Origin of the sequence: Pseudidiomarina sp. (assembly GCF_033722695.1) — a bacterium.
Classification (GTDB): Bacteria; Pseudomonadota; Gammaproteobacteria; order Enterobacterales; family Alteromonadaceae; genus Pseudidiomarina.
In genome coordinates this window covers 115,343-170,398 of record NZ_JAWVYM010000002.1, presented here as the reverse complement: position 1 = coordinate 170,398, position 55,056 = coordinate 115,343, and the positions used below count along the sequence as shown (strand labels likewise).

Annotated in this window: 64 protein-coding genes, 2 tRNA genes and 1 other RNA gene (2 of these 67 only partly in view); 27 read left to right on the top strand and 40 right to left on the bottom strand. The window is 52.8% G+C overall.

The window, feature by feature from the left end; all coding sequences use genetic code 11:
* The 3 genes from R3196_RS01885 to R3196_RS01875 form a co-directional block, all read left to right on the top strand.
* Positions 1-214, top strand: the final stretch of a protein-coding gene (locus R3196_RS01885; protein WP_318934929.1) for a pyridoxal phosphate-dependent aminotransferase. It extends 968 nt beyond the left edge of the window; the window shows 214 of its 1,182 coding nt (coding positions 969-1,182); its start codon lies off the left edge, out of view; it ends in the stop codon at positions 212-214.
* Between the two features lie 513 nt (positions 215-727).
* A tRNA-Asn gene (locus R3196_RS01880) sits at positions 728-804 on the top strand.
* Positions 805-833: 29 nt separating this feature from the next.
* Positions 834-910, top strand: a tRNA-Asn gene (locus tag R3196_RS01875).
* 33 nt (positions 911-943) lie between these two features.
* Here R3196_RS01875 and R3196_RS01870 read toward each other — a convergent pair.
* Entirely contained in the window at positions 944-1,999 is a 1,056-nt protein-coding gene (locus R3196_RS01870) for a glycosyltransferase family protein (RefSeq protein ID WP_318934928.1), read from the bottom strand.
* A 15-nt stretch (positions 2,000-2,014) separates the two neighbouring features.
* Positions 2,015-2,545 carry a phosphatase PAP2 family protein gene (locus R3196_RS01865; protein ID WP_318934927.1) on the bottom strand — a complete coding sequence of 177 codons (531 nt, stop codon included), beginning with the start codon at positions 2,543-2,545 and terminating at the stop codon, positions 2,015-2,017.
* A gap of 177 nt (positions 2,546-2,722) precedes the next feature.
* Here R3196_RS01865 and rsxA point away from each other — a divergent pair, with 177 nt between their 5' ends.
* The 9 genes from rsxA to rnt are packed head-to-tail and all read left to right on the top strand — an operon-like array spanning position 2,723 to position 9,586.
* Positions 2,723-3,307, top strand: coding sequence for an electron transport complex subunit RsxA (rsxA, locus tag R3196_RS01860; RefSeq protein ID WP_318934939.1), 585 nt, complete (start codon positions 2,723-2,725; stop codon positions 3,305-3,307).
* Complete coding sequence (gene rsxB / locus R3196_RS01855) at positions 3,304-3,867, top strand: electron transport complex subunit RsxB (protein WP_318934925.1); 564 nt, start codon at positions 3,304-3,306, stop codon at positions 3,865-3,867. The genes rsxA and rsxB overlap by 4 nt, the downstream gene beginning before the upstream one ends.
* Positions 3,867-5,483, top strand: coding sequence for an electron transport complex subunit RsxC (gene rsxC, locus R3196_RS01850; RefSeq protein ID WP_318934924.1), 1,617 nt, complete (start codon positions 3,867-3,869; stop codon positions 5,481-5,483). Before rsxB ends, rsxC begins: the two co-directional genes overlap by 1 nt.
* Positions 5,480-6,538 (top strand): electron transport complex subunit RsxD, encoded by a 1,059-nt coding sequence (rsxD, locus tag R3196_RS01845; RefSeq protein WP_318934923.1) that lies wholly within the window; start codon positions 5,480-5,482, stop codon positions 6,536-6,538. Before rsxC ends, rsxD begins: the two co-directional genes overlap by 4 nt.
* Complete coding sequence (gene rsxG, locus R3196_RS01840; protein ID WP_318934922.1) at positions 6,535-7,197, top strand: electron transport complex subunit RsxG; 663 nt, start codon at positions 6,535-6,537, stop codon at positions 7,195-7,197. The genes rsxD and rsxG overlap by 4 nt, the downstream gene beginning before the upstream one ends.
* Positions 7,194-7,883: an electron transport complex subunit E gene (locus R3196_RS01835; protein WP_318934920.1), complete on the top strand. Its 690-nt coding sequence runs from the start codon at positions 7,194-7,196 to the stop codon at positions 7,881-7,883. The genes rsxG and R3196_RS01835 overlap by 4 nt, the downstream gene beginning before the upstream one ends.
* Positions 7,880-8,518 (top strand): endonuclease III, encoded by a 639-nt coding sequence (nth, locus tag R3196_RS01830; RefSeq protein ID WP_318934919.1) that lies wholly within the window; start codon positions 7,880-7,882, stop codon positions 8,516-8,518. The genes R3196_RS01835 and nth overlap by 4 nt, the downstream gene beginning before the upstream one ends.
* Before the next feature lie 9 nt (positions 8,519-8,527).
* Positions 8,528-8,911, top strand: a complete 384-nt coding sequence (gloA, locus tag R3196_RS01825; protein ID WP_318934918.1) for a lactoylglutathione lyase — start codon at positions 8,528-8,530, stop codon at positions 8,909-8,911.
* Positions 8,912-8,929: 18 nt separating this feature from the next.
* Positions 8,930-9,586 (top strand): ribonuclease T, encoded by a 657-nt coding sequence (gene rnt, locus R3196_RS01820; RefSeq protein WP_318934917.1) that lies wholly within the window; start codon positions 8,930-8,932, stop codon positions 9,584-9,586.
* 84 nt (positions 9,587-9,670) lie between these two features.
* Here rnt and R3196_RS01815 read toward each other — a convergent pair whose 3' ends face one another.
* Both R3196_RS01815 and R3196_RS01810 read right to left on the bottom strand, forming a co-directional pair.
* Positions 9,671-10,276: a peroxiredoxin gene (locus tag R3196_RS01815; protein ID WP_318934916.1), complete on the bottom strand. Its 606-nt coding sequence runs from the start codon at positions 10,274-10,276 to the stop codon at positions 9,671-9,673.
* A 41-nt stretch (positions 10,277-10,317) separates the two neighbouring features.
* Positions 10,318-10,656, bottom strand: coding sequence for a Grx4 family monothiol glutaredoxin (locus R3196_RS01810; protein ID WP_318934914.1), 339 nt, complete (start codon positions 10,654-10,656; stop codon positions 10,318-10,320).
* Positions 10,657-10,891: 235 nt separating this feature from the next.
* Between R3196_RS01810 and sodB the strand changes: the two genes are divergently transcribed.
* The gene (sodB, locus tag R3196_RS01805; RefSeq protein ID WP_318934913.1) at positions 10,892-11,473 is read left to right on the top strand and encodes a superoxide dismutase [Fe]; all 582 of its coding nucleotides are present in this window, start codon (positions 10,892-10,894) and stop codon (positions 11,471-11,473) included.
* Between the two features lie 73 nt (positions 11,474-11,546).
* Here sodB and fadR read toward each other — a convergent pair whose 3' ends face one another.
* Positions 11,547-12,257, bottom strand: coding sequence for a fatty acid metabolism transcriptional regulator FadR (fadR, locus tag R3196_RS01800; protein WP_318934912.1), 711 nt, complete (start codon positions 12,255-12,257; stop codon positions 11,547-11,549).
* Between the two features lie 192 nt (positions 12,258-12,449).
* On the opposite strand from fadR, the gene dsbB reads away from it, so the two are divergent.
* The gene (gene dsbB, locus R3196_RS01795) at positions 12,450-12,971 is read left to right on the top strand and encodes a disulfide bond formation protein DsbB (RefSeq protein ID WP_318934911.1); all 522 of its coding nucleotides are present in this window, start codon (positions 12,450-12,452) and stop codon (positions 12,969-12,971) included.
* Here dsbB and R3196_RS01790 read toward each other — a convergent pair.
* The 11 genes from R3196_RS01790 to R3196_RS01740 form a co-directional block, all read right to left on the bottom strand.
* Positions 12,968-13,426, bottom strand: coding sequence for a YcgN family cysteine cluster protein (locus R3196_RS01790; protein ID WP_318934909.1), 459 nt, complete (start codon positions 13,424-13,426; stop codon positions 12,968-12,970). The genes dsbB and R3196_RS01790 overlap by 4 nt on opposite strands.
* Positions 13,419-14,075: a fumarylacetoacetate hydrolase family protein gene (locus R3196_RS01785; RefSeq protein WP_318934908.1), complete on the bottom strand. Its 657-nt coding sequence runs from the start codon at positions 14,073-14,075 to the stop codon at positions 13,419-13,421. Before R3196_RS01785 ends, R3196_RS01790 begins: the two co-directional genes overlap by 8 nt.
* The gene (locus R3196_RS01780; RefSeq protein ID WP_318934906.1) at positions 14,075-15,055 is read right to left on the bottom strand and encodes a lytic murein transglycosylase; all 981 of its coding nucleotides are present in this window, start codon (positions 15,053-15,055) and stop codon (positions 14,075-14,077) included. Before R3196_RS01780 ends, R3196_RS01785 begins: the two co-directional genes overlap by 1 nt.
* A complete protein-coding gene (locus R3196_RS01775; protein ID WP_318934904.1) occupies positions 15,052-15,315 on the bottom strand; it encodes a YcgL domain-containing protein in 264 nt (87 codons plus the stop codon). Before R3196_RS01775 ends, R3196_RS01780 begins: the two co-directional genes overlap by 4 nt.
* 2 nt (positions 15,316-15,317) lie before the next feature.
* Positions 15,318-16,472, bottom strand: coding sequence for a ribonuclease D (gene rnd, locus R3196_RS01770; protein WP_318934903.1), 1,155 nt, complete (start codon positions 16,470-16,472; stop codon positions 15,318-15,320).
* 3 nt (positions 16,473-16,475) lie between these two features.
* Positions 16,476-18,152, bottom strand: a complete 1,677-nt coding sequence (gene fadD / locus R3196_RS01765; protein WP_318934902.1) for a long-chain-fatty-acid--CoA ligase FadD — start codon at positions 18,150-18,152, stop codon at positions 16,476-16,478.
* Positions 18,153-18,223: 71 nt separating this feature from the next.
* Positions 18,224-19,132 carry an alpha/beta hydrolase gene (locus R3196_RS01760; RefSeq protein ID WP_318934900.1) on the bottom strand — a complete coding sequence of 303 codons (909 nt, stop codon included), beginning with the start codon at positions 19,130-19,132 and terminating at the stop codon, positions 18,224-18,226.
* A 6-nt stretch (positions 19,133-19,138) separates the two neighbouring features.
* On the bottom strand, positions 19,139-19,720 hold the full coding sequence (locus R3196_RS01755) for a Slp family lipoprotein (RefSeq protein ID WP_318934899.1): 582 nt from the start codon (positions 19,718-19,720) through the stop codon (positions 19,139-19,141).
* Between the two features lie 75 nt (positions 19,721-19,795).
* A complete protein-coding gene (tsaB, locus tag R3196_RS01750) occupies positions 19,796-20,497 on the bottom strand; it encodes a tRNA (adenosine(37)-N6)-threonylcarbamoyltransferase complex dimerization subunit type 1 TsaB (protein WP_318934898.1) in 702 nt (233 codons plus the stop codon).
* Positions 20,494-22,455 carry an ATP-dependent DNA helicase gene (locus tag R3196_RS01745; protein ID WP_318934897.1) on the bottom strand — a complete coding sequence of 654 codons (1,962 nt, stop codon included), beginning with the start codon at positions 22,453-22,455 and terminating at the stop codon, positions 20,494-20,496. Before R3196_RS01745 ends, tsaB begins: the two co-directional genes overlap by 4 nt.
* Before the next feature lie 230 nt (positions 22,456-22,685).
* Positions 22,686-22,817, bottom strand: a complete 132-nt coding sequence (locus tag R3196_RS01740) for a hypothetical protein (RefSeq protein ID WP_318934896.1) — start codon at positions 22,815-22,817, stop codon at positions 22,686-22,688.
* A gap of 51 nt (positions 22,818-22,868) precedes the next feature.
* Between R3196_RS01740 and hisG the strand changes: the two genes are divergently transcribed.
* Genes hisG through hisIE form a run of 8 tightly spaced genes read left to right on the top strand, consistent with a single transcriptional unit; the run spans position 22,869 to position 29,986 of the window.
* Entirely contained in the window at positions 22,869-23,777 is a 909-nt protein-coding gene (gene hisG, locus R3196_RS01735; protein ID WP_318934895.1) for an ATP phosphoribosyltransferase, read from the top strand.
* Positions 23,778-23,783: 6 nt separating this feature from the next.
* On the top strand, positions 23,784-25,094 hold the full coding sequence (hisD, locus tag R3196_RS01730; protein ID WP_318934893.1) for a histidinol dehydrogenase: 1,311 nt from the start codon (positions 23,784-23,786) through the stop codon (positions 25,092-25,094).
* Positions 25,091-26,173, top strand: a complete 1,083-nt coding sequence (gene hisC, locus R3196_RS01725) for a histidinol-phosphate transaminase (RefSeq protein WP_318934892.1) — start codon at positions 25,091-25,093, stop codon at positions 26,171-26,173. Before hisD ends, hisC begins: the two co-directional genes overlap by 4 nt.
* Positions 26,170-27,258, top strand: a complete 1,089-nt coding sequence (gene hisB / locus R3196_RS01720; protein WP_318934890.1) for a bifunctional histidinol-phosphatase/imidazoleglycerol-phosphate dehydratase HisB — start codon at positions 26,170-26,172, stop codon at positions 27,256-27,258. Before hisC ends, hisB begins: the two co-directional genes overlap by 4 nt.
* Positions 27,255-27,863: an imidazole glycerol phosphate synthase subunit HisH gene (hisH, locus tag R3196_RS01715; protein ID WP_318934889.1), complete on the top strand. Its 609-nt coding sequence runs from the start codon at positions 27,255-27,257 to the stop codon at positions 27,861-27,863. Before hisB ends, hisH begins: the two co-directional genes overlap by 4 nt.
* Entirely contained in the window at positions 27,844-28,581 is a 738-nt protein-coding gene (gene hisA, locus R3196_RS01710; RefSeq protein WP_318934888.1) for a 1-(5-phosphoribosyl)-5-[(5-phosphoribosylamino)methylideneamino]imidazole-4-carboxamide isomerase, read from the top strand. The genes hisH and hisA overlap by 20 nt, the downstream gene beginning before the upstream one ends.
* A complete protein-coding gene (gene hisF, locus R3196_RS01705; protein ID WP_318934887.1) occupies positions 28,563-29,342 on the top strand; it encodes an imidazole glycerol phosphate synthase subunit HisF in 780 nt (259 codons plus the stop codon). The genes hisA and hisF overlap by 19 nt, the downstream gene beginning before the upstream one ends.
* Before the next feature lie 20 nt (positions 29,343-29,362).
* Positions 29,363-29,986 carry a bifunctional phosphoribosyl-AMP cyclohydrolase/phosphoribosyl-ATP diphosphatase HisIE gene (gene hisIE, locus R3196_RS01700; protein WP_318934885.1) on the top strand — a complete coding sequence of 208 codons (624 nt, stop codon included), beginning with the start codon at positions 29,363-29,365 and terminating at the stop codon, positions 29,984-29,986.
* Here the strand turns inward: hisIE and R3196_RS01695 are convergent.
* From R3196_RS01695 to R3196_RS01600, 20 genes are all read right to left on the bottom strand, one after another.
* Entirely contained in the window at positions 29,955-31,355 is a 1,401-nt protein-coding gene (locus tag R3196_RS01695) for an MATE family efflux transporter (protein ID WP_318934883.1), read from the bottom strand. The two genes, hisIE and R3196_RS01695, sit on opposite strands and share 32 nt — an antisense overlap.
* Before the next feature lie 6 nt (positions 31,356-31,361).
* Positions 31,362-32,576 (bottom strand): aminotransferase class V-fold PLP-dependent enzyme, encoded by a 1,215-nt coding sequence (locus R3196_RS01690; protein ID WP_318934882.1) that lies wholly within the window; start codon positions 32,574-32,576, stop codon positions 31,362-31,364.
* Positions 32,569-33,378, bottom strand: a complete 810-nt coding sequence (locus R3196_RS01685) for an alpha/beta hydrolase (RefSeq protein WP_318934881.1) — start codon at positions 33,376-33,378, stop codon at positions 32,569-32,571. The genes R3196_RS01690 and R3196_RS01685 overlap by 8 nt, the downstream gene beginning before the upstream one ends.
* Entirely contained in the window at positions 33,375-33,770 is a 396-nt protein-coding gene (locus R3196_RS01680) for an MAPEG family protein (RefSeq protein WP_318934880.1), read from the bottom strand. The genes R3196_RS01685 and R3196_RS01680 overlap by 4 nt, the downstream gene beginning before the upstream one ends.
* 83 nt (positions 33,771-33,853) lie before the next feature.
* Entirely contained in the window at positions 33,854-34,498 is a 645-nt protein-coding gene (adk, locus tag R3196_RS01675) for an adenylate kinase (RefSeq protein ID WP_318934879.1), read from the bottom strand.
* 110 nt (positions 34,499-34,608) lie between these two features.
* Positions 34,609-36,501: a molecular chaperone HtpG gene (gene htpG, locus R3196_RS01670; RefSeq protein ID WP_318934877.1), complete on the bottom strand. Its 1,893-nt coding sequence runs from the start codon at positions 36,499-36,501 to the stop codon at positions 34,609-34,611.
* Positions 36,502-36,581: 80 nt separating this feature from the next.
* The gene (recR, locus tag R3196_RS01665) at positions 36,582-37,190 is read right to left on the bottom strand and encodes a recombination mediator RecR (protein ID WP_318934875.1); all 609 of its coding nucleotides are present in this window, start codon (positions 37,188-37,190) and stop codon (positions 36,582-36,584) included.
* Positions 37,191-37,203: 13 nt separating this feature from the next.
* Positions 37,204-37,533, bottom strand: a complete 330-nt coding sequence (locus R3196_RS01660) for a YbaB/EbfC family nucleoid-associated protein (RefSeq protein ID WP_318934874.1) — start codon at positions 37,531-37,533, stop codon at positions 37,204-37,206.
* Positions 37,534-37,601: 68 nt separating this feature from the next.
* Complete coding sequence (gene dnaX / locus R3196_RS01655) at positions 37,602-39,485, bottom strand: DNA polymerase III subunit gamma/tau (RefSeq protein ID WP_318934873.1); 1,884 nt, start codon at positions 39,483-39,485, stop codon at positions 37,602-37,604.
* Between the two features lie 69 nt (positions 39,486-39,554).
* On the bottom strand, positions 39,555-39,950 hold the full coding sequence (locus R3196_RS01650) for a response regulator (RefSeq protein WP_318934872.1): 396 nt from the start codon (positions 39,948-39,950) through the stop codon (positions 39,555-39,557).
* Positions 39,951-39,980: 30 nt separating this feature from the next.
* Positions 39,981-40,106: a hypothetical protein gene (locus R3196_RS01645; protein ID WP_318934871.1), complete on the bottom strand. Its 126-nt coding sequence runs from the start codon at positions 40,104-40,106 to the stop codon at positions 39,981-39,983.
* A gap of 49 nt (positions 40,107-40,155) precedes the next feature.
* The gene (locus tag R3196_RS01640; RefSeq protein WP_318934870.1) at positions 40,156-40,941 is read right to left on the bottom strand and encodes a DUF2063 domain-containing protein; all 786 of its coding nucleotides are present in this window, start codon (positions 40,939-40,941) and stop codon (positions 40,156-40,158) included.
* The gene (locus R3196_RS01635; RefSeq protein WP_318934869.1) at positions 40,934-41,758 is read right to left on the bottom strand and encodes a DUF692 domain-containing protein; all 825 of its coding nucleotides are present in this window, start codon (positions 41,756-41,758) and stop codon (positions 40,934-40,936) included. The genes R3196_RS01640 and R3196_RS01635 overlap by 8 nt, the downstream gene beginning before the upstream one ends.
* Positions 41,728-42,117: a hypothetical protein gene (locus R3196_RS01630; RefSeq protein ID WP_318934868.1), complete on the bottom strand. Its 390-nt coding sequence runs from the start codon at positions 42,115-42,117 to the stop codon at positions 41,728-41,730. The genes R3196_RS01635 and R3196_RS01630 overlap by 31 nt, the downstream gene beginning before the upstream one ends.
* Positions 42,118-42,254: 137 nt before the next feature.
* Complete coding sequence (locus R3196_RS01625; RefSeq protein ID WP_318934867.1) at positions 42,255-43,553, bottom strand: tetratricopeptide repeat protein; 1,299 nt, start codon at positions 43,551-43,553, stop codon at positions 42,255-42,257.
* 2 nt (positions 43,554-43,555) lie between these two features.
* The gene (locus R3196_RS01620) at positions 43,556-44,164 is read right to left on the bottom strand and encodes an energy transducer TonB (RefSeq protein WP_318934866.1); all 609 of its coding nucleotides are present in this window, start codon (positions 44,162-44,164) and stop codon (positions 43,556-43,558) included.
* A 1-nt stretch (position 44,165) separates the two neighbouring features.
* Positions 44,166-44,567 (bottom strand): ExbD/TolR family protein, encoded by a 402-nt coding sequence (locus R3196_RS01615; protein WP_034773945.1) that lies wholly within the window; start codon positions 44,565-44,567, stop codon positions 44,166-44,168.
* 12 nt (positions 44,568-44,579) lie between these two features.
* Complete coding sequence (locus tag R3196_RS01610) at positions 44,580-45,104, bottom strand: MotA/TolQ/ExbB proton channel family protein (RefSeq protein WP_318934864.1); 525 nt, start codon at positions 45,102-45,104, stop codon at positions 44,580-44,582.
* A gap of 4 nt (positions 45,105-45,108) precedes the next feature.
* Complete coding sequence (locus tag R3196_RS01605) at positions 45,109-46,467, bottom strand: MotA/TolQ/ExbB proton channel family protein (protein WP_318934863.1); 1,359 nt, start codon at positions 46,465-46,467, stop codon at positions 45,109-45,111.
* Positions 46,464-47,246 carry a DUF3450 domain-containing protein gene (locus R3196_RS01600; protein WP_318934862.1) on the bottom strand — a complete coding sequence of 261 codons (783 nt, stop codon included), beginning with the start codon at positions 47,244-47,246 and terminating at the stop codon, positions 46,464-46,466. The genes R3196_RS01605 and R3196_RS01600 overlap by 4 nt, the downstream gene beginning before the upstream one ends.
* Before the next feature lie 369 nt (positions 47,247-47,615).
* Here R3196_RS01600 and priC point away from each other — a divergent pair, with 369 nt between their 5' ends.
* Positions 47,616-47,960, top strand: coding sequence for a primosomal replication protein PriC (priC, locus tag R3196_RS01595; protein WP_318934860.1), 345 nt, complete (start codon positions 47,616-47,618; stop codon positions 47,958-47,960).
* On the opposite strand, the gene R3196_RS01590 is transcribed toward priC, so the two are convergent.
* The 4 genes from R3196_RS01590 to R3196_RS01575 form a co-directional block, all read right to left on the bottom strand.
* On the bottom strand, positions 47,945-49,033 hold the full coding sequence (locus R3196_RS01590) for a tryptophan 2,3-dioxygenase family protein (RefSeq protein ID WP_318934859.1): 1,089 nt from the start codon (positions 49,031-49,033) through the stop codon (positions 47,945-47,947). The genes priC and R3196_RS01590 overlap by 16 nt on opposite strands.
* Positions 49,034-49,121: 88 nt before the next feature.
* An RNA gene (gene ffs, locus R3196_RS01585) (signal recognition particle sRNA small type) lies at positions 49,122-49,218 on the bottom strand.
* Positions 49,219-49,316: 98 nt separating this feature from the next.
* Positions 49,317-50,075 carry an enoyl-CoA hydratase-related protein gene (locus R3196_RS01580; protein WP_318934858.1) on the bottom strand — a complete coding sequence of 253 codons (759 nt, stop codon included), beginning with the start codon at positions 50,073-50,075 and terminating at the stop codon, positions 49,317-49,319.
* Positions 50,068-51,159 (bottom strand): ketoacyl-ACP synthase III, encoded by a 1,092-nt coding sequence (locus tag R3196_RS01575; protein WP_318934857.1) that lies wholly within the window; start codon positions 51,157-51,159, stop codon positions 50,068-50,070. Before R3196_RS01575 ends, R3196_RS01580 begins: the two co-directional genes overlap by 8 nt.
* A gap of 117 nt (positions 51,160-51,276) precedes the next feature.
* Here R3196_RS01575 and R3196_RS01570 point away from each other — a divergent pair, with 117 nt between their 5' ends.
* The 4 genes in view from R3196_RS01570 to R3196_RS01555 are tightly spaced (at most 25 nt apart) and all read left to right on the top strand, a layout consistent with a single transcriptional unit that may run on beyond the window.
* Positions 51,277-52,428 carry a methyltransferase gene (locus tag R3196_RS01570; RefSeq protein WP_318934855.1) on the top strand — a complete coding sequence of 384 codons (1,152 nt, stop codon included), beginning with the start codon at positions 51,277-51,279 and terminating at the stop codon, positions 52,426-52,428.
* 25 nt (positions 52,429-52,453) lie between these two features.
* Positions 52,454-53,053, top strand: a complete 600-nt coding sequence (locus tag R3196_RS01565) for a peptidylprolyl isomerase (protein ID WP_318934853.1) — start codon at positions 52,454-52,456, stop codon at positions 53,051-53,053.
* A complete protein-coding gene (locus R3196_RS01560) occupies positions 53,050-54,375 on the top strand; it encodes an AmpG family muropeptide MFS transporter (RefSeq protein WP_318934851.1) in 1,326 nt (441 codons plus the stop codon). Before R3196_RS01565 ends, R3196_RS01560 begins: the two co-directional genes overlap by 4 nt.
* A protein-coding gene (locus tag R3196_RS01555; RefSeq protein WP_318934849.1) for a 2-dehydropantoate 2-reductase crosses the window boundary here: on the top strand, positions 54,372-55,056 show its 5' portion. It continues 218 nt past the right edge of the window; the window shows 685 of its 903 coding nt (coding positions 1-685); it begins with the start codon at positions 54,372-54,374; its stop codon lies beyond the right edge, outside the window. The genes R3196_RS01560 and R3196_RS01555 overlap by 4 nt, the downstream gene beginning before the upstream one ends.

The window sequence follows — 55,056 nt, the reverse complement described above, 5'->3', positions numbered from 1 at the left end:
CACCTTCTATACCTTCGCCAATATTGAGGGTCTGATGGCAGCGAAAGACTGCAACAGCGATATCGAGCTGTGTGAACTAATGCTGAATACCGCCAACGTCGCTTTGGTTCCCGGCACTGCATTCGGCGCCCCGGGTCACTGCCGTTTTTCTTTCGCAACCGATATGGCAACCCTCAAAGAAGCCGTTCGTCGGATAACGGACTTCGCCTCATAGGCGTTGTTCGTTGTCTTTTTTTACTTACAACTTATCAGACCAGCTGAAAGCCCCTGAAAACTGCACTATTTTCAGCCAATCCAGATAAGAAATGCACAAGCCCGAAAAAAATCTCTTTAGCCTGTTCAGGCAAAAATATCAGTTCGTCGCATTCTTCTCAAAAGTCATGCAAATCCATGATAAATAAAGAATTATTTTTTTTCAGCTATTTTTTAAGCAATCTCTTAAACAGCCGCTATCATGCGGTTTTTATAGCAACACACATAGTTTCCCACAAGGTTATCCACAGATTTAGTGGATAAGATCAGCAACCCTTTACAGGGCGTGATGTTGGCGTTGCTGTGGATAACCAAGCCCCTCTCGTTGATATACCTAATGTTATAGAGCCGCGCTTGACGATCTCTTGACAAATAAGTTTTTATTGCGGCTGCGCACAAAACGCGCAAACGCGCATTTTTACTATTGACAGCTTGCGCAAGCCCCTTTAACATTCGCTCCCGTTGTCAGATGTGTTCCCCAGTAGCTCAGTTGGTTAGAGCGGTGGACTGTTAATCCATGTGTCGTAGGTTCGAATCCTACCTGGGGAGCCAGACATCCTTTCAACACTTCCCTATGCAATTCCCCAGTAGCTCAGTTGGTTAGAGCGGTGGACTGTTAATCCATGTGTCGTAGGTTCGAATCCTACCTGGGGAGCCATCTTCATATGTGCGCCTTGAAAGCTTTGCGTCATTAACGTCGTTGTAATAACCCCTGATAATCTGCTGTATCCGTTTTACGCCACAGTGCTTTGCTCAGTTCGCTTACCGGACGCTCCGCGCCTGTCGCCAGCCATTGAGCCAGTTCAGTTGCCACATTCGGCCAGCAGCACCGACGTGCCCTGCCATGCTCAAGCCAGTTGCTAAGCTCGGCCTTATCAAGGTCTTTTATTACAGTAGCTAACTGAAGTTGACGCAGACAACGGGCATTGGCCTGCTGCTCGAACTGACCGGCTAATGGCCTCACCAACAACTTTTTCCCATGCCAGAGGGCCTCACTGCTGGTTTCAAAGCCCGCGTTGCTGATAATGCCGCAGGCGCGGCTGAATGCCTCAGCGAAACCATCACGCGATGGCGAATAATAGCGGACACTGCCGACTTGCTTTTGCGTCATCGCCGGGTGAAATACACTAAATCGATAATCGCTTAAGCCTTGCAGTAAACGATGGATCCGCGGCAGAGGCTCGAACGGCAGGTAAACCAGGTAATGATTATCTTCACGCGCTCGCTGCGGGCCACGCTGATGAATAACTGGCGGCAGTATATGTGGGCCACCGTTACTCCAGTGCATACCTACCACATCATTAGCCGGCGCGAACCAGCGCAATAGCTGACGATGGGGGGTACTTATCGGCAATCCATGGCAGGGTTTATAGAAAGCATACTGGCGACCAATGCCAATCACCCGGCGCTGTTGTTTACGGGCCGCCCAGGCCGTCACGGGCTCATAATCACTGACAACCAGATCATAACGGCTTAAATCTAACTCGTAGACATCCCGCCAGAACTGTTTCCAGTTATTGCGCCGGACTGTTTCGCGCAGTGCCACCCGGCCATTCTGCACCGCAAAGGTCAGGCCCTGCCGCCACTGCCAGTCGCCAAATGGCTCCATATCAAAAAAACCAGCACGGGGCCGGCCCGACATCAGGAAATCGACCTGTATCGGCAACGTTGCCAGCGCTTCGGCCAGCGCTGCGCAGCGGCTCAAATGCCCGTTGCCAGTGCCTTGTACTCCAATCAGGATCCGCATTTTAGCTACTCCTTTTTAGCTTGCTGTAAGGGCTAACGAAAACCAGGCGAGTGAACTACCCAGCAAAGCGCCGGCCGCCACATCGCCCGGATAATGTACTCCCAACAGGACACGCGACAGCCCGATTAACGAAGCCCAAAGATATACCGCTTCAAACCAGCCGGGATAATAGCTACCGATAATTCCGGCAAACATGAACGCCGCCGTAGTATGCCCAGAGGGGAAACTAAACTGGTCATGGGCTTCGATGAGAGCTTTAAAATCAGTCATTGCCTGATAAGGCCGGGGACGCTCTAACCAGATTTTAAGTAATCTGAACATGGGCACTTCGACGGCGAAACCGAGCAATAAGGTGTGCCATAAGGCGTATGGGATAATAGGTCCAAAGTTGCTGACCACAATGGGAATGGCGATATAGCAATAGCCATCACCGCTGCGTGAAAGCCAGCGGATGATGCGGCTCTGTGATAGTCGTGGAAGCCGGCCGTTAAACCAGCAGAAACTGATACGGTCATAGCGACTTAAGTGGTCAAGCCAGCGTGCCATTCGTAATCCCCCACTTGTGCGTGTTGGGGGTTACCTTAGCCTGTTTAAATTTCGTACCAGCGACAGATTTATGAACTTTGCGTGACAAAGTCGAATAACAGTACCGTTAGTCGGTTGTTTCATGCCGCTAAAAATCCGATAATAGAGCCAATTCTTCATGACCGGATGGAATCTGCTATGGGTGACTACCTGCTGCTATTAGTAGCAACGGTACTAGTCAATAATTTCGTGTTGGTAAAGTTTCTTGGCTTATGCCCTTTCATGGGCGTGTCCAACAAGCTGGAGACCGCTATTGGTATGTCTGCCGCCACGACTTTCGTGCTTACCCTGGCCTCGGTTTGCAGCTACCTGATCAACCAATACATTCTGGCGCCGTTTGACCTGCTGGCACTGCAAACCCTGAGTTTCATTCTGGTTATTGCGGTCGTAGTACAGTTCACTGAAATGGTCGTGCACAAAACCAGCCCGACCCTGTATCGCTTACTCGGTATCTTCCTGCCATTAATTACCACGAATTGCGCGGTTTTGGGCGTCGCTTTGCTGAACATTAATGAACAACATAACTTTGTCGAGTCCATTGTTTATGGCTTTGGTGCTGCCATTGGTTTCTCGCTGGTACTGATTTTATTCTCCGCCATGCGTGAACGGCTGGCGGCCGCCGACGTACCACTGCCCTTTAAAGGGGCGGCGGTCGCTATGATCACCGCCGGCCTGATGTCCCTTGCCTTTATGGGCTTTACCGGGCTGGTGACGGTCACATGAGTATACTTACTGCGCTAATCGCACTTGGTGTGCTGGCTCTGGTCTTTGGTCTGGTACTTGGCTTTGCTGCCGTGCGCTTTAAAGTCGAAAGTGACCCTATCGTTGATCAGATTGACGCCCTGCTACCGCAGACCCAGTGCGGCCAATGTGGTTATCCGGGCTGTCGCCCCTATGCCCAGGCTATCGCCAATGGCGACGACATCAATAAGTGCCCGCCCGGCGGTGAATCCACTATTCGCAACCTGGCGGATCTCATGGGGGTTGAGGCAAAACCCCTGGATGCTGCCCATGGCACTGAAGACACCAAAAAAGTAGCCGTCATTCGTGAGGATGAGTGTATAGGCTGTACCAAGTGTATTCAGGCCTGCCCGGTCGATGCCATCCTGGGCGCGGCTAAACACATGCATACGGTACTCGAACACGAATGCACGGGTTGTGACCTCTGCGTTGAACCCTGTCCGGTCGATTGCATTGATATGGTGCCGGTGCCCACGCGCCCGGAAAACTGGCAGTGGAATCTGCACCAAATCCCTGTACATACTGTGGAGTCATCGGATTAATGTCAGCTGATTTAACCGACATTGAAGCGGGTCGCCTGTGGACTTTCCCCGGTGGCATCCATCCGCCCGAGCGAAAAGAGCTTTCCAACAGCACACCATTAAGTGCTTTACCCGTGGCGGGCGACTATCGCGTTCCGGTCAGGCAGCATAATGGTGATCCTGGCGAGATCTGTGTGCAGCTTGGCCAGCAGGTGCTGGCCGGCGAGCCGCTGACGAAACCAGGAATGTCCAACGGCTTACCCGTGCATGCTCCGACTTCGGGCGAAGTAACTTACATTGGCCCGGCCCGGATTGCCCACCCGTCGGGGCTGGCTGATTTAGTGATTACGATAACTGCCGACGGCAAAGATAATTGCTGTGATCTCTACCCGGTACCGGATTATCAGCAGTTATCCAGAACCGAGCTACTCGATCGTCTGCACGACGCTGGTATTGCCGGCTTAGGTGGCGCTGGCTTCCCGACCGCGCGCAAACTAGCGCTGCAACGGCCGCTGGATTACCTGATAATCAATGGTGTTGAGTGTGAGCCTTACATCACCGCTGATGATCGCCTGATGCAGGAACATGCGGCTGAGATCATTCGCGGTACCGAAATTCTGCTTTATATTGTCGGATGCTCCAAAGCCCTGATTGCAGTTGAGCAAAACAAGCCGGCCGCCATCGGGGTATTTAAACGACTGCTGGCTGATCATCCCACCATAGCCCTGCGGGAAATCCCGGTGAAGTACCCGTCCGGTGGCGAAAAGCAACTGATTCAGATCCTGACCGGTCGTGAAGTGCCCAGCCGGGGGCTGCCTATAGATATTGGCCTGGTTATGCACAACGTAGGCACCGCATTCGCCGTGCAGGATGCCATTGATCACGGCCGGCCACTGCTACAACGTGTGGTTACCGTGACCGGGGAAAATGTTCAGCAGCCGGGTAATTACTGGGTGCGGCTTGGTACGCCGGTAGCGAGCTTGCTTGAGCACTGTGGCTACACTCCGGAACCCCAGCAACGCGTTATAATGGGTGGCCCTATGATGGGGTTCACCTTGCCTGATTTAACCGTTCCGGTGGTGAAAATTACCAACTGCATTATGTTGCCGGCTACTACCGAGCTGGAACCGGCGCAGCAGGAAATGCCATGTATTCGTTGTGGCGCCTGTTCAGACGTATGCCCGGCGGTGTTGTTACCCCAGCAGCTCCAGTGGCTGGCCAAAGCAAAAGACTATGAAGGCCTTGAGCAACAAAACCTGTTTGACTGTATCGAGTGCGGAGCCTGTGCTTATGTGTGCCCCAGTGAAATCCCGCTGGTGCACTATTACCGCAAAGCCAAAGCGGAGATCCGTAATATAGCCCGAGAGAAGGCCAGTGCCGAAATCGCCCGCGAGCGGTTTGAAGCGCGGCAACAACGCCTTGAGCGCGAAAAAGAAGAACGGCTGGAGCGCCACCGCCAGGCCGCCTTAGCCCGTGAAAAGGCGCAGGCCGAAGCGGTTAAAGCCGGTGGTGACAACCCGCAGGATGCGGTTCAGGCCGCAATTGCACGAGCCAAGGCACGCAAGGCGGCCCAGGCAGCTAAAGCCGCTGAAACCAATAATAAAACTGAAGATAAAAGCACAGGGGATTCCGAATGACCTTTAAAATAGCGGCCTCCCCTCATACCCACCAGCGGCGTACTACCCGGCAGATCATGCGGCTGGTGTATCTCGCGCTGATCCCAGGCGTGCTGCTGCAAACTGTGTTTTTTGGCTGGGGCGTCTGGTTTCAGTTAGTGCTGGCGCTGGCGACCGCCTGGCTCGCCGAGGGCTTCTGTATGCGCCTGCGGGGGCGCCCTATGATGTCCGCCTGGCGCGATCATACCGCCATGGTTACCGCGGTATTACTAGCCATAAGTATTCCCTCACTGGCCCCCTGGTGGATTATCGTCATTGGTACCAGCTTCGCCGTTATTGTGGTCAAACACGTGTACGGCGGGGTTGGTCAGAATCTGTTTAACCCGGCCATGGCAGGCTATGTTTTGCTGTTGGTGTCATTCCCGGTGCAGATGACCAGCTGGCCGGCACCCACCATGCTAACTGAACATAGTATTTCTGTGGCTGACACCATCAATCTGATTATCAGCGGTTACACCAGTTCGGGTTATAACCTGGAGCAATTGCGCACCGGTATTGATGGTCTGACAATGGCGACGCCGCTGGACAGTTTGCGCACCGACCTTGGCAGTCAGATGACGTTGTCTGAAGCAACCGCTAAACCAATTTTTTCTGACTTTGCCGGCGTCGGCTGGCAGTGGATTAACCTGGCCTACCTGCTGGGTGGTCTTGCGCTTATTAAGTTACGCGTGATCAGCTGGCATATTCCGGCCGGCGTGCTGTTAGGCCTGGCCCTGCCAGCGTTCATTGGCGCGGCGTTTGCGCCTGATCAGCAGATCGGCCCGATACTGCATTTATTCAGCGGCGCCACCATGCTGGGCGCCTTTTTCATAGCGACCGACCCGGTTACCGCAGCCACCTCAAATCGAGGCCGGCTCTGGTTCGGTTTGCTGATCGGTGCCCTGGTTTACATTATCCGTACCTGGGGTGGCTATCCCGATGGCGTGGCTTTTGCCGTATTGCTGGCCAACATGATGGTACCGGTGATTGATAAATATACCCGGCCGGTTGTCTACGGCCATGGAGGTCGCCCATGATCGCCAGAAGTATGCAGCGTAATGGCCTTATTCTCGCAGCTTTTGCCTGCGCTGCGACCTTGTTGGTAGTGATCACGGCGCGTTTGACTGCCGAGCCCATCGCCCGGCAGCAACAAGAGGAACTGCTGCAGGTGCTCAATCAGGTGATCGCCCCCGGCGAACACGATAATGATCTCTATCAGAGTTGTATCCGGGTCAGCAATGACAAGCTTGGCTCGTCGCCGCAGCCCGTTTACCGCGCGACCATGAATGGCGAGCCGGTCGCGGCCGCCATGGAAGTAACAGCACCAAATGGTTATAGTGGTGCCATTAAGCTACTGGTTGCGGTCTATACTGACGGCAGTGTAGCTGGCGTGCGAACCCTGCAGCACCAGGAAACCCCTGGCCTGGGCGATAAAATCGAGATCCGTAAAAGCGACTGGATTACCAGCTTCGCCGGGCGTGAAGTCCGCGGTGAAAATGACCCGCGCTGGGCAGTAAAACGCGATGGCGGCCAGTTTGATCAGTTTACCGGCGCCACTATTACCCCGCGCGCTGTGGTGCAGGCGGTAGAACGAGCGGTGCGGGTTTTTAAAGAACATCAGCAAGACTGGTTCCGGCGGCCCGCTGACTGCTCCCAGCCAGTACCTTCAACTGTTCCGGAAAAGGCAGAACCATGAACGAATATAAAGAACTGACATGGCAAGGCCTGTGGGCGAACAACCCCGCGCTGGTGCAATTGCTTGGCCTGTGTCCGCTGCTGGCGGTAACCTCTACCGTCACTAACGCGCTGGGTCTCGGGCTCGCTACCTTATTCGTATTAGTTGGCTCGAACATCACGGTTTCACTGGTTCGCGACTGGGTGCCAAAAGAAATTCGTATTCCCGTTTTCGTGATGGTCATTGCGACCTTTGTCACTGTTATTCAGCTGCTCATGAATGCCTACGTTTACGGCCTTTATCAGTCACTAGGGATCTTCATCCCGCTGATCGTAACCAACTGTGCCATTATCGGCCGCGCCGAAGCCTATGCCTCAAAGAACCCCTGGCGCCGTTCTGCTTTTGACGGATTGATGATGGGCATTGGCTTTAGTATCGTGCTGGTGGTGCTCGGCGGCGTGCGCGAAGTGCTGGGTAACGGCACCCTGTTCGATGGCGCTGAACTGCTGCTCGGAGACTGGGCTGCCGGGCTACGGATAGAGCTCTTTGCGGTAGATTATCCGTTATTACTGGCGATACTTCCGCCCGGCGCCTTTATCGCCATGGGCTTTATTATTGCCCTAAAAAACCTTATTGATCACTATCGCGAACAGCGGGCGAAGCAACCCGCCAAACAGGTAACCCGAGCGCGGGTAACGGCTCAATGAATAAACAAAAACGCATCGAAATTCTTACCCGCTTCCGCGACAATAATCCCCACCCGGATACCGAGCTGGAATACAGTTCCACCTTTGAACTGTTGATTGCCGTCATACTCTCAGCCCAGGCTACCGATAAAGGTGTTAATAAAGCGACCAGTAAGCTATTTCCCGCTGCCAATACCCCGGGCGCTATACTGGCACTGGGCGTGGATGGGCTGAAAGAATACATCAACAGCATCGGGCTTTATAACAGCAAAGCTGAGAATATTATTAAGACCTGCGCTATCTTAGTCCGTGACTATCATGGCGAAGTCCCGGAAGATCGTGAGGCACTGGAATCCTTGCCGGGCGTTGGCCGCAAAACCGCTAATGTGGTTTTGAATACCGCTTTCGGCTGGCCGACTATTGCCGTGGACACCCACATTTTCCGGGTGTCTAATCGCACCCGCTTTGCGCCGGGTAAGAACGTTCGCGCAGTCGAGGATAAACTTGAAAAAGTCATTCCCAAAGAATTTAAAACCGATGCGCATCACTGGTTTATCCTGCACGGCCGCTATACCTGTATAGCGCGAAAGCCACAATGCGGTAGCTGTCTGATCGAGGATCTTTGCGAATACCCCGACAAAACATCTGACGACTAAGGAGCTGATATGCGTTTATTGCACACCATGTTACGAGTTGGCGATTTAGACCGCTCAATTACGTTCTACACCGATGTGATGGGTATGAAACTGCTCCGTCAAGCTGATAATGAAGCCTACAAATATTCGCTGGCGTTTGTTGGCTATGGTTCTGAAATGGACCATACGGTTCTGGAACTGACTTATAACTGGGATGTCGATTCCTACGAACACGGTGAGGCTTTCGGCCATATCGCCATTGGCGTTGAAGATATTCATGACACCTGTAAGCGAATTAAAGATGCGGGTGGCGACGTTTATCGCGAACCGGGACCAGTTAAGGGCGGTAGTACGGTTATCGCTTTTGTGCGGGATCCGGACGGCTACGCTATTGAACTGATTGAACGTACCTGAAACAACCACTGAGAATTTATGTCAACTGAACCCTTGTCTACTGATCCGTTACTACAGATGAAACAACGTTTCCGCGGCTACCTGCCGGTGGTTATTGATGTGGAGACCGGTGGTTTCAATCCGCGCACCGACGCGCTACTGGAAATTGCCGCTGTTACCCTGAAGTTTGATGAGCAGGGTCAGCTGCATCCTGATCAGACCGTGCATTTTCATGTGGAACCTTTTGACGGCGCTAACATTGAACAGGCAGCGATTGATTTTAACGGCATCAACCCTCACTCGGCATTACGCGGCGCGGTCGCTGAAGAACATGCCTTGAAAGAGCTCTTCAAGCCCATCCGTAAAGCCCAGAAAGATGCTGGTTGTCAGCGTTGTGTGCTGGTTGGACACAATGCCACCTTTGACCATAACTTCCTGATGGCGGCGGCCGAACGCGTTAGCCTGAAGCGCAATCCGTTTCACCCTTTTGTTACCTTTGATACCACCGCGCTGGCGGCGCTTACCCTTGGCCAGACTGTACTGATTAAAGCGTGCCAGGCTGCCGGAATTCCGTTCGACACCCAGCAGGCCCATGGCGCACTTTATGACACCGAACGCACCGCTGAGCTGTTCTGCTATATCGTTAACCGGTATCAACAACTGGGTGGCTGGCCACTGCCTGCGTCTGAAGACTAAATTATTTTCTTTTTTTAAGCATTAAAAAAGCCACCGCAGAAATCTACGGTGGCTTTTACAATCAAGCTCGTTACAGCAGTTAAATTACAGCTTACCTGAGTGCTTAGACAGGTAATCCGCGACGCCTTTACTGTCAGCTTTCATACCTTCTTCACCTTCTTTCCAGCCAGCCGGACATACTTCACCGTGCTCCTGGTGGAAGTTAAGGGCGTCAACCAGACGCAGCATTTCGTCGATGTTACGGCCTAATGGCAGATCGTTAACGATCTGGTGGCGCACAACGCCTTCTTCGTCAATCAGGAAAGATGCACGGAAGGCAACGCCTGCTTCCGGATGCTCAACATCGTATGCTTTACAGATATTGTGCTTCACGTCAGCGACCAGTGGGTATTTAACTTCGCCGATACCGCCATTTTCAGTTGCAGTGTTACGCCATGCGTTATGACTGAACTGGGAGTCAATTGAAACGCCGATAACTTTTACGCCACGCTTTTTGAATTCTTCCAGGCGATGATCAAAAGCAATCAGTTCTGACGGGCAAACAAAGGTAAAATCAAGCGGGTAAAAGAATACGACTGCTTTACCACCTTTAATTTCGTTATGCAGGTTGAAATCCTCAACGATTTCCCCGCTACCCAGTACCGCTGCTGCTGTGAAGTTAGGCGCCTTACGGCCAACTAATACACCCATGATTGGTCTCCATTTGTTTTGGGTTCAATGAAATAAATAATTTATTCTGCTTCCGGTGCCGGATGACGCTCTGCAGTTTCGCTTATCAGCTGTTGCAGTTCGCCTTTCTGGAACATCTCGATAATGATGTCACAGCCGCCGATTAATTCGCCTTCAACCCATAGTTGCGGGAAGGTCGGCCAGTCGGCATAGTTTGGTAATTCAGCCCGAATGTCAGGGTTCTGCAGAATATCAACGTAAGCAAACGGCTGCCCACAACTCATTAATGCCTGAGAGGCCTGCGAGGAAAAACCGCAGCTTGGCAGTTTCGGCGAGCCTTTCATATAAAGCAGGATTGGATTCTCTTCAATCTGCTGTTTAATTTTTTCCACAGTTTCCATGACCACCTCATGTTGATATTGCTAACGATCGACCCCTAGTTTATCACAGAGATCACGCCGTGGCAGCACGGCAGAAACCAACAAAATCGGTTATACTACCCTTGAATTAATTTTATATGCCTCAACTTAGGTATATAGGGACAGCACATTACGAATTCAACAGAGAGCGCTACAGCGAATGAATTCGTATCCGTGACTTTAATCTGAATGACGTACAAAAAAAGGAGAAAATCACATGGCATTCGAACTACCGGACCTACCCTATGCAAAAAATGCACTTGAGCCGCACATTTCAGCGGAAACCCTTGAGTATCATTATGGTAAGCACCATCAAGCCTATGTGACTAAATTAAATGATGCTGTCAAAGGAACTGACCAGGAAAGTGATTCACTGGAAGAGATCATCAAGAATTCTAAAGGTGGCGTTTTCAATAACGCTGCACAAGTATGGAACCACACCTTTTTCTGGCACTGCATGAGCCCGAATGGCGGTGGTAAGCCTTCTGGTGCCGTAGCCGATGCGATTAACGCCAAATTTGGCTCGTTCGACAAATTTAAAGAAGAGTTTACTAACCAGGCAGCGGGTAATTTTGGCTCAGGCTGGACCTGGCTGGTGAAAAAATCAGACGGCTCTGTCGATATCGTTAATACCAGCAATGCCGAAACGCCGCTGACTAACGATGACCTGACACCATTACTGACTGTTGATGTATGGGAACATGCCTATTACATCGACTACCGCAATGCCCGTCCAAAATACCTGGACGCATTCTGGAATGTCGTAAACTGGGATTTTGTTGCGAAAAACCTGGCTTAATAGCGTTTGCACGTTTAAGCACAAAAAAGGTCGGCGTAATTGCCGACCTTTTTATTTCTGCCTGATAACTATTTTAGTCAATCAGGTTGGCCGGAATATCAGGGCGCATATCAGACCAGATTTTTCCCGAACGATAACCATACTCGCGCACCAATAATGCGGCATCATCTTTGCGACCTTCAGCCGCCATATTCCGTAAATCCGCATAATATTGACGCGCCAGTGAGCGTGCTTCCGGATTTGAGAAGTAAAAATTACCTATCCGCGAATAAAGCCCCTTAAAGCCATTTAACACCAGCACATAAATCGGATTCTGCGAGGCGAAAGCCAGATCATGGTTCAGATGATAATCATATTTAGTAAAAGCTTCGGCGGTATCTTCGAGCTGCTCAGCTTCGGCCAGTAACTCGACCACCCGCTCGGCGTTATAGCGCACTGCTGCTCTGATGTAGATGGCACTGATATTGGTACGTGCTGACAATAGCTGATCCACCAGCTGTGGCATACCTTCTTCATCGAGGCGCGCCAAGGTCTCCAGGATGTTCAGCCCCGAAGTTTCCCAGAAATTGTTTACCCGCGTCGGCTTGCCATGCTGAATAGTTAGCCAGCCATCACGGGCAAGGCGCTGCAATACCTCTCGCAGCGTGGTACGGGTCACGCCGATAAGTTCAGATAGCTCACGCTCAGCCGGCAAAATAGTGCCTGGTGCGAAACGCCCGGTCCAGATTGATTTAACAATATACTCTTCCGCAAACCCGGCCGGACTCTGTGCCTTGATGATCATAAAATGGTCTGTGTTTTGGATAATCTGTACCTGTTGAGGTTATAATTCGGGCTAATGAGCGCTGATTTTACCAGTGTTTGTAATGGTCGGACAAGTTTTGTTAGCGCCTGGTCCACGGCACTATCGACAACTTTCATCAGCTCAGGTATGGTTTTGCGCATCCATAACCAATCATAACCGAGACTATACCTGATGCTTTCCCGAATCGCAGCCCTTCCCCACCAGCGTGGCGCCTGGGCTTTGCTGGCTGCCAGCTCTTTTATTCTGGTCGCCGTTGCGCTCTATTTTCAGTACCAGATGGAATTGGAACCCTGTGTAAAATGCATCTATCAGCGCGTCGCAGTGCTGGCTATCGGGCTGGTTGCCTTGATCCCGCTGGTCGCGCCGTCTTCAGCAGTGGCACGTAGCTTGGGTTTCGCCGGCTGGTTGGTCGCGGCGGGTTGGGGTTATCTGATTGCCGCCGATCACAGCGCTATGCAACAAGCGGCTAATGCCTTTTTCTCAGTCTGTGACGGAGTGCCCGCCTTCCCCGACTTCATGCCGCTGCATGAGTGGTTTCCCGGCTTATTCGAAGCGCGCGGCCTATGTGGCGATATTAACTGGGAGTTTATGAGCCTGAGTATGCCCGAGTGGCTGCAAATTATCTTTGCCAGCTACTTTGTCACTGCGCTGCTGGTGCTTGTCTGTCGCCTGGCCTGCTACCGCAAACTCTAACAGTCATTGAGTGGCCAGCTGACGATACAGTCTTCCAGATCGATGCCCAGCTGATCCTCACTGATAACCCTGCCAGCGGCACTGATGCCGGCAGCGATCATGGCGCTCTGGCTACCACCGTTCAGTAAAGGGTGCCAGCTCGCCAGCCCCCGCCCCTCGGCCAGCCGACGATAGGCGCAGGATGGTGGCATATAATCCAGCACCGCCAGGTTATCAGGGCTTATGACCACACAGTCAGGCACATAATTTTTGCGATCAGCGTAGTGCCGGCAGCGAGCCGTTCCAGTATCAAGTAAGTGACAGGAAACATGAGTGAAATGAACCTCATCGGTGCTGTCATCTTCATCGATGAGCTTATGCAGGCAACATTTTCCGCAACCATCACAGAGTGATTCCCACTCTTCCGCGGTCATTTCGGTCAGTTTCTTGCGTTCCCAGAACGGTATTTCAGTCATCCACTAAGACCTTCCCGGTCCAGTGCCAATGGTTGCTGCCCTGTACCAGTTTCAATTCCAGCTCGTCATCAGCCGCCAGTGGTCCGACTCCCGATGGCGTGCCAGTCAGCACCACATCGCCGGGCAATAAAGTAAATTGTTGACTGATATCAGCCAGCAACGCCGCGACGCTGCAGAGCATATCGTTCGTTGTGCCCTGCTGGCGTATCTCGCCATTTATTACCAGCTGCAACTGCAGTGGTTGCTCCGCATCGATTGCGGCTGCAGGCAGCCACCCTGACAGCGCACAGGAGCCGTCAAATGCTTTGGCGCGCTCCCATGGCTGCCCTGCCGCTTTCAACTGGTCCTGGACATCTCTTAAGGTTAAATCCAGCGCCAGCCCGTAATGTGAAACTGCTGCCATGGCGTCGTTCACCTCAGCGCGGCGCAGCCGGCTGCCAACACGGACGGCAAGCTCCAGTTCATGATGGCAGGCGCCACGGCCGGCCGGGATTCTGACCTCTGGTAACCAGGTAACGGCCGTGGCTGGCTTCATAAATAACAGGGGTTGTGATGGCAGCGGATTATTCAGTTCTGCGGCATGGGCGGCGTAGTTCCGCCCCACACAGACTATTTTACCGGGTAATGCCGGCGGCCCTGCCGTGAACATCAGCGGGGAAACCGGATCCGATCTGAAAGGTAGCCGACTGCGGCAACAAAGTAGTGCGACCGGTTCCAGCGCATCAGGGCATCATAATTGGCATAAGCCAGGTAGACCCTGCCTTCACGATCATCAGGAATCACAACAGAGGCGACCAAATCATCCCGCTGTGGTAAGGCAGTGCCGTCCATGCGGCGCACGCCCAGTTGCTGCCACTCGGCCAGAGGCTTTTTGATTTTTAGCGTCGCAATTTCCGTGTCAAAGTCTGTCGGCAACAGCACCTGCCGGCCCCAGGTCACATCGTCCTGCCAGCCCACCGATTTCAGATAATTGGCAGCAGAGGCGAACACATCGCCCATCGAGTTCCATATATCTTTGCGACCATCGCCGTCGTAATCAACTGCGTATTGCATAAACGAGCTCGGCATAAACTGGCTCTGCCCCATAGCACCGGCCCAGGACCCTTTCATCTGTTCAATATCAATATGCCCTTCCTGAACTATAGTCAGGGCATGCCACAATTCTTTTTTAAAGAAAGCTTCGCGACGGCCTTCATACGCCATAGTGGTAAGCGCTGAAATCACATCGAAACCGCCGGTAAACGAGCCAAAATTGGTTTCAATTCCCCATAAAGCAACAATAAAACGGGGTTGCACGCCATACTCAGCGCCAATTTTTTCTAACAGCTCACGGTGCTTGGCATACTGTTCTACGGCTTTATCGGCTTTCCATTCCGGCACAGCGCGCGGCAGATAGGTGTCTAAGGTCAGCTTAAACTCTGGTTGATTCTTATCCGCGGTAACCGATTGCTTGTAGAATTTCACGCCGGTAAAAGCTTTTTCCAGAGTCTCTTCACTGTAACCGGCGGTGCGTGCTTCGGCCTTAATGGCCTGCACGTACGCTGCGAAGTCGGCAGCTTCCTCAGCCTGTGCCGGTACAACAATCAGCATCGCAGCAGCGACCATAATTCCACTTAATAACGTCTTCATAATGCTGACTCCCGTTTCAGTAAACTTTCATTTTTAGGCGGTAACTGCAGGTAAAATCCCGACTCGTTCAGGTGTCGGATCAACTCATCGACGGTAAGGCGTGCTAGTTTACGCTTTTCATTCAGGGCTATGGTCATTACATGCACTGGCTCACCAAAGCTCTTCCTCAACACTTCAGGCACTAAGGAAAAATCTGCGGGGTGAGATAAATACAGATAGGTATCAGCGCGTTTCGGGCTACGATAGATTGCACACAACATGATCAGGATTCTCGCTTAATCAGTGCCTCAAGTTCGTCTCTAAGCTTATCGCCGCGCCAGCTGACAAACAAGTCCGGCGCCGGCAAATAAGGCTTTGCTGCAGCAGGAACTTGCTCACACCAGTGAATCACATCATTTATTTGCCGCCGCGATGCAATCAGGCTGGCAGGCACATCCAGCTCGGCCGCCAGTTGCTGAACCCGTTGCTTAATAGCGTTAAATTTAGCTTTATAGCCCGGCAGGTCCGTAAGTCGTGTTAACGGCTCAGGCAGCGCAGTCGACTGCTGCCCACGATCAACCGCCGCCAGCAACTCCTCGCCGGCATAACGCACGGTTACCGGGGACAAGTCGGTAATGCCTCGTAATTCCTGACCACTGGATGGTGCCCGGCGGGCCAGCTCAAGGATAGTATGATCCTTGGCCACAAAGCCCAACGGAATATCAGCTGAGCGTGCCCGCTGTTGTCGCCAGATCATCAGCTCACGTAAAATGGCTAGTTGCCGGGCATTACACTGCCAGGCGTTACCGAAATATAGGTAAAGATAGTCATCAGGGATACTTACCGCGCGTTTACGAACCTGTTCGGCACTTTCCGCCAACACCAGCCCGGTCTTACCGGTTTCATCTAACTGGGCCAGTAACTGCGGATAAATGTCATATAAATACTGCACGTCGGCCGCTGCATAATCCAGTTGCTCTGCTGCCAGCGGACGCTGCATCCAGTCAGTACGCGACTGGGACTTATCAATAACGACCCCGGTGAATTCATTAACCAGCGCGGCATACCCAAGCGCATCGCCATAGCCTGCAAAAGCGGCCCCGATCTGGGTATCAAAAATACGTTCCGGCGTTTGCCCCATATGCTGGGTCAGAATCTCATAATCCTCGCCACCGGCATGAATTACAATAGTAATGTCAGGGTCTTTCAGCAGATCCCACATTGGCTGTAAGGCATCAGGAAAGCGGTCGGCACTAAGGGCCACCGGGTCAACCAGAACCACCTCGTCTGCAGCCCGCAGCTGAATTAAACCCAAGCGGGCGTAATAGGTTCTGGTACGGACGAACTCGGTATCAACAGCAAGATAGGGCGCCTGATGAGCGCGGCGGCAAAACGCCTGCAATTCTGCAGGCGTGCTAATTAAGGAGTAGGCTGGCATGCGTTATTTTGACTTAGCCTCTTCTTCATCGCGCAAGTTACGACGCAGGATTTTACCAACATTGGTCTTCGGCAGTTCATCACGAAACTCGACAAACTTCGGTACCTTGTAACCGGTCAGGCCTTCCTTCGCGAACTCAATCACTTCGCGTTCGCTCAGTGATTTGTCTTTGCGTACCACAAATACTTTCACCGCTTCACCTGATGAGTCGTGAGGCACGCCGATAGCAGCAACTTCCAGTACTTTCGGATGATCAGAGATCACGTCTTCGATTTCGTTCGGATAGACATTAAAGCCCGACACCAGAATCATGTCTTTTTTGCGGTCGACGATTTTAAAGAAACCGTTTTCGTTCATCAGACCGATATCACCAGTCATGAACCAGCCGTCAGTCATCACTTTTTCAGTTTCATCAGGGCGGTTCAGATAACCGACCATCACTTGTGGGCCGCGCACCTGTAACTCGCCCGACTCGCCCTGTGCCACCAGTTCCCCGGTATCAACATCGACCACACGCATGTCTGTCGATGGCAACGGCACACCAATGGTACCGTTATAGTGCTCAATATCCGTAGGGTTGACGCTAACGACCGGTGAACATTCGGTCAGACCATAACCTTCCAGCAAGCGCGACTTCGTTACCCGCTCCCATTGTTCGGCCACTGAACGCTGGACCGCCATGCCACCACCAAGCGCAATCTTCAGGCTGGAGAAATCGAGGTCCTTAAAGCCTTCGGTATTCAGCAAACCGTTAAATAGCGTATTCACTCCGGAGATCATAGAGAACGGATACTTGCCCAGCTCTTTAATGAAAGCAGGCATATCGCGCGGATTCGTAATAAGTATGTTGCGACCGCCGTGCTTCATGAAAGTCAGGCAGTTCGAAGTCAGTGCAAAAATATGATAAAGCGGCAGTGCCGTAATAATGGTTTCTTCACCATCATTAACCAGCGGCGCGATGAATGCTGAAACCTGCTCAAGGTTTGCGACCATATTACGGTGCGACAACATGGCCCCTTTAGCGAGGCCGGTGGTACCACCGGTATATTGCAAAAACGCCAGATCATCACCCGTTACCGCAGGCCGCTGATAGCTGGCTTTGGCGCCAGCACTCAATACCTGGCGAAAACCAACGGTATTAGCCAGCGAATAAGATGGCACCATACGCTTAACGTATTTTACCACCGCGTTTACCAGCAGGCGCTTCGGCGTCGGCAACAAGTCACCGATACTGGTGAGAATCACCTTGTTCAGCGACAGATCGCTCATAGCCTTTTCCAGGGTATGAGCAAAGTTATCGAGGATCACGATCATCTTGGCACCGGAATCACTGAGCTGGTGCTTTAATTCCCGGGCGGTATAAAGTGGATTAACGTTCACTACCGTCATGCCGGCCCGTAAAATACCAAAGAGCGCGACCGGATATTGCAGCAGGTTGGGCATCATGATGGCTACGGCATCGCCTTTTTTCAGGCCATTCTGCTGTAAATAAGCAGCAAAATTCCGGCTGGCTGTATCCAGTTCCCTGAATGACATTTCATGATCCATATTGACGTATGCAATACGATCGCCATAGGCCTCAATACTTTGTTCAAAAATATCTACCAGTGAATCAAAATGATCCGGATCTATGGTTTCCGGAACCCCTGCCGGATAGCTGTTTAGCCAGATTTTTTCCACGATCGTCATGCTCCTGAACTGAAGTCTGTTTATAGTTATCCGGCAATCATCGCATATCCGACCAGTTAATCCTAGCCGTTCTGGCGGTCAATCATCTGACCAAATAAGTCGATAATCGCAGCGGGTTCCTGCATATGAACATGGTGGCCACCAGCAATGGTATGAACCTGTAACTGCGGCACCAGCGAGCGCCACAGACCAAGCGCTTCCTGCACCCGCTCGTGCCCTTCGCTGCCAATAACAAGTTCAAACGGGCACTTAATTTTGGCCAGTACATCACCGATTTGTTCAGCCGTCATCCGAATCGCAGAGGACACTCGCAGTTGCCCGTCGGCGCGAAAGCGATAATCCTCGTCACTGAGCTTTTCAATACCCCGATCGACCAGTAACGCCGCAATCTCTGCGGAGAAGTCACCGGCCATCTGCCGCGCAGCAACGGCCTGTTGCAGATTCGGGTAATGGGGGCGATCCTTCTGCTGCTGCAACCAGCGGCTTTTAAATCCTTTACGTATATCCCCGGCGGTTTCTGAGCTTGGTGTCGCCAGCAAGCCAAAGGCTTCAATACTTAATAAGTTGGCAACCCGATCCGGATCAATACCGGCGAGCATATTGGCGGCAAAAGCGCCCATTGAATGCGCAATGATGTCGATTTGCTCCCAGCCCTGCAATTCACAGAGTTGCCAGACATCGTAAACATAATCGACAAAAGGATAGTAGTTACCCGGCGGCCGGTGATCGGAGCAACCGTGCCCGGCCCAGTCCAGTGCGATTAAGCGACGGGATTTGCTCAAAGGTGACTGCAGAAAAGCTTCTGCCATGGGGATAAAACTATGGGCATTATCCAGCCAGCCATGCAAGGCCAGGATTGGTTTCCCTGTTGCCGGGCCCCAACTCAGGCCCCGGACCGTGCCCCAGTTTAGTTCAAAAGCAACAGGCCCGGCCAAATGCCGGGCCTGTTGCCAGTTTAAGGTTTCACTCATGATTTATTAATTCTCATTCCCTTGATTATTCTCAGAGCCACCTGATTGTGGCGGTGCCGGTCGCACTGGTACCGGATAGTAAATACGGTAAGGCGGGGCAAAGTAATGATGGCGATACCACAGCGAGCTGTAATCAACCTGGGTATCCCTTTCTTGGCGTTCTTTCCAGAGGAATTTTCCTGTTACATCAAGCACCGGAAATAAATAGCGATATTCATCAATTTTGCCCTCTTCCGGCTGCTGTACAGCGCCGGTAAAGGTCACGCTGCGGCCTTCTTTATACACCATAGGATCAACAAAACCATCCAGTTTAGCGCGAAACCGGCCATTACTTTCGCCGGTAACAACCGGGCGGCCCCAGTTTGTCAGTTCAAAATGAACAACTTCAATTATGGTGCCGTCGTCGGTATTCCGGACTGAAGCAATCAGGCCACCCCAACGGGCAGTTTTACCGACGGCCTGCTCCGGCTGCTGTAACGCAGTTTCATAGCTTACCAATGTGGTATTTTCAGCAACAGCCAGCTCATCGGGAACTGCCGAGCAGGCGCTTAATACCAACATAGCCAGACTCATAACCCAAAACTTCATGTTCTACTCCTGTCACTTAGGTTCATTACTTAAGAGCCCCTGAAACCCGTGAAAGTTCCCTGTGCCAGCAGATTTTCAGCGGCCAGGAAGCTTCTTCCACGCCACTTCATTACGAACATACAGCGGTTCCAACCCGGCAGCTTTCACCGGCTCAATGCCCTGGTCTTTCATCGCCAGGGCTAAGCTCAGCATGTCTTCCGCCAGGGGCAGTGTCACATCATGAAGGATCTCGACTTCAGCACCAGGATCAAGCGCATCGGCATAGGCCTGCCAGCCGGTTCCGGCACCAGCTACTGACCCGCCCGGCCACCAGCTATTCGCTGCCAAAGGTTCCAGCGGTGCCATTTGTGGCGGTTGAACCGCCACCGCCAGACCCTGTTCATTGCGAAAACTCGCCAGATACACCTCGTTCATCCGCGCATCAATAGCACTGACAATAATCTTAGCTTTATGCTTGCGGATTGCCTGCTGTGCCAGCGCGGCCAGAGTGTTCACCGGGTACACCGGCAGTGGCTGACTGAACGCCAGCCCCTGCGCCACCGATACTCCAATACGAACTCCGGTAAAACTGCCCGGCCCATGGCCACAGACAAGTGCGGTGACATCGGCTAGTTGCAATTGCAGTTCATCAAGAACCTCAGTGATTAATCCCAGGATGCGCTGGGCATGTTCACGCGGAGTCACCACCGCCCGGCTTGCCCGCCGCTCGCCAGCAACGATGGCCACGGAACATTGCTCAGTTGATGTATCCAGCGCCAGTACTACAGGTTCTGTCATACCTTACTCTCTTCTTTTACTCGTGGTGCGGCCGAACTGCGCTCATCCAGGTCCCGCAAAAATTGCAGTGCCGCCGGCACACTGCGGGTGCGTGGCATAGCCGGGAGGCTACTCAGAAACAGTCCGCCATAGCCTTTACTTACCAGACGCTGGTCACAGATAAACAGTACGCCTTTATCCTGTGCGTCCCGGATTAACCGGCCAGCACCCTGTTTCAGGGTGATCACAGCCTGTGGCAATTGTACCTGAGCGAATGCGTCAACTCCACGCAGCTTACAATCTTCAACCCGGGCCTGTAATAAAGGATCATCCGGGGACGCAAAAGGTAATTTATCAATAATTACGCAACGCAGGGCGTCGCCCCGCACATCAACACCTTCCCAAAACGATGAGGTCCCGAGCAGAATACCGTTGCCAGCAGCAATAAATTCGCTGAGTAACTCACGCTTGCTGGTGGTACCCTGCACAAACAATGGCCGATCCGTCACCGCCGACAAGGTCACAGCGATGAGCTGCAGCATCCGGTGGCTGGTAAAAAGCACGAAAGTTCCGCCAGTGCGGTTGGCATCCAGCACCTGAGTAATGAGGTCCATTAACGCATCCTGCATCGAGCTTTCATGGGGTTGCGGTAAATAGCGCGGCATACACAGCAAGGCCTGGCCGGCAAAATTAAAGGGGCTCGGCAGCGACAGCGTAGCCGCCTGTTCCAGCCCAAGCTGACCGGTAAAATGACTGAAATCCGCTCCCACTGCCAGGGTCGCGGAAGTAAATATCCAGCTCATGTTGCTTTCCCGCAGGTAGCCACCAAACTTATCTGCCACCCGCAACGGGGTCTGATGCAGGGTAACCTGCCGCACGGTGGTCTCGAACCAGAAACTAAACCCGGTGCGTTCGGTGGCCTGCAGCAACTGCCATTTGGACGCCGCCTGCACGCACCGATCGTAGGCCTGATCCAAATCCTCATGGCGCCCCAGACTGCTTTTAATCACGTCCTGCAAAAACTCCAGCTGCTCGGTGACTTGCGCGGCCGCTTCCTGCACTTGCGGCTGCTGTGACCACTGTCGCCAGTTGCCTTTGCGGGCATCGGCGGGAAATACCAGTCGCCAGTCACGCAAGCCGGCCAGCAATTTATCCGCGGCTTTGTCCAGCTGCTTCAGATCTTTTAACTCAGTCAGATACAGCACCTTCAGCTCATGCGCCAGCTCCTGTAACTGGCGGCTGGATACCGACTCACCAAAATACTGACTGGCGATATCCGGCAGCTGATGGGCCTCATCAAAGATCACCGCGGCTGCTTCAGGGATCAGTTCGCCGAAGCCGACGTCCTTGAGCACCATATCAGCAAAGAATAAGTGGTGATTCACCACCACCAGATCAGCGTCCAGCGCGCGTTTTCGTGCTTTAACCACATAGCAGTCATCGTAGTCGGGACAATCGCGGCCCAGACAGTTTTCAGCGGTGCTGGTAACCTGCGGCAGCACTTCGGCGTCTTCCTGCAACAGGCTCAGGCTGCCCATATCGCCGTCGTCCGTGCGTTGGGCCCAGCGCCGTACCTCTACTAACTGTGATTGCACGGTTTTATTCAACTCACCACTATGCGCCGCCGCTTGTTTCATCCGATGCAGGCACAGGTAGTTGCTGCGGCCTTTCAGTAGTGCCACGACTTTTTTGGGCGCAATCGCATCACGCAGGGCTGGCAAGTCACGGTGAAATAACTGTTCCTGCAGATTCTTGGTACCGGTTGAGATAATGGCTTTGCCATCATTCATCAGTACCGGCACCAGATAAGCGTAGGTTTTGCCCGTACCTGTTTCAGCTTCCACCACTAGTTGCTGTTTATCAGCCAACGCCCGCGCGACCGCGCCTGCCATTTCTGTCTGAGCGGCACGCGGAGCAAAACCGGGAAGGGTTTTCGCTAATTTACTGTCGGGAAGAAATAATTCGCTTATTGCCTGCATCAGAGAAGGTTCCTGGCGCCGGGGGTACGGTAAAAGATAATCGCATCCTACCATTAATCGATGAAAACACGGAGCCTCCTGAGCACAGGCCCGGACAAATGCGCCGCCGCAGCATCAGATCAAGCCCTTACATAATCCTATACAACTTACGTACAGGAAATGCTGAAAGCTAATTAAATAGCGTAAATACAGGGTTGATTCAAATTTTAACTTCTATACAATTAGCGGCATCAGATACAGTAAACCCGATTCACACGGAGCACATTATGCGCACTTTCAGCTGGCACCATCATCATATGACCGACGGTTAGCCCATAGCTGTGCGCTGAAGGCTGACTCATATTGAGGTAGCCTTTGCTCATGAAGACCCCCGCAAGGCATACCTTTCGGGGGTTTTTTTATAGGAGATTTTCATGGTTGTCGATAAAAGTTCTGCCCGCCTGACTATTGCGATTCAGAAGTCAGGGCGTCTTAGCAAAGATTCTGTCGGCCTGTTGCAGGCTTGTGGCTTCAAGTTCAGCCTGCACGAAGCGCGGCTGTTGGCGCATAGCAGCAACCAACCGGTTGACTTGCTGCGGGTGCGCGACGATGACATTCCCGGCCTGATTATGGACGGTGTGGTGGATCTTGGCCTGGTGGGTGAGAATGTCCTTGAAGAAGCCCGGCTGGAACGCGTCGCAACCAACCTGCCCAGCCAGTTTGAACGTTTGCGGGCGCTGGATTTCGGTCAGTGCCGGTTATCCATCGCCGTACCCAAAGAAGACAGCTATAATGGCATCACGGATTTAAATGGTAAGCGTATCGCCACCACCTATCCGTACCTGCTGCAAAGTTACCTGCAGCGCCAGGGTGTAAAAGCCAGCAACGCAGTGCTGACCGGCAGCGTTGAAGTTGCCCCGCGTGCAGGCCTGGCCGACGCAGTGTGCGACCTTGTATCTACCGGTGCGACCCTCGAAGCAAACGGACTGGTCGAAAAAGACATCATCTTCCGCTCGCAGGCGCAGCTGATTCAGCGCCCGGAGCCGCTCACAGCAGCCAAGCAAGCGATCATCGACCAGCTACTCCCTCGTATAGACGGCGTACAAATGGCGCGGGAAAGCAAATACATCATGCTGCACGCTCCGGTTAGCCAGCTGGATAAGGTTGCCGACCTGCTACCCGGCGCCGAGCGCCCTACTATTTTACCGCTGAACCACACCGATAAACTGGTCGCTGTACACATGGTCAGCACCGAGACCTTGTTCTGGGAAACCATGGAAGAACTCAAAGCCGTCGGCTGCAGTTCAATTCTGGTGCTGCCTATTGAAAAGATGATGGGATAAACTGGCATGCGTACTATTAACTGGCAAGCGCTCGCTGACACCGAGCAACAGCAGCTCCTTAACCGGCCGGCGCAGGCGCAGCCCGAAGTGCTGCAACAACAGGTCACTGAGATTATTGCCGCGGTTCGCCGTGAGGGCGATGCCGCGGTACTGCGCTATACCCGTCGTTTCGATTGCGAATCCATCGACAACCTTGCTTACCCGGCTGAGCGAATTGCCGAACAGGCCGGTAAACTAAGCGCCAGAACCCGCGCCGCTATTGATGTTGCTTACGGTACGATTACCCGCTTTCATAAGCCGCAACGGCCACAGCAGTTAACCGTGGAGACAGCCCCTGGTGTGATTTGCAGTCAGCGCTTTCACCCCCTTGATGCAGTTGGCCTATACGTGCCCGGTGGCTCGGCAGTACTGCCATCTACTGCCCTGATGTTAGGCATACCAGCGCAACTGGCCGGCTGTGCCCGCCGGGTGCTGGTCAGCCCGCCGGATGCTAATGGTGACCTATCGCCAGCGCTGATGTACGTGGCTCAGAAATGCGGTATCACTGAAGTCTATCGCTGTGGTGGTGCGCAGGCTATTGCTGCACTGGCCTACGGCACTGAAAGTATAGCGCCGGTGGTGAAAATATTTGGTCCCGGCAACAGCTATGTTACCGCCGCCAAACAACAGGTGTCCCAGGACGCCTCAGGCAGTGCCATTGATATGCCCGCCGGGCCTTCTGAATTGTTGGTTATCGCTGACGACAGCGCTAACCCGGCTTATGTGGCTGCGGATCTGTTGTCTCAAGCTGAACACGGCCCTGACTCCCAGGTTATTCTGCTAAGCCCGTCCGCCGACCTGCTGAATGCCACGGCTGCCGCTATTGAGCAACAATTGGCCGGGCTGTCGCGCGCCGACGTGGCACGCCAGGCGCTGAACTCCAGTTCGCTGATTCAGGTCAGTTCAGTCGCCGAGGCTGTCACCATCAGCCAGCGTTATGCGCCCGAGCACTTATCCGTGCAGCTTGACGACGCCGACCAATGGCTGGACCGGCTGACCAACGCCGGCTCAATCTTTGTCGGACACTACACGCCAGAAAGCGGTGGCGATTATGCCACCGGCACTAACCATGTGCTGCCCACCTACGGTTTTGCCCGCAATTACTCCAGTCTGGGTTTGCTTGATTTCTATCGCCGTTACACCGTCCAGCAGGCCAGTCGCGATGGTTTGGCAGGCCTGTCTGACGCTATCATTGAACTGGCGCAAACCGAAGGACTTGATGCCCACGCCCGCGCAGTGAGTATTCGCCTTGAGAACGATGCCGGGGTGCAGTCATGAGTATCGCCGAACGCTTACAACGCCAGCACTTACGTAATCTGACCCCTTACGCTTCGGCGCGCCGCAGCATGAGTGGCGGTGCAGTCTGGCTGAATGCCAATGAAGCGCCGCTGACGCCGTCACTGCCAGCTGACGCCACTCAGGCTAACCGCTACCCGGCTTTCCAGAGCAGCGCCCTGAATCAGGTATACGCCCGTTACGCCGGCGTCAATGAAGCGCAACTGCTTAGCTGCCGTGGCAGTGATGAAGCTATTGATCTCCTGATCCGTACGTTCTGCGAGCCTGGTCAGGACCAGATCATGATTTGCCCACCCACGTACGGTATGTATGCTATCAGCGCACAAACTCACGGTGCCGGCGTCACTGAAGTACCGCTAGTTGCCCGCGGCGACGACATGCAATTAGACTTGCCGGCTATATATCAGCGGCTTGACGGGGTGAAGTTGATTTTCGTTTGTAGCCCGTCCAATCCGCTCGGTAATGAGTTAGCTACTGATGATCTGCGTGAGCTGCTTGAACAAGTCGGCGAGCGGGCACTGGTGGTTGTCGATGAGGCCTATATTGAATTTGCTGCAGCCGGTGTCTCGGGCAAACTGAATCAGCTCAGCGATTGGTTAAATGAGTATCCGCAGTTGGTTATCCTGCGAACTTTGTCCAAGGCTTTTGGGCTGGCGGCGATCCGGTGTGGTTTCGCGCTGGCCGGCAACGACATCATCCAGTGTCTGCGTAAAGTTATTGCGCCTTATCCGCTGCCGCAATCAACCCTTGATTACGCCACGCGGGCCCTGCAACCGCAAGGCATTGCTGCCATGCACGCTATGCTGGCAAGTGTCAGCGACCAGCGCCAGCGGCTGCTCAATGCGCTGGCTTCACGCCAGTGGGTCAAGCGGATCTGGCCCAGCACGACAAATTTTGTATTACTGACTGTCACCGATGCCAGCGCGCTGGTGGCAACCTGCGCTGACCACGGGGTGCTTATCCGCAACCAGTCGCAGCAACTAGGGCTGGATAACAGTGTCCGGATCAGCATCGGCAGTCGTGAGGAAATCGATCAATTATTGGAGGCTTTACCCGCATGAATGGTCAGCAAAACCCACAGAATATTTTGTTTATTGACCGCGACGGTACCCTGGTGGTTGAGCCGCCGGTAGATAAACAGCTCGACACTGTCGCTAAGCTGCAGTTTGAACCGGGTGTTATTCCTGCCCTGCTGGCCTTTCAGGCCGCTGGTTATCAACTGGTGATGGTTTCTAATCAGGATGGCCTGGGTACCGATAGTTTTCCCCAGGCAGATTTTGACGCGCCCCATAACCTGATGATGGATATCTTCAGTTCACAGGGCATTCGCTTCGCCGACGTATTAATCTGCCCGCACTTTGCCGAGGATGGCTGCAGCTGCCGTAAGCCATCATTGGGTCTGGTACGCGATTATCTGCAACAAGGCCGGATTAATTTTGCTAAGTCTTATGTGATTGGCGATCGCGATACCGATATCCAGCTGGCCGAAAACATGGGCATCCGTGGTATCAAGTATGACCCCGATACCAACAACTGGGGTGCCATTCAGCACCAGTTGCTGAACCACCCGCGCCAGGCTAGTGTCACCCGCACCACCCGCGAGACAGATATCCGCGTAAAGTTGGATCTGGATACCACCCAGCCAGTGGCTATTCATACCGGCATCGGTTTTTTCGACCACATGCTTGAGCAAATCGCCACCCACGCTGGCTTCTCACTGGACCTGCAGGTTACCGGCGATCTGCACATTGATGAACATCACACTGTCGAAGATACCGCGCTGGCTCTGGGTCAGGCATTGCGGCAGGCGCTGGGTGATAAGCGTGGCATTGGTCGCTTTGGTTTTGCCCTGCCCATGGATGAATGCCGGGCTGAATGCCTGATCGACCTTTCCGGGCGCCCTTACCTGCAATTTGACGCCAGCTTCAGTCGCGACAGGGTCGGTGAACTTTCAACCGAAATGGTTGGCCACTTTTTCCGTTCTGTCAGTGATGCTATGGCGGTGTCCCTGCACCTGAGTACCACTGAGGGTAACAGTCACCATCAGGTGGAAAGTCTGTTCAAGGTGTTTGGCCGGGCTCTGCGCCAGGCCATTAGCCGCACTGCTGACGGCGCCCTCCCTTCAAGTAAGGGTATGCTGGCATGAACCTGGTAATTATTGACACTGCCTGCGCTAACCTGACCTCGGTGCGGTTCGCCATTGAACGTCTCGGGGGCACTCCGCAGGTCACTGCTGATCCCGAGCACATTAAAAACGCCGACCGGGTTATCCTGCCCGGCGTTGGCACCGCGCGGGCTGCTATGCGGAATCTAGAGCAGCTAGACTTAGCGCCGGTCATCCGTGAGCTGCAGCAGCCGGTGCTGGGCATCTGCCTGGGTATGCAGTTGCTTACTGACTGGAGCGCCGAAGGAAACGTCGATTGTCTGGGCGTAATACCGGCTCGCACGGAACGTCTGCAGATAGCCGACTTACCCCTGCCGCATATGGGCTGGAACACCTTGCAGGACGCCGCTGATAACCCCCTCACCCGCGGTCTGGAGCGAGACCCCTGGTGCTACTTTGTGCATAGTTTCGCGGTCGCGCCTGATGGCTATAGCATCGCCAATACATCCTACGGCCAGACGTTTGCCGCTATGATCAGAAACCGCAATTTCTTCGGCGCCCAATTTCACCCTGAGCGTTCAGGCAAAACCGGCGCGCGAATATTAAAGAATTTTCTGGAGCTAACTGATGCTGATACCAGCGCTTGATCTTATCGATGGCAACGTTATCCGGTTGCAACAAGGTGACTTCGCCCGGCAAACAACCTATGCGGACAGCCCGCTACCCTTGGTTATGGCTTATCAGCAAGCTGGCGCCACCTGGCTGCACCTGGTCGACCTTGACGGGGCTCGTGACCCGGCGCAACGCCAGTTTCAACTGATTAAAGAAATCATAAAAAGCACCAGCATGTCGATTCAGGTTGGCGGTGGCATCCGGCGCCGCGAGGACCTTGAGAAACTCTTCGAACAGGGTGTGCAACGGGTGGTTATCGGCTCCCTGGCCGTGCGTGAACCGCTCCTGGTACAGGCCTGGATGCAGGAATTCGGCGGTGACGCCATAGTGCTGGCACTGGACGTCAATCTGGCCGACGATGGCCGCGCTTACGTTGCTACTCATGGCTGGCTGGAGACTTCCGATCAGACGCTGGAAGCTGTGATCGAAAACTATCTGGCGTTCGGACTGCGCCATGTGCTTTGCACGGATATCAGCCGTGATGGCATGCTCAGCGGTGCCAATATTGAGCTCTACCGTAATCTGAAAGCCCGCTATCCGCAGTTGTTTCTGCAGGCATCCGGCGGTATTGCCACACTCGATGATTTACGTCAGTTGCAACAGATCAACTGTGATGCGGCTATTCTGGGTAAATCCCTGCTAACCGGCGCCTTTACTTTAGAGGAGGCTCTGCAATGCTGGCCAGACGCATAATTCCCTGCCTGGATGTTCGCGATGGTGAAGTCATTAAAGGGGTTCAGTTTCGCAATCACGAAGTTATCGGTGCCATTGAACCGCTGGCCGAAGGCTATGCGGCGGCGGGTGCCGATGAACTGGTGTTTTACGATATTACCGCATCGGCAGATGCCCGGGTGGTGGATAAATCCTGGGTAGAACGAGTGGCCCGCTTAATTGATATCCCATTTACCGTGGCCGGTGGCATCAGCTCGGTAGCCCAGGCCCGGGAACTTCTGGCCATGGGCGCGGATAAAATTTCGATTAACTCACCAGCGCTCAGAGATCCGGACCTAATTAATACCCTCGTCGATGAATTTGGCCAGCAATGTATCGTTATAGGTATAGATAGTTTTTACGATACCGATAGTGAAAGTTATCAGGTTTTTCAGTTCACCGGCGATGAGAGCCGCAGCCGCAAAACCCGCTGGCAAACCCGCGACTGGGTGCAGGAAGTGGTCAGCCGTGGCGCCGGTGAGATCGTATTAAACTGTATGAATCAGGACGGCGTTCGCCAGGGCTACGATATCGCCCAGCTACAGGCTTTGCGCAAAGTTTGTCCGGTTCCTCTTATTGCTTCAGGCGGTGCTGGTGCGTTAGACCACTTCCGGGATGTCTTTGAGCAAGCGGGTGTCGATGGCGCTTTAGCCGCTTCTGTCTTTCATAAAAAGCTGATCAGCATTGCTGACCTGAAAAGTCATCTGGCCCACGCTGGTATTCTGGTGCGGCCGGTACAATAAAATCCAGTTAAGGAACGACCATGAAATTAACTGAAGCGACAACCGGCGAGCTCGATTTCGCGAAAACCGGCGGACTGCTGCCAGCAATAGTGCAACATGCGCTCACTGGTGAAGTGCTGATGCAAGGCTTCATGAACATGGAAGCCATCGAAGCCACGCTGCAAACTAATCGTGTAACTTTCTATAGCCGCAGTAAGAGCCGCTTATGGACCAAAGGCGAGGCTTCGGGCAATTATCTCAAAATGGTCAGCGCCCATACCGACTGTGATAAAGACAGCATTCTGATCATGGCTCTGCCGGCCGGACCCACCTGCCACCTTGGCAGCCGCAGCTGTTTCAGCGATGAGGGTCATCAGGCCACGCCTCTGTTGCAGAGCCTGGCCGATACCATCCACAGCCGGCGCCAACAAGGCGACGAAGCGAGCAGCTATACGGCTCAGTTACTCAAGGCTGGCACCAAAAGGGCCGCACAGAAAGTCGGTGAAGAAGGCGTTGAAGTCGCGCTGGCTGCAGTTGCTGGCGATGATGAAGAATTGCTTAATGAAAGCGCCGATCTGCTCTACCATTTGCTGGTGGTTCTGGAGAGCCGTGATCTTAGTCTGGCACAGGTACTCAAAGTACTTCTTCAGCGGCGTCAGGCCTGATAGCTCCCTGGTGTTGCCGCTGGTAACGGCGGCTGACAATCACCAACCGCCAGGTCAGCAGCACGGCCGCGACACTCAGGCCAATAATAAAACCAACCCACATGCCGGCGGCACCCATCGCCGGCACTAACCAGTCCGTCAGCGACAGCACGACACCCACGCTCAGGCCCAGTGGCCAGTATGAAATAAAAGTAATTCCCATCACCACCTTGGTGTCTTTATACCCCCGCAGGGTCCCTATCGCGATGGCCTGGAAGGTGTCCGAAATAGTAAAGATAGCCGCCAGCCCCATCAGGGTCGCCGCCAGTTGAATAACGGCCTGGTCATCGGTGTAGAGGCTCGCCATCCAGCCCCCGGCCAGATACATGATCAGGCCATTGACCGTGGCAAAAGTCATACCGTAAATTGTTGCCAGCTTATGGCTCAGCATCGCATTTTGCGGGTTGCCGGCTCCTAGCGCGAAACCCACCCGCAAGGTCACCGCCATCGACAGACTCAGCGGCACCATATAAACCAGTGATGAAATATTCAAAGCGATTTGGTGACTGGCCACCATAGTGGCGCCCAGCGGCGCAATCACCAGCGCCGCGGCGGCAAACAGGCTCACTTCAAAAAACATCGCCGTAGCAATGGGGAAGCCGAGCCGGATAACGTACCAGGTGTCATCCCAGTTAGGCGGATACCAGTGGCTGAACAGCGCGATATTTTTAAACCGCTTTGCCAGCAGTACATAGATCAGCATACTAAAAGCCATCACCCAGAGCACCAGCGCTGTGGCAACCCCACAACCAGCGCCACCCAGCGCCGGTATGTCGCCAGCCCCATAAATAAATACGTAGTTGGCCGGAATATTAACCAACAAGCCGATAACCCCGATCACCAGCGATGGCATGGTGTGGGATAAGCCCTCACAGAAATTACGCAGCACCATGTAGATTACAAATGCCGGAATACCGAACGCCAGATAAAACAGGTAATCGAGGGTTATGGTGCGCAGGTCATCAGCGACATTCATGGCGCCGAGTACATAGGGCGCACACAAAATCACCGCCAGGCACAGCAGCCCACCCAGTATCGAGGCGTACAGGCCCTGCTGCACCATGTTCGCCATGCGCGACTGTTTACCGGCACCGTCAAAATGCGAAATGATCGGCGCCAGCGCCAGCGCCAGCCCGAAAATAAGTAGCGTTGAGGGAATCCAGATACTGGCACCCACAGATACCGCGGCGAGGTGCACCGCGCCGACCTGTCCGGCCATCACCGTATCGGCCACACTCATTAGCATATGGGTAAGCTGGGCGACAAGAATCGGCCCCGTCAGTCGGGCAAGCTTAATTGATTCCGGCCACCAGTTCGCCCAGGCGTGCATGGTTTTTTACTCCGCGGTCGGGCCGAGCATTTGCCAGGCCTCATCAAGATACTGCAGCACCTGCTGCACCTGCGCCGCAGTGGTATAAGCCGCCAGCGATACCCGCACTACCGCAGTCAGATCCCAGGACTGCAGCAACAGTTGGGCGCAATGGTGCCCGGCTCGCACAGCTACCTGCTGCTCGTCCAGCCAGACAGCTAAATCATAGGCGTGAACTTGCGGGCAGTAAAAACTGACTACGGGAGTATGGTTAGCGCCCGCCGGTAGCACTTGTAACCACGGCCGCTGTTGCAGCCCGTCCACTAGTTGCTGGCGCAGTTCCTGCAAATACCCGGTCAGCCCCATTGCACGCTGCTGTTGCAACCATTCAAGCGCTGTTACCGTGGCGCTGATGGCAGCGGTGTTTGGGGTACCCGCTTCAAACCGCTGAATACTATCAACCAGCTCAGCGTCATGGCGGGTGACCTGCCGCACCACACCGCCGCCGACAACGAATGGCTCCATCCGTCGCCACCAGCGAGCGTTCATATAAAGCACGGCCACACCGGGCAGCCCGTAGGCCTTGTGGCCGCTGAATACCAACGCATCACAATCTAAAGCTGTGACATCAAGTTCGGTGTGCCCCACCGCTTGCGCCGCATCGACAATAACCGGAATATCGCGCTGTCTCGCCAGCGCGCAGACCGCCGCAACCGGGAAAATAGCACCGGTAATATTGCTGGCCAGGGTCACACTAATCAGCCGGGTACGCTCATTGATCAGTTGCTGCCAGTCACCAAGCCCACCGCTTACCGGATCCACCGGGATAAATCGCAAAACCAGCCTGTGTTGTTTAGCTAACCGCTGCCACGGCAGGATATTGGCATGATGTTCGGCATCCGTGAGCAGAATTTCATCGCCCTCGCGCCAGCTTACCGGTAATTGCTGCGCCAGGCCGTTCAGTGCCGCCGTGGTGGACGAAGCAAAGGCCACGTCGTCCGCCGGCGCCTTAATAAAAGCGGCGGCTATCCCGCGAGCGTTCTCCAACAGATCCGTGGCAGCGCGGCCAAGCCGGTGGCTGCCGCGATGCACATTGGCATGGGTACTGGTGAAATAATGCTGAAAGCTATTCAGCACAGCCGCCGGCACCTGACAGGTGGCAGCACTATCCAGGTAGATTAGCTGTGGATTTTGCTGCAGCAGCGGGAACTCTGCAACAGGCGGCTGATAGCTTTCAGTCAAGATTGATCTCCGGGTGTTGCTGATGCAAAAAACGAACGATCACTGGATTTACCAGCTCGGGCGCAGTAACTGGCCCCATGTGGCCACAAGCTAATGCGGCCGTTTCAACTTGTGGTAATACGTGCTGCAGGCGCGCGGCCACCTGCTGCGCGCTAAGCCGGCTGAAAGCACCGGTCAGCAATAACGTCGGCACCTGTATCTGATGATAGTCCTCAGCGTTACACGGCTCGCCCATCAAGGCGGCAAAATCCATTGTTACTTTCCCGGCCTGGCGCACCATCCCCTGCCGGATTCGCTCCGGCAGGGCATCAAAATAGCCAGGCTGATTCCAGTAATCAACAAAGGCGCGGGTCGCCGCTTCAGCATCGGCCTGATGCATTTGATCGGCGATTTTATCAATTTCCTGTCGGGCTGGCTGGTCGCTGTCCAGAATATGAAAGGCAACGGGCTCGAATAAGGTCAGACTGCGTACCGGAAGAGCCTGTTCGCGGGCAAGCTTAAGCGCCAGTGCGGCGCCGTACGAATGACCAATCAAATGCACTGGATGGTCGATGGCGGCGTCCTCTATAGCCGCCAGCACCCGCGGTATTTCATCGCTTAAACGAAAATCATCCGGATCCATGACTTCCGGCCGGGCCGCTTTACCATAGCCGAGCAGATCAACCGCAAGCACATCGAAGTGCTGGTTAAGCTCAGCCTGCAGTGCCCGCCACTGGCCACTGGTACTCTGCGAACTATGCAATAACAACACCGGCGGCTGGCCAGCAGTGCCACTACGATAGCTGCCGGTAACTCCGGTCATAGCTGGCTTCCGATCGCATAGCCCAGCATATAACCAGCCTGCACCAGCAGCACGATAAAGGTACCCAGTACGCCGACCGTGCGACCCCAGGACGGCCCGATGCTCATTCGCAGGCCGATAACATGACAAATCCGGGCGACAAAGAGTAAGCCGCCTAACGCATGAAGCAGCCACATATAGGCGCCGGTCAGTTCCATCAGCACCAGCAATAGCAGCGCCAGTGGTACATATTCAGAAAAATTACCATGAGCCCGCACAGCCACCTTCAGATCCTGAGATTCACCCGTTCCCAGACCTACCCGGTCACGCCAGCGCAGCCGGATAATAACCCCGGACAGGCCAATATAAAGTAAGGTTAATAAACCGGCATAGAGCAGACTTGTAGTTAACATGAGTTCCATCAACGCACCTCTGACTTATAGTTATAAAAAAACCCACGCAAGGTGGGTTTTTGAAAAATGTCGAACCGCCGGAATCAGCTTAACAGCTCGCCAAGCTCGGCACTGATTGATTCTACATCACGGGTTCCATCAAGCCGATGGAAGACCGTTTCACCTTGCTCTGCTAGTTTACGATAATAAGCGACCAATGGCTCGGTTTGTTCGTGATAAATCGCTAACCGTTTGCGCACGGTTTCTTCTTTATCGTCGTCGCGGACTATCAGGTCTTCACCAGTCAGATCATCTTTACCCTGCTGCTTTGGCGGGTTGTGATCCACGTGGTAAACACGCCCCGAACCCGGGTGAACGCGACGACCAGCCATACGCTTCACGATCACATCATCCGGAACCGCAAATTCAAGTACGTAGTCGACTTCAATACCCGCTTCATGCATGGCATCAGCCTGCGGAATAGTACGGGGGAAACCGTCCAGCAAATAACCGTTCTGGCAGTCTGGCTCAGCTACCCGCTCTTTGACCAGACCAATCATAATATCGTCTGATACCAGCTTGCCAGCATCCATAACCGCCTTCGCTTTTTTGCCTAAATCAGTTCCGGCTTTTATCGCAGCCCGTAACATATCGCCTGTTGAGATTTGTGGAATCCCAAAGGTTTTCATCAGGAACTGCGCCTGTGTACCTTTCCCTGCGCCCGGAGCGCCCAGCAGGATAATGCGCATGAACAACCTCTTTATTTGCTTAAATAGTTTGATCGCTTGGAGTAAGCCCGAACTTTACCTTGCAGCGGCAGGCTTTACAAGTCCGGGCAGTGCTAAAACAGACACCTGGATCAGGCGTCTGTCAGCTCCAGCATCAAACGATTCAGCCGGGTCACAAACTGTGCCGGGTCTTTCAGATTACCGCGCTCAGCAAGGGTCGCCTGGTCCAGCAGCAGCTGGGCCCATTCACTGAAGCGTTGCTCGTCCTCAAGCGCCACCACCCGTTGTACCAGGGTGTGCTCCGGGTTTACCTCAAAGATATACTTGGTTTCCGGAACCTTCTGGCCAGCGGCCTCCATCAGTTTAGCCATCTGCGTACTCATATCGTTTTCATCTGTGACGATACAGGCAGGCGAGCTGGTCAGCCGGTGCGTTACCCGCACACTTTTCACTTTGTCACCAAGCGCTTTTTCGAAGCGCTTCGCTGAGTCTTCAAAAGCTTTCTCAGCAGCTTCCTGTTGCTGTTTGCTTTCTTCATCTTCAAGCTCACCAAGATCCAGGTCGCCCCGGGTAACCGACTGGAAAGTCTTCTCCTTGTATGTGCTCAGATGACTCATTAACCATTCGTCGATGCGCTCCGACAGCAGCAATACTTCGATGCCCTTTTTCCGGAAGATCTCCAACGCCGGATTGTCGCGGGCTGCTTCATAACTGTCAGCAACAATGTAATAGATGCTTTGCTGTTGCTCAGGCATGCGCTCAAGATATTCGTCCAGGCTGGTTGATGCCTCACTGGTATCCGTATGGGTGGAGGCAAAGCGCAGCAGGCTGGCGATTTTCTCCTGATTGGCCTGATCTTCAGCTGGTCCTTCTTTCAGCACAGTACCAAAGGTGTTCCAGAACTCCTGATAAGTATCCGGATCGTCTTTGGCGAGTTTACTCAGCATGCTCAGTACTTTTTTGGTACTGCCATTACGCATTGACCGGGTGATCTTATTATCCTGCAAAATTTCCCGCGACACATTCAGCGGTAAATCGCTGGAATCCATCAACCCCCGCACAAAACGCAGATAGGTCGGCATAAGCTGGGTCGCGTCATCCATGATAAAGACACGCTTTACGTACAACTTGATACCGTTCTGTTGTTCACGGTTCCATAAATCCCAGGGCGCACGCTTTGGAATATACAGCAGGCTGGTGTATTCAGAGGTTCCTTCAACTTTGTTGTGGCTCCACAGCAGCGGATCTTCAAAGTCATGGGCGATGGTTTTATAGAACTCTTTATATTCTTCATCAGAAATTTCTGATTTCTCGCGAGTCCACAGCGCCTGGCCAGAATTAACGGCCTCCCAGCCGTCAGCCTTGCCTTCGTCATCGCGCTTGGGCATCTGCACCGGAATATTCAGGTGGTCTGAATACTTAGTCACTATGCTTTTCAGACGCCACTCATCCAGATATTCCTCAGCGTCATCGCGGACCTGCAGAATAACGTCGGTACCACGTTTGGCCTTGTCTATCTGGCGTAACTCAAATTCCCCTTCACCGCGTGAACTCCATTCAACCCCTTCACTGGCATCAGCGCCGGCTGCGCGGGTGCGCACGGTGACAGATTCAGCAACGATAAAGGCCGAGTAAAAACCAACGCCGAACTGGCCAATGAGCCGGCTGTCTTTAGCCTGATCGCCAGACAGCTTGCTGAAGAAATCGGCCGTACCTGATTTAGCGATGGTTCCGAGGTTACTCATCACCTCATCGCGGGTCATACCAATACCGTTATCGCTGATGGTAATAGTTCCGGCTTCTTTATCTGCGCTCACGCGCACATAAAGCTCGGCATCGTCAGCTAATAAACTGCCATCACTTAGCGCCTGAAAGCGCAATTTATCAGCTGCATCCGATGCATTGGAAACAAGTTCCCGAAGAAAGATTTCTTTATTGGAATAAAGCGAATGGATCATCAGGTGAAGCAGTTGCTTCACTTCGGTCTGAAAACCATGGGTTTCCGATTGACGGGCTTCCGCCATAGTAGTCTCTCCTGCACTATTGATGGTAAATACTGCTTAAAGAGATGGGGACGGCGCCTAAGATTTCAAGCGCCAGAGTACTAATTCATATCAATAACTTTACGACCACTGAAGGCATGCCCCAGCGTAGCTTGGTCAACATACTCCAGTTCACCACCAACCGGCACGCCATGGGCGATTCTGGAGGTTGCGATACGCTGGCGATGGGCTAAATCCGCAATGAAATGGGCGGTTGCTTCGCCTTCCACCGTCGGATTCGTGGCCAGGATAACCTCCTGTACCGGCTCTTCTCTGAGTCTTTTGGCGAGGATATCCAGACCAATTTCATCAGGTCCGATACCATCCAGAGGAGACAAATGCCCCATCAGCACGAAATAACAGCCCTGATAGTAGCCGGTCTGCTCAATAGCCAATACATCGGCAGGCGTTTCTACGATACAGAGCAAGCCACTGTCCCGACGTTTGGGTTGGGCGCAGATACCGCATATTGTATCTTCGGTAAGCGTTCGGCAGACCTCACAGTGGCCTACTTTTTCAACTGCTTCGGTTAATGCGGTAGCCAGCCGTAAGCCGCCTTCACGCTGGCGCTCAAGAATCTGAAAAGCCATACGCTGGGCGGACTTCGGACCAACCCCTGGCAACAACCGCAGCGCCTGGATCAGTTCTGTTATCGCCGGACTTAATCGCATCTGCAGACCTTAATCAGAACGGCATTTTAAAGCCCGGTGGCAGATTCATGCCGCCGGTAACTTCGGCCATTTTATCTTTGCTGGTTTGCTCAACCCGGCGCACCGCATCATTCACAGCGGCAGCGATAAGATCTTCCAGCATTTCCTGATCGTCATCCGTCATCAGGCTGGGATCAATAGCTACGCGGCGCACATTATGGTTGCCAAGCATAGTCACTTTAACCATGCCGGCGCCCGCTTCACCAGTCACTTCCATGCTGGCGATTTCCTGCTGAACTTTCTGCATCTTATCTTGCATTTGTTGGGCTTGTTTCATCATCGCGCCCATTCCACCTTTAAACATATTAACCTCTTGTTTAAGTCATTCGTGTTCGTTCAATAATACCGGTTAAGCCCGGATAAATCATGGTTTCAGATTGGTTTTACGCTATCTTCGATCAGCACCGCACCAAAAGTTGTTGTCAGAGCCTGAGCCAGCGGGTCAGCGGTCAGCTCGGCATGAGCCTGTTGCAGTCGCTGTGCATCAATCTGGAGTTGTATTTCAGTGGGCGTGGGCTGTTCAATGTTCTGTACCACCACATCGGTCAGCTCCATTGCCAGGCTATCCTGCAGCATGCCGGTGATGACTTCCACCGCGCTATCATTAAGAAGGTGCGCCCAATCGGTGCGTAAACACAGCTGGTACTTATTATCATCAACCTTGTGCAAAACACTGTTTCGAGCTAGTTGCCGCGCCAGTCCATGCAGTTCGCTGTTATCGATAATTGCCGCCCATGAGTCAACTTCGGCGGCCGTTCTGACCGATTTATCAATACTCTGTTTGCGCAGGGGATCAAGCCGTGACGGTGCTTTCGGAGCTTCCTGTGCGGCTGGCTCAGCGATTCCCGACGCGAATTCATGCTGTGTTGCTGGCTTTGGCTCGGGTTCTGGCTGCGGATCCGGTTCAGACGCTGGGGCTGTTACTGCGACTTCAGGATTTTTTTTTTGCTGCAAAGCATCCCGCGTTGCAATCAGCGCTTCGATATCAGCGTGACCGCCAACGGAAGCTGGGGCCTCCTGTTCAGGCTCAGGCTCAGCTTCTTGCTCTCGCTCCTGCATCTGCTCAGGTTCAGCATCACGTTGCAGCTGCGACTCCTCACTGATTTCTGAACTGGTCTGTTGTTCATTACGAATTTGGGTAACAGTAGTGGCTTCGGTTTCTATGACTTCAAGGTATTCGGGACGGAAAGTCATCATGCGCAGCAGAGCTATTTCCACACCGCTGCGGGTATCCGAAGCAAAATCGAGGTCCCGGCGAGCTTGTACCAGAATGTCGTAAAATACATGGATCAGCTCCGCCGGCAATTGACGGGCGAGACGCTGTTCTGCGTCGCTTAAACCCAACGCATCTGCCACCGCGGGCACCGCCTGAAATAAAGCTATCTGGTGCAGCAGGTTCTGCAGCTCGGACAACAAACTGGCAAGATCAGGGACCTGGCCGGCGACTTTATCCAACGTTTGCAACAGGGCTTCGCCCTGCCCCATAAGAATCTGTTGTAACAGTGCGACTAACTCGTAGCCCGGAACGCTGCCAAGCATCTGTTGCACACCGTCCACAGTAACCGCCTGATTACCTTGCGCGATAGCCTGGTCGGTCAGACTAAGCGCATCGCGCAAGCTACCCTGAGCGGCCCGGGCCAACAACTGCAATGCCTGCTCATCAGCAGCTATATCCTCGCTCTGCAGAACCTGTTGCAAATGACCGGCAATTTCGGCTCGCGACAGCGCTTTCAGATTAAACTGCAAACAACGGGATAAAACGGTGACAGGAAGTTTCTGCGGATCTGTGGTCGCCAGCAAAAATTTAACGTGCTCAGGGGGTTCTTCCAGGGTCTTGAGCAGTGCGTTGAAACTGTGCCGCGACAGCATGTGCACTTCATCAATCAGATAAACTTTGAAACGCCCCTGGGTCGGCCGGTACTGGACGTTGTCCAGCAACTCTCTGGTATCTTCAACTTTGGTGCGAGAGGCTGCGTCAATTTCTAAAAGATCAACAAAGCGTCCTTGATCAATCGCGGTGCAGGCACTGCATTCGCCACAAGGTGACGCGGTAATACCAGTTTCGCAATTGAGACTTTTGGCGAGGATACGAGCGATAGTCGTTTTGCCGACCCCACGGGTTCCGGTCAGCAGCCAGGCATGGTGCAAACGCCCCGAATTCAGTGCATTAATTAGCGGCTTCAGCACATGTTGCTGCCCGACAACTTCGGTAAAGTTGCGCGGACGCCATTTACGTGCCAGAACCTGATAACTCATGCCAATATCCTTTGCTGTTAATGCTGCTACGTTACCTTAAAATCTGCACAGCGTACAGTCCGCAAACGGTCAGGCTGTCCGGCATTCAGGTGGCAGCATAGAACGGCCAAGATCCGCCAGCAGACCAAGCAAGCGCCTATTATCAATAGGTTTCGGCAGACACAGATCAGCACCGGCTTTGCCCGCCGCGGTCTCAACCTGGTTGAGCTCCTGGGTTGTCATCAATATCAGCGGGGTCTGGCTATATTCAGGTAACTCACGCAGATTACGTAACAGCGCCAGGCCATCCATCAGGGGCATTTTATGATCCAGCAAAACGACGTCATAGGCTTTAGCCTTAGCCTGACTTAAACCATCCAGACCATCAGTCGCGCAGGTAACCGTAAATGCGCTATCAGCCAGAGCTTGCAACAGAGCGTTCCGGGTCGCAGGCTTATCTTCAACCAGCAGTAATGATAGTGACATACTTAACCCTTTTGAAAGGTAATTGGTACTCTAATTGGAGAAAAACTTCATCCACGCCAGCACCGCCGGCAACAGGGGAATTGCGACGATAACCAGTACCGCCAGCAAACCCATAGTTGCATTCGAACGATCGCGGAAATTTTCTTCATGTGCCATAGCAAAATACCTCGGTAACTATAAATTTTGCGGGGCAGATCATACTTGATTAACGTGCAGCTAACAACACACCACGTTCGGCAAAATCGGGAAGAATTTGGCCCACTCCGGTGCGTACAACTTGCGCATCCAGCTGCGGCAGCAACTGAACTAACTGCTGCGTTAGTTCATTCCGCGTTAAGCCAGACTGGCTTTGCCGCAAGCAATCGACCAGTACAGCAGTAACCGGATTCAGTTGCAGAAACCGGACGCGGGCAGGCTGATCTTCTTGCTCCTTTTTCAACGGTCTGAACACCAGTAAAAAGTATCCTTCCGGCGATGGGTCGGGAGCGGCGTTATCGGCACTAATCCAGGCTACCGGAAAGCTGAAGCTGCCAATTTGCGCACTGGGATTAAGATACCAGCGACTATCCTCAGCAGTGGCTGCTGCTTCGCTTGCGCTAAGTTGATGTAATTCGTCCGGGATAACCGCGAACAGGGCTTCAACCTCCATACGCTCATAGGCCGCCAGTTCATAAGTATAAGGTGGGACCGACTCGGGCAACTCCTGCTGAGCAGCGAGAAAATCAACAAATTCTTTGCCGATTTCAGAAAAGTATGGGGATACGGCAGTATGCTCGCGGATGAACCTGTCGGCTAATTGCTGCCAGACTGCTTTGCTCAGCACGTCGCGTAATACCGGAAAACCACTACGCAAAAAATTATTGACGTTGTTAGCAATCAGCCGCCGATAAACCCGCAACCGCCGCATCTCCACTGAGTCCGGTGCCGGCGCATTATCGGGATCGCGCAGCCAATCTACGAACTCGCGTTGGGTCTGTCGATAATCAGGCATCGGCAGCATCCTGTAAGGCACTAATCTGCTGCGCCTGACGACATAACTCTGCCAATGGCGGTATATTAAAATCGCGCTCCAGCAACGTCGGGAATACCCCGTGTTGCTGATAGGCAAACTCTAATAGCTTCCAGACTTCGGGTTTAACATCAGTACCATGCGTATCAATCAGCAAATCAGGGGCTTCATCAAAATGCCCGGCGATATGGCCGTAAGCGATACGCTCCGACGGGAGCTGGCGGATAAACTCGTATGGGTCGTAACTGTGATTCACGCTATTCACATAAACATTGTTTACATCAAGCAGGAGTTTACAGTCGGCTTGATCCAGTACCTGGCAGATAAACTCCAGCTCCCGGATTTGCTGGCCTGGGGCTGCATAATAAGAAACATTTTCCAGGATCAGTGGTCGCTCAAGCAATTCCTGAACGCGCCTGACGCGCTCTGCGACATAGTTAGCCGCTTCTTCAGTAAAGGGAATAGGTAACAGATCGTAGAGGTGTCCCTGAGCAGAACAGTAACTGAGGTGTTCACTGTAAAGGTCTATCTTATAACGGTTTAAAAAATCTTTTATCGCCAGCACAAAAGGTTCATCAAGGGGATCGGGGCTACCTATGGATAACGACAAGCCGTGCGTGGTTAGCGGATAGCGCTCCCTGATCTCAGCCAATTCGCGCTGCGCTTCATTACCTCTGGGTATCCAGTTTTCAGGAGCAACCTCCCAAAAACCAACGGCGGGAGTTTCGTGCAATACATCCGCCAGAAACTCCCGCCGTAAGCCAATACCTACGCTGCGCCGCACTTGCCTTCGCCGCATTTACCTTCGCCACACTTCCCTTCTTCGGCTTTGTCTTTCATTTCTTCGGCGTGACCTTTCATTTCTTCGGCCTTACCCTTCATTTCTTCGGCATGACCTTTCATCTCGGCTTTGTGAGTTTCACCGCACTTGCCTTCGCCGCATTTACCTTCCTTTGCCTTGTCTTTCATTTCTTCTTTACGTTCCCCACCGCACTTGCCTTCTTTATGCTTGTCAGGAACCTGCTGATGGCTTTGCTGCTGATAGCCACTCGCTAATTCTGAATACGAAAACGGGCTTGCGGTCGCAGCACTGACACCGGCAGCACTCGCCATCATGGCACCCACTGCAATAGATACTGATTTCTTAACGTTGTTCATACTAACCTCCAGATATGATGAGTTACTACTTTGACTAACGAGTCTAAGCATAGTTCATTCAGCCGATAACTTAAAAAAAACCCCGCGTTTTAGCGGGGCTTTTTCAATAGCTTTATAGTTTAACTCAGCAAAAATGCTTAGAGACTAACACCACGGTTTTTCGCTTTCTGCCGGATATATTGCTCCCAGCTACGTGCGTTGCGGCGCTGCTCTTCATATTTCTGCGCTTCCTGAATATAGGTCAGTGCCTGACTGAAATTATTCGCATAGAAATAGGATTCGGCCAGCGACATATAAACCGGGCCTGGATCGTCATAACCCAGATCGATGGACTTACGATAAGCCTCTGCGGCACGGGTATAATTCTCGGAGCGCAGGTAAGCGGTGCCCTGACGACGATACTGAGCGGCTTTACCCTCTGCATCTTCCTCAAGTTTCGCGGCTTCACCATACATCACAGCAGCACGATCATATTCTCTGGCTGCTTCATAGTTATTGGCCGCGCTCTGATAATTACGAGCCGTTTTCTTTATATCGCCACTCGCCAGATGTTTTTCCATCAGCGATGCGGATTTATACGGAATTTCATTGTTGTTATACAACTGGACCAATGAACGGTACTGGCTTTCCTTATCGAAATAACCGGCCAGATAGGCAATCTCAAGAGTCTGCAGCGCTTTTGCTACTTGCTCTTCGAGCATGTACATCATACCCAGCTGGTTCCACCAGACTTTTTCGCCTGGCAGTACATTCAGGCCGTTTTCAAGAACCTTAATTGCTTCACCATACATCTTCCGCTCGTAAAACGACGCGACTTTCAATACGTAAGGGTTCTTGTTCGGTTCCTCATAGTACCTGATAGCCATGTCAGCCGGCTTAATAACCTTATCAAACTGCTTCAGTTCGTAATAAGCGTTAGCAATACGAAGAAACACATCAGGGTTATATTCACCGGTAAACTGAAGCCACTTTCCGTAGTAGTTGATCGCCTGCTCATATTTTTCCAGCTGCAAACTCAGATCAGCTGTTAACTTAAGCGCGGCTTCGTGGTCAGTAAAGCCAAGAACATCAGCATCGGCAGCGCTTTTAGTCAGCGCTAACGCCTTCTCCAACTTATCATCGGCTGCATAGAGGTTACCCAAAAAGCGATTAACATAAGCAATATCAAAAGGGTCGCGAGGCGACGCATCTTCAAGTTCAGCAATAGCGCCCTGCACATCTTCCTGTTCGCTGTACAGCTCGAAAGCGCCCATAATCCGGCGTCCGACACGATCAGATACCGCTTTGTTCTCACGGGTATCCTTGCGTTCCTGAATCGTCTCTGCAGAAGGCAAGTCATAATTGACGTTTTGTGCAGTGGCAGGTGCCGAAGCAACTGCCAGCACAGCACACAATATACTCGCACTAACTAAGACTGTGAGTTGTTTGTGCATCATCGTTATTGGCCCTCGTCCAGATTGAATTCGAGTCGGACCGTCTGACCAGGCTGCCGGACTGGCTGCCCGTCAACGATCTTCGGCTTATACTTCCAGCGGTACAGCGCCCGACGCGCTTCCTGATCGAATACCCGCCGTGGTTCTGAGTTGATTACTTCAACATCAGTTACCCCGCCGGTTTCATCAATAGTAAAGCGAAGATCCACCCAACCATTGATACCATCGCGCTGTGCTGCTGGCGGATAACGCGGATTAATACGAACAATCGGCGTTGCTTCACCATCAGTTCTGACGCCATCGGTTGAGAAGCCAGTGTCTGTTCCACCAACATCAACTTCAAAACCCAGATCCAAATTCATACCGGCATCATCAGATGTGTCAGGTTCATTTGGTGGTGTCTGTGGCGGCTGCTGCGGCGGCGGTGGCGGCGGCGGAGTACGACGACGTACGTCGGTATCCTCGTCCGCCGGCTGGCTCACAATTTCGATAGCAGCTGTTGGTGGAGGCGGCTCGTTCCGTCCTTCGCCTCCACTAATCAGAAATGCCATAAAAGCGAACAACAGGAACGTGGCAGCCGCACCTAATAGTATTGATACTATAAAGCGCACCATATTAATCGTCCTCTGCGGCTATGGATATCGTGAGATTACCCGCTTCCTTGATTTGATCCATGACTTTAACGACAACACCATGTTTGGCTTCTTTGTCCGCCTGAATCACAACCATATCGGTAGGTTGCTCTGCCAGCAGACGTTCGATGTTGGCGCCAACACGCTCAACAGCGACCATACGCTTGTCCATCCATACTTCGCCATTCGCACGAATAGCGATAAAGATGTTGGCCGAAGGTTTCTTCTGCGCCTGACTTGCTTCTGGCTTGTTCACGTCAATACCAGCTTCTTTAACGAAAGAGGTCGTTACGATGAAGAAGATCAACATGATAAACACGATGTCGAGCATCGGCGTCATATCGATCGCTGCATCTTCCTCTTCACGAAAACGGTTACGTGCCATAATTCTTCTCTCTTAATGATGTGGCAAACTGTCGATTAATTTATGCTTCGCCCGTTTTACCCGCGCTTCCAGGCGCGTGGCAAAAAACATACCGGACAATGCTGCAACCATCCCTGCCATAGTCGGGATTGTTGCCATCGAGATACCTGACGCCATCAGACGTGGGTTACCCGTTCCTTGTACTGCCATCACTTCGAAGACTGCAATCATACCGGTTACAGTACCCAGAAGGCCGATTAACGGACAAATGGCAACACAGGTTTTAATCAACAAAATACGCGCATTTAGCTTAACGTCAGCTTCGGAAATCCATGCATCACGGATCTTATGAGCATACCAGGAGGTGGTGTCCTGCCGTTTGTCCCAATTCTCGAGAATTTCTTTCTTGAGTTTTGGAAACACACCAGCCAGGAACCAATAGCGCTCTACCATGAGTACCCACATGAGAAAGAGCGCTCCCATGACGACGTACAAGACGTCGCCACCGGTACTCAGAAAATCCCTGATAGATTCCCAGAGTTCTATCAGGTAAATCATAGGATTACTCCTTTGGCTCCGCGTGAGCGGCTACGATACCAGCGGCCTGCTGGTCAAGTACCTGAACGATGCCTTTAGCACGGCCAGCTACAATCGCGTGGATCAAAATCAGTGGCAGTGCTGCAATCAGACCTAATGCGGTCGTTACCAGCGCCATTGAGATGTCACCCGCCATGATTTTCGGATCACCTGTACCAAACAGGGTAATAGACTGGAAGGTACCGATCATACCAACAACTGTACCTAACAGACCTAACAGAGGTGCAATCGCTGCCAGAATCTTGATGATGTTGACGCCAGCGTCGATACGCGGCGTTTCGCGCAGAATGGCTTCATCAAGTTTCAGCTCAAGGTTCTCAACATCAGAGCCTTTGTTCTCATGATAGACCTTAAGGATACGACCCAGCGCATTACCTGTAGAAGGCTTATCAGTGTTCTTCAGCTGTGAACGCATCTTGGCACTTTCGATACCCAGAGTAATAAACTTATACACTGCAATCAGCAAGCCGATCAGTAGCGCTACAGTAATAACGTAGCCTACTGTACCACCCTGGTGATAACGCTCTTCCAGAGTTGCCTTCTGAGTAGCAAGACTAAGAATCTGGCCACGAGCCGGGTCAACGTAAAGACCGGTATAACCTTCGTCCAGAGCCAGGTAGTCTTCAACAGAGGCAGTTACATAACCCTCTGGCTGACGACCCAATGGCTGAATTTCATTAGCCTGGTCATTGAAAGTAAAGTACATGCCACCAGAAATCAGGTTGAATACGCCGATACGGGTGACGTCACGGTTTTCCGTGCTACCGTCCAGCATGACCACGTCAGTATTGAAGGTTACGGTTTTGCCTGACTCTTTCATTTCAGTCAGCAGGGCAAACCATAGTTCTTCAAGTTCTGCGATAGTTGGCAGTTCCTGCGCTTCAGCCAGTGACTCAAGCACTTTCTCACGACCAGGATACTGGGCACTAACGATTGAAGTCGCGATACGACCAATCACATCGCTTGCTGAACCACGAACCACACCGAACATTTCACCCAAAGTACCTTTAGCGGTCTCAAGTTCCTGTTCTTTGTTGGCCAGGGCAATTTCATTCTCTGCAAACTGGGTCTGCAGACGCTGCCCGCGGGCTTTCTCGTCACGCAGCTGCTGTTTAGCACGGTTTAACAGAGCCTGTTTGTCAGCACGCTCAGCGGTGAACTCTTGCAGACGTTCTTCACTGATGTTCTGTGATGACACGCGATTTTGTTTTACCAGCTCAAGTAGCTGGTCAAGTGACTTGGCTTCTTGAGCATTTACTGCGGTAACGCCAGCTGACAGAGTGACTGTTAAGGCGACCAGTAAGGATTTCACTAGTTGTTTCATTCTGCACGCTCCGCTGCGAAAATTGGCAGTTCAATCAAATCAGGAGCCGTTTGCTTACGTGCCATCCGGATCGCTTTAGTCAGCGAACCCAGGTACACGTCGCCTAACGCTGCCCACGAGTCAGTTTCTTTGTTGTAAATCCAGCCATTTTTAAGGTCCAGTGACTGCGCAAGCAGTGCAACGCGGCCTAAATGGAAGAAATCAACAGAAATCTCTTCGCCTTCAAACTGAAGTTTACCTTCATAGGCGATCAGACCTGAACCGTAGTCCATCTCTGCCTGGTAGGCTTCGATGATCTGGCGGAACTGCTCAGAAGTGGTTACGTCAGAGCGCTCCATGATGTCACGCAGACGCTGAACGCGCTCTAAACGACGCTCTTTGTGGATTGGAATATCCAGCTTCACAAATTCTTCCAGCGAGTCGATCATTTTATACATCAGGGGAATAACACCCTGCTTGGTTTCATCGATGCCGTCGATTTGGCGCTGTAATGAAGCCAGCGTCTGATTTTGGTCATCAACTAAACGTGCCACATGATCATTGTAAACTTTCAGGTTCTCATACTCGTCTACAACAGAGCGGTATTCAAAAAGCAATTCCTGACTCTGCTCAAACAGGGAGTCAATCTTTGACTGAGCGCGCTTCATTGATTCATGGATTTTTGCTTCTTCGCTTTGCAGCGCGGAAACATCTTGTGCCGCAACGGTAGCGCTGCCGGCCATCGCGAACATGCCAACTAAGGCAATAGCGATTTTGCTTTTATTGATTACTTTGGTCATAGTTCCCAACCAATTTGACTTAACCTTCCAACTGACGACGCCATGCCGAAAGCTTCCGGTTATTTGAGTGACGAAAAGAGTTTAATCAACACTTTGCAGCTATTACTTTCACAAGTAAGGCCACAAGTAGTAACTAAACCTGTAAAGTAATAATCGCTCAATACTCCCATGATCCTGACAAGACTGTCAACCCACAGATCTTAGTTAAATCAGTGCTTCCCTGCAGATTCCATCTCGTTTACAGCATCTTAACAGGCAGTCTATATTACTCCTCATTAGGTATTAGCGTAGTTCATAAATTATGACTCTACTTATAACCTTAAAGTTCAGTTTTCAACTATCGCAATTGCTTCGGTTCTGCCCTAAAGTATGGGTTCTGCCAAAGATGGAACCACCAGCATGCTTGATGAACAGCTCAAACAGCGTTTGCTCGCCCAGCTACAACAAATGCAGCAGGACATCGAGCAACTCAATATTCAGGAAGAAGAATTCAGTGACTGGTTCGACGATAGTCTGTTTCGCAGCGATGCGCTGACACCACGTTGTTACCTGGATGAGATCCGGAGCAACCTACGGGCATTGGAACAGCTTTGCTCTGAGAGTCGCCGGCAATGGCTGGCACAGCGCCTTGCCGACCAGATGAGCGCTTTGTACCAGGGTATACGGTGGTTCAGCGAGCGGCCTCGTAAAGCGACCGCTCAGTCACGAAAATAAAAGCCCAGTGCCTGGCGCACCGATGGCGGTAACTCCGGCAAGGTACTTTTCGGCAGCAAATAGGTCGACATTGCAAAAAAGTCTTTAAATACGCGATTTTGCTCCGTAGTCCGCCGCAGATAATCATGGCCCGATGAGCCACCGGTACCAATCTTAGTGCCGAGCATACGCTGTACCATCATAGCGTGTTTATAACGCCAGATGGTTAACTTCTCATCCATTTCAGCCAGCGAGGTAATGACCTGCCAGGCCAGGTTAAAAGCGGGTTCTTCTCGATACTGCGTAATAAATAACGCACTTAACATGGCGCGCTGAGATAAACGCACCCGATCATCTTTTTGTAACTCGGTATAACGTTCGTTATCGAAAAGTGCGGCAAAATTATCCCGGTTTGACTGCAACCCCGCTAGTTCAGCTGCCAGTTGCTCGACATCGGCCGCATTTTCCCGAATAACTTGTTCATCCTGATCGAGGGATTTTTGCACGGCCTGCTGATACACCTCCCAGAAACTGAAGTCTTCAAACTGCAAAAATGGCATACGCGCCAGCCAGTCATCGACGCGATCAAACAGGCTCGGTTGCCGCTCCAGTTCTTCCAGGTAATTGCGATCTTCATCGTTAAGCCGATTGAAAAAAGATTGCTGATCAAAGGCGATGCGCTTACCGCGGGTCAGCCCCAGGATGATTTCCAGCTCTTTAAACTGGACACTCTGGAAGCCGGATGCAGGCACCAGAATGTCCCGGAATTCGAGAAACTCCTGGGGTGTCATGGTTTCGATAACGCCAACCTGATCATTCATCAAGTCCTGAATGGTCAGAATCCGGCGCAGCCGGTGAGATACCAGGTATAAAGCCTTGTCGTCCAGCTTCGGTTGCTGAAATTCTTTATAAATGGAGCGCAGTTCATGCAATACCTGCTTGAACCAGAGCTCATAAACCTGATGTACAATTATAAATAACATTTCGTCATGGGCTTCGTCGCCATAACGTGAACTATGCGGCTGCTGCGCGTCAAGGAGCTTGTCAAGGCGAAGATATTCGCCGTAATAAACAGGGGTTTGATTCTTAGGCATTAGCGGTGTCCGTATTAGTCATTTACCTGTGAGTAAACGAATACTAACACTGCAGAGCGGGAATAACGAAGGAGGAATTGGGTGGCGGCCTCACCAGCCACACCCCGGCACACGCATCCCTGACTGCGGCTGCTCCCTTCCGGGCCTGACCGGATTCATCAGTTAGCGTTGCGAGGGGACCAATGAGGCCGCCATAACGCCGCGCATTATCCATGATCACCGGCGTGCTGGCAAGGCAAGCCGGTGCTAACTGGAGGGAATTTAACCAGTACTGATGATTTAGTTACTTTTTCCGTTGCAAGCGGCTTGTAATCGCCGCTCTAGCAGAGTCTGAGTTTAGCGCGCGGATGAATACCTGCGCTTCGCGATCGATGCGGTCAGCGACTGGCTCGGCCGGCAACTTCATCAGCGCTTTCGTTGCGCGCAGACCTTTAGCTGGCTTAGCTGCCAGGGCAGCAGCACTGCCTTCAAGCTGTTGCTGCAGCTGATCAGCATCTACCACTTTATTCACTAAGCCAAAATTCAGTGCAGTATCGGCATCGATGGTTTCGCCCAACAGGAGCAGTTCAGCCGCCCGTAAGTGCCCGCATGCGGCCGGCAGCAATAAGCTGGACGCCGCTTCCGGAACCAGACCCAAATCGACAAAAGGCAGCGCAAACTTCGCTTCCGCACTGGCGTAAACTAAATCACAGTGCAGCAGAATTGTCGTGCCTATGCCAATCGCCAGGCCATTTACGCCCGCGATAAGTGGTACCGTAAGGCTACTGAGCGTATAGAGAAACTCAAATGGGGCAGCGCTGCTATCCAGTTCTTTAATCTGCAGAAAGTCCTGCAAATCATTGCCAGCGGTAAAACTATCGCCACTGCCGGTCAGCACCACCGCGGCGACCGAACTGTCCCGCTCAGCTTGCTGCAGCTCATGCGTCAGAGCACGATACATATCCTGTGTCAGGGCGTTTTTTTTATCAGTACGTAACAGGGTGAGCCATACTACGCCGTTCTTCAGTTCTGACTTTACATACTCACTGCTGTAATTACTCATTGCCTCTGGCTTCCCATGCTTTTTTAGTGGCCAGATGCATTGGCAGAATAAGATCCAGCGCTGACTTGTCAGTCCCCGGTAATTGCATCTGGTTATTTTGTTTCGGCCTTACGCGCTGGCCCCATTTAATAATCCCCGCCCCACAAGTCAGACCGCCACCAAATACCGCCGATACTATGGTGTCGCCGGGCTTAATGATGCCCTGCTCCAGTGCTTCGGTATAAGCAATCGGCAGCGTTGCCGACGAGGTATTACCGTACTTCTGGATATTAATAACGGTTTTAGATTCCGGTACGTTGCAGCGTTTGGCCAGATAATCAATCAGACGCTTATTCGCCTGATGCGGAATCAGCGAATCAATATCATCCGTGGTCAGGCCGGTTTCCGCGAATACCTTATCAATGGCAATATTCATACCCTTGACTGCACGCTTAAAAATCTCCTGCCCGACAAAGTTGAATGGCATGATGCCGTCAAAATCAAAGCGATCAAAACTCATGCCGAATTCCAGCGCCAGCACGTCCCGCGCATCGGCATCACAGGTTACATGTGAGGCCAACAAGCCGGTCTCTTCGGTGCTGGCTTCCAGTACCATTGCACCCGCTCCATCACCAAACAGCACCGCGCTTTCGCGGCGGGTCCAGTCCAGGATCCGCGTCAGCCGTTCAGCACCAATAACCAGAACTTTTTTGTGAGCACCGGTACGAATTGACTGGGTGGCATAATGCAGACCATATAAAAAACTACTGCAGGCGGCGTTCAGATCAAAAGCAGCGGCATATTTAGCGCCTAAATCACGTTGCACAGCTGATGCCACGTTGGGAATGATTTCGTCTGCTGTGCAGGTGCCGACCAGAATTAAATCTAAATCATTGGGATCAAGATCGGCCGCCGCCAGCGCGTTTCGGGCAGCAACTGTAGCTAAATGTGAAGTACCCAGGTGGCTGACCCGACGCTCTTCGATACCCGTACGGGTACGGATCCATTCGTCGGACGTATCCAGAAAAGTCGCCAGATCTTCGTTTGTCATTACCGCTGGTGGCAGGCACTTTCCCCAACCTGTTATTTCTGCATGTATTTTCACGTTATAAAACCTATAGTCACAGTTACTTTTTCGCTATCATAGCACGAATGTTTCAGAGTGAAATGTCCGACCAATTGTAAGTCAAACCCAACTCAATAGTAAGGCAATGATAATCCGATGGTAACCCAGCAGCGCCCGGCAATATCCCCTGATCAGCGTCTAAATACCGCCGCCGGTAGCTTTTATCTGCAACGGCTGCCGGTAAACAGTCCGCGTAATCTGCAAGCCTGGGATGCCGCCGATGAGCTGATTCACGACTATCTTGTCGCGCATCCGACCATCAGCAAGCCGCTGCTCTTTAATGATCAGTTTGGCGCCCTGCTGATGCCTCTGGCTCATTTATCTGTAGCTAGTGTCAGTGACTCTTATATCAGTCATCGCGCCTGGGAACATAACCTGAACCTGAATCGGTTGCCTTATCAACTGCAGAGTCTCAGCCCGCTCGACCCGCTGCCAGTCGATGTTGATCGGGTGCTGATGAAAGTTCCCAAAAGCCTGAGCCTGCTGGAATTTCAACTGGCGCGCCTGGCGGCTGAGCTGCCGCCGGGTACACCCCTGGTGGCAGCGGCCAAGAGTAAAATCTTTACTCCCGCCGTGCGTGACTTGTTTCAGCGTTACTGTGATCAGGTTGAGGTATCCCTGGCGCAGAAAAAATCGCGGCTGTTACAGGCGCGTTTTAAGGCTGTTGCCATTGACGATAGCCAGTTTATAAATCGCTGGTCAGTGCCGGAGTTAAACCTGGAATTGCTACACCACGCCGGTGTATTTGCCCGCAATCAGCTCGACATCGGCGCGCGTTTTTTGCTGGAAAACCTGCCTGCAGCCGGTGCTGAAACTGTCGTCGATTTAGGCTGTGGTAACGGCGTACTGGGTATCAGCTATGCCCGCACGTCGCCGGCCAGTCGCATCAGTTGGATTGATGAATCTTTTCTGGCGGTGGCCTCGACGCGCGCTAACGTTGCCGCAAACCTTGACCCTGCCGGCGATCGTTATCAGGCCCTTGTGGATGACTGTCTGAGCCAGCAACCCGCACAAAGCTGTGATTTGATTTTATGTAACCCGCCCTTTCACCAAGAGCATGCGGTGACCTCGCACATCGCTATACAAATGTTCAGCGATGCCCGGCGCGTATTGCGGCAGGGCGGTGAATTACGGGTAGTGGCGAACCGTCATCTGGCATATCATCAGCCATTGAAGGGTCTGTTCGGCACCGTCCGACAGATTGCAGCAAATCCAAAATTCGTTATTTTAAGTGTTAAAAAACGCTAATCAGTAATGGAAAAGGTTGTTTATTATGAAATTTTTATCTGGTCTGCTTATGATCATGCTCAGCGCCCTCGCCTGCTACCTGCCGCCGGCTGCCGCTGAAATACAACCCAATAACATGTTCCCCCGTGTAAAGATGGTGACCAGCCACGGTGACATCGTGGTCGAATTACACCGGCATCGTGCCCCACTAACCGTCAAGAACTTCTTAAAATATGTCGAAGCCGGCAGTTATAACGGCACTATTTTCCACCGCATCGTACCCGGCTTTGTCGTTCAGGGCGGCGGTTACGACGCTGAATTCACCCCGCTGACTACCTTTAATCCGATCCCGAATGAATCTGGTAACGGCCTCAAAAATACCTATGGCACAATCGCTATGGCCCGCGAGACCGACCCGCACTCAGCGACCCGACAGTTCTTTTTTAATAGTGGCGATAACGAATCATTGGATCCATCTACTAAAGGCTGGGGCTACGCCGTATTTGGCTGGGTAGTCGAAGGTCAGGACAACCTGGATGCTATGGCTGAGGTCGAATCCGAGCCCTGGCACGCCGCCACCGGCTGGCAGGACGTGCCGGTAGAGCCGCCGGTGCTGATCAGAATTGAAGTGTTACCGCAACCGTGAGCGAACGCCCCTGGTACCAGGATTTTAAAGTTTATCGCGAGCCCCGGGTCTGGCTGATCTTTGGCTTCGGCCTCATCAGCGGTTTTCCCTGGGTGCTGATTGGCTCGATGCTATCCGCCTGGTTACAGGAAGAAGGTTTGTCCCGAACCGCTATCGGCTTGTTTGGCGTGGTTTTTGTCGCTTACTCAATCAATTTCAGCTGGTCGCCGCTAGTCGACCGCTTTCGTATCCCCTTGCTACATCGTTGGCTGGGCCAGCGCCGCAGCTGGATCGCCCTGTGCCTGACCGGTATTCTGTTAGCCACCGCTGCCCTGACCCGCATAGACATCACCAGTCAGTTAACTCTGGTGGCATTACTGGCGCTCGCTATCGCCGTGTTATCAGCGACCCAGGACGTCGCTATTGATGCCTTTCGGATTGAATGTTTCGGCCCCCACGAGGCGCGTCTGCAATCGGCTGGTGCGGCAATGGCAACAGCTGGCTGGTGGACCGGTTATTCCGGCCTGGGTGCACTGCCCTTCTTTATGGTCGACGGCATCAGTTGGGACTGGCAGGACGGCTACCTGCTATTAACCGGCGTGTTAGGCTTACAACTGCTACTGGTTATTTTTGCCCGCGAACCTCATCGTTATGCGCCGGAGGTCCGAAGCTTCCACAACGTCACCGACTGGCTGCATAATGCGGTGATCGAACCGGTAACCGAATTCTTCCGGCGCAATGGCTGGCAGCTTGCCGCCGGCATGCTGGCCTTTATCTTTTTATTCAAAATCGGTGAAGCCTTTCTGGGGCGGATGTCCATTGTATTTTATAAGGAAGTTGGCTTTACCAACGACGATATTGCGGTCTATTCCAAGATCATTACCTGGTGGGTCACTATCGTCTTCGCGGTATTAGGCAGTATGGTGAACCTGCGTCTTGGCATAGTTAAAGGCCTGATGATTGGTGGTATCGCCATGGCCAGCAGTAACTTGATGTTCGCCTGGATTGCCGGCGTTGGGCCCGATACTAACTTATTACTTGCCGCAGTACTGATCGACGGCTTTACCGGCGCCTGGTCGACGGTTGCTTTCGTCGCCTTTATCAGCCTGTTATGTAACCGTGCTTTTACCGCGACCCAATATGCGCTGCTCGCATCGCTGGGCAACCTCGGACGTACTCTGTTGTCGTCCTACAGCGGGATGGTGGTCGACTGGCTCGACGGCGACTGGCAGTTGTTCTTCATCCTGACCGCACTGATGGTATTGCCGAGTTTGCTGATTTTGTTTCTGTTACGGCACAAACTGCTGAAACTTGAAACCAGCTACCACCGGAGTCAGTTATGATGCCCTGGCTGGTGGTAGGCACCGGCGCACTGGGTAGCCTGATGGCGGTGCGCTTGCAACAGGCCGGACAGCAGGTGCAACTGAAAAGCCGCGCCAGCAGCAACCTGCCGACGCAGTTAGCCATTAATTTTGAGCAGCAGACCTGTGAGTTCCCGGTACTTAAAGCCTGGCCCGGTCACGCAGTTAATGTATTTGCGGCGATAAAGGCTTATCAGGTCGCACCCTTACTTGCGGAGCTGCGTGACCAGCCTCTGCCCGCCGGCAGTCAGTTGGTTCTGAGCTACAACGGTATGCTGGAACACGAAGCTACGCTGGTCCCCCCTACCGCATTGCATTGGGTAACAACCCATGGTGCTTTCCGGCACGGCGACGAACTGGTTCATGCCGGACGCGGCGAGAGCTGGCTGGGCTGGGCTAACCCTGATGTCAGCGGTAGCGCCGAAATTCCTGCAGAGCTGCTGACCGTGCTCGGAGCAGCACTCCCCCCTTTAACTGCTGAAACCGATATGACCCGCCGACGCTGGTCTAAGCTGGCGGTGAACTGCCTAATCAACCCATTGACCGTTGTCCACCAGTGCCGCAACGGCGATTTGCTCAGTTTACCGGTTGCTGACCTGATGCAGACGCTGGCGACAGAAATAAGCTGGTTGGCGGCACAGTACGGCGTTGACCTGCCGGCAG

Bases quoted from the DNA above. Each gene is read 5' to 3' on its own strand.
- R3196_RS01870 (WP_318934928.1), bottom strand. From the start codon at position 1,999: ATGCGGATCCTGATTGGAGTACAAGGCACTGGCAACGGGCATTTGAGC.
- R3196_RS01865 (WP_318934927.1), bottom strand. From the start codon at position 2,545: ATGGCACGCTGGCTTGACCACTTAAGTCGCTATGACCGTATCAGTTTC.
- rsxA (WP_318934939.1), top strand. From the start codon at position 2,723: ATGGGTGACTACCTGCTGCTATTAGTAGCAACGGTACTAGTCAATAAT.
- rsxB (WP_318934925.1), top strand. From the start codon at position 3,304: ATGAGTATACTTACTGCGCTAATCGCACTTGGTGTGCTGGCTCTGGTC.
- rsxC (WP_318934924.1), top strand. From the start codon at position 3,867: ATGTCAGCTGATTTAACCGACATTGAAGCGGGTCGCCTGTGGACTTTC.
- rsxD (WP_318934923.1), top strand. From the start codon at position 5,480: ATGACCTTTAAAATAGCGGCCTCCCCTCATACCCACCAGCGGCGTACT.
- rsxG (WP_318934922.1), top strand. From the start codon at position 6,535: ATGATCGCCAGAAGTATGCAGCGTAATGGCCTTATTCTCGCAGCTTTT.
- R3196_RS01835 (WP_318934920.1), top strand. From the start codon at position 7,194: ATGAACGAATATAAAGAACTGACATGGCAAGGCCTGTGGGCGAACAAC.
- nth (WP_318934919.1), top strand. From the start codon at position 7,880: ATGAATAAACAAAAACGCATCGAAATTCTTACCCGCTTCCGCGACAAT.
- gloA (WP_318934918.1), top strand. From the start codon at position 8,528: ATGCGTTTATTGCACACCATGTTACGAGTTGGCGATTTAGACCGCTCA.
- rnt (WP_318934917.1), top strand. From the start codon at position 8,930: ATGTCAACTGAACCCTTGTCTACTGATCCGTTACTACAGATGAAACAA.
- R3196_RS01815 (WP_318934916.1), bottom strand. From the start codon at position 10,276: ATGGGTGTATTAGTTGGCCGTAAGGCGCCTAACTTCACAGCAGCAGCG.
- R3196_RS01810 (WP_318934914.1), bottom strand. From the start codon at position 10,656: ATGGAAACTGTGGAAAAAATTAAACAGCAGATTGAAGAGAATCCAATC.
- sodB (WP_318934913.1), top strand. From the start codon at position 10,892: ATGGCATTCGAACTACCGGACCTACCCTATGCAAAAAATGCACTTGAG.
- fadR (WP_318934912.1), bottom strand. From the start codon at position 12,257: ATGATCATCAAGGCACAGAGTCCGGCCGGGTTTGCGGAAGAGTATATT.
- dsbB (WP_318934911.1), top strand. From the start codon at position 12,450: ATGCTTTCCCGAATCGCAGCCCTTCCCCACCAGCGTGGCGCCTGGGCT.
- R3196_RS01790 (WP_318934909.1), bottom strand. From the start codon at position 13,426: ATGACTGAAATACCGTTCTGGGAACGCAAGAAACTGACCGAAATGACC.
- R3196_RS01785 (WP_318934908.1), bottom strand. From the start codon at position 14,075: ATGTTCACGGCAGGGCCGCCGGCATTACCCGGTAAAATAGTCTGTGTG.
- R3196_RS01780 (WP_318934906.1), bottom strand. From the start codon at position 15,055: ATGAAGACGTTATTAAGTGGAATTATGGTCGCTGCTGCGATGCTGATT.
- R3196_RS01775 (WP_318934904.1), bottom strand. From the start codon at position 15,315: ATGTTGTGTGCAATCTATCGTAGCCCGAAACGCGCTGATACCTATCTG.
- rnd (WP_318934903.1), bottom strand. From the start codon at position 16,472: ATGCCAGCCTACTCCTTAATTAGCACGCCTGCAGAATTGCAGGCGTTT.
- R3196_RS01760 (WP_318934900.1), bottom strand. From the start codon at position 19,132: ATGAGTGAAACCTTAAACTGGCAACAGGCCCGGCATTTGGCCGGGCCT.
- R3196_RS01755 (WP_318934899.1), bottom strand. From the start codon at position 19,720: ATGAAGTTTTGGGTTATGAGTCTGGCTATGTTGGTATTAAGCGCCTGC.
- tsaB (WP_318934898.1), bottom strand. From the start codon at position 20,497: ATGACAGAACCTGTAGTACTGGCGCTGGATACATCAACTGAGCAATGT.
- R3196_RS01745 (WP_318934897.1), bottom strand. From the start codon at position 22,455: ATGCAGGCAATAAGCGAATTATTTCTTCCCGACAGTAAATTAGCGAAA.
- R3196_RS01740 (WP_318934896.1), bottom strand. From the start codon at position 22,817: ATGAGCAAAGGCTACCTCAATATGAGTCAGCCTTCAGCGCACAGCTAT.
- hisG (WP_318934895.1), top strand. From the start codon at position 22,869: ATGGTTGTCGATAAAAGTTCTGCCCGCCTGACTATTGCGATTCAGAAG.
- hisD (WP_318934893.1), top strand. From the start codon at position 23,784: ATGCGTACTATTAACTGGCAAGCGCTCGCTGACACCGAGCAACAGCAG.
- hisC (WP_318934892.1), top strand. From the start codon at position 25,091: ATGAGTATCGCCGAACGCTTACAACGCCAGCACTTACGTAATCTGACC.
- hisB (WP_318934890.1), top strand. From the start codon at position 26,170: ATGAATGGTCAGCAAAACCCACAGAATATTTTGTTTATTGACCGCGAC.
- hisH (WP_318934889.1), top strand. From the start codon at position 27,255: ATGAACCTGGTAATTATTGACACTGCCTGCGCTAACCTGACCTCGGTG.
- hisA (WP_318934888.1), top strand. From the start codon at position 27,844: ATGCTGATACCAGCGCTTGATCTTATCGATGGCAACGTTATCCGGTTG.
- hisF (WP_318934887.1), top strand. From the start codon at position 28,563: ATGCTGGCCAGACGCATAATTCCCTGCCTGGATGTTCGCGATGGTGAA.
- hisIE (WP_318934885.1), top strand. From the start codon at position 29,363: ATGAAATTAACTGAAGCGACAACCGGCGAGCTCGATTTCGCGAAAACC.
- R3196_RS01695 (WP_318934883.1), bottom strand. From the start codon at position 31,355: ATGCACGCCTGGGCGAACTGGTGGCCGGAATCAATTAAGCTTGCCCGA.
- R3196_RS01685 (WP_318934881.1), bottom strand. From the start codon at position 33,378: ATGACCGGAGTTACCGGCAGCTATCGTAGTGGCACTGCTGGCCAGCCG.
- R3196_RS01680 (WP_318934880.1), bottom strand. From the start codon at position 33,770: ATGTTAACTACAAGTCTGCTCTATGCCGGTTTATTAACCTTACTTTAT.
- adk (WP_318934879.1), bottom strand. From the start codon at position 34,498: ATGCGCATTATCCTGCTGGGCGCTCCGGGCGCAGGGAAAGGTACACAG.
- htpG (WP_318934877.1), bottom strand. From the start codon at position 36,501: ATGGCGGAAGCCCGTCAATCGGAAACCCATGGTTTTCAGACCGAAGTG.
- recR (WP_318934875.1), bottom strand. From the start codon at position 37,190: ATGCGATTAAGTCCGGCGATAACAGAACTGATCCAGGCGCTGCGGTTG.
- R3196_RS01660 (WP_318934874.1), bottom strand. From the start codon at position 37,533: ATGTTTAAAGGTGGAATGGGCGCGATGATGAAACAAGCCCAACAAATG.
- dnaX (WP_318934873.1), bottom strand. From the start codon at position 39,485: ATGAGTTATCAGGTTCTGGCACGTAAATGGCGTCCGCGCAACTTTACC.
- R3196_RS01650 (WP_318934872.1), bottom strand. From the start codon at position 39,950: ATGTCACTATCATTACTGCTGGTTGAAGATAAGCCTGCGACCCGGAAC.
- R3196_RS01645 (WP_318934871.1), bottom strand. From the start codon at position 40,106: ATGGCACATGAAGAAAATTTCCGCGATCGTTCGAATGCAACTATGGGT.
- R3196_RS01640 (WP_318934870.1), bottom strand. From the start codon at position 40,941: ATGCCTGATTATCGACAGACCCAACGCGAGTTCGTAGATTGGCTGCGC.
- R3196_RS01635 (WP_318934869.1), bottom strand. From the start codon at position 41,758: ATGCGGCGAAGGCAAGTGCGGCGCAGCGTAGGTATTGGCTTACGGCGG.
- R3196_RS01630 (WP_318934868.1), bottom strand. From the start codon at position 42,117: ATGAACAACGTTAAGAAATCAGTATCTATTGCAGTGGGTGCCATGATG.
- R3196_RS01625 (WP_318934867.1), bottom strand. From the start codon at position 43,553: ATGATGCACAAACAACTCACAGTCTTAGTTAGTGCGAGTATATTGTGT.
- R3196_RS01620 (WP_318934866.1), bottom strand. From the start codon at position 44,164: ATGGTGCGCTTTATAGTATCAATACTATTAGGTGCGGCTGCCACGTTC.
- R3196_RS01615 (WP_034773945.1), bottom strand. From the start codon at position 44,567: ATGGCACGTAACCGTTTTCGTGAAGAGGAAGATGCAGCGATCGATATG.
- R3196_RS01610 (WP_318934864.1), bottom strand. From the start codon at position 45,104: ATGATTTACCTGATAGAACTCTGGGAATCTATCAGGGATTTTCTGAGT.
- R3196_RS01605 (WP_318934863.1), bottom strand. From the start codon at position 46,467: ATGAAACAACTAGTGAAATCCTTACTGGTCGCCTTAACAGTCACTCTG.
- R3196_RS01600 (WP_318934862.1), bottom strand. From the start codon at position 47,246: ATGACCAAAGTAATCAATAAAAGCAAAATCGCTATTGCCTTAGTTGGC.
- priC (WP_318934860.1), top strand. From the start codon at position 47,616: ATGGGTTCTGCCAAAGATGGAACCACCAGCATGCTTGATGAACAGCTC.
- R3196_RS01590 (WP_318934859.1), bottom strand. From the start codon at position 49,033: ATGCCTAAGAATCAAACCCCTGTTTATTACGGCGAATATCTTCGCCTT.
- R3196_RS01580 (WP_318934858.1), bottom strand. From the start codon at position 50,075: ATGAGTAATTACAGCAGTGAGTATGTAAAGTCAGAACTGAAGAACGGC.
- R3196_RS01570 (WP_318934855.1), top strand. From the start codon at position 51,277: ATGGTAACCCAGCAGCGCCCGGCAATATCCCCTGATCAGCGTCTAAAT.
- R3196_RS01565 (WP_318934853.1), top strand. From the start codon at position 52,454: ATGAAATTTTTATCTGGTCTGCTTATGATCATGCTCAGCGCCCTCGCC.